Genomic DNA, 57,671 nt, shown 5'->3' with positions numbered 1-57,671 from the left:
ATCGATGATGAACAAGTATATTTAGATAAAATTAAAGATATTTTAATCACAAATTTTGATGACATTAGAGTCTATTCGTATAATTCTGCGAGTAAAATAGATAATGATCTAGATTTTATATTACTTGATATTGATATGCCCGATATAGATGGAATTATTTTTTCAAAACAACATCGTAATTACAGAATTGTATTTGTGACTAATTATGATACTCGGATCAAGGAAGCTTTTGGACCTAATGTATATGGATATGTATCAAAAGGAAATCTTGAAGAAGAATTAGTAGAGAAAGTTAAAGAAGTGATTGAGATAATCAAATGTGATTATTATGTTACGTTTAAGGTAAATGGAATAGATATAAATATTAGGATTGACGATATAATTTACTGTCAGTATTTAGGTAATCATATTGTTTCAATAGTCTATCATGATAAAAAAATTAATATTAATAATAGTTCTTTGAAGAAAGTAAAAGAGGTTTTGAATGAATATTTTATAGAAATAAGCCAGGATATAATAATAAATAAACATCGAATTATTAATTTTGAAGATAGATATGTGTATCTAGATGGAATCAACAGTAAATTTGAAGTAAGTGTAAGAAAAAGAAAGTTAGTGAGAAAAAGTTTTTATGAGACATTTAGATGATAGAAGTTATTAGTGAATATTTTTATTGTTTAATTTATGTTATCGCACTTACATTTACTGCGAGTTATCTATTAGAGGAAAAGGTTAAATTTAAAAGAGTAGTTATAATGGCACCGCTATATGCAATTGTAAATTATCTTGTAGCAGGGGCTACTAGTAATAATTTTTGGGAATACATGATTGTGAATTCTATTATCATAGTCATAGATTTTTGCTATATTTGTATTTTATTTAAAAAAACAAATGTAATATTCTATGTTTCTTTATTCCAGTTATTTTATATATTTACTGTTAATTCTCTAATCCATGTTATTAATATTATTATTGGATTTAACCGTGAGGTTACATTATCATTTAGTATTCAAAGGCTTATCATGGTCTTTTTAATAAATATATTAACAGTTATTTTTATTGTTGTTTTGGATAAATTAAAGATTATTCCCACTCAGAAAGTAATAAATCGTCAAGTAAAATTATTTATCATGCTCGATATATTAGTTTATTATGCGATGGTAATTATATATAATATTGGTGTGGTAAGATTGGTTAATTTAATTACAGTATTAGTGTTGATTCTATTATTTTTGTGGATAATGTTTTTAAAAATATTGTCTATGTATGTTGAAACAACAATCAGAAATGAAGAATTGATAATGGAGGATATATCTAATAAATATATAAGTAAGTATCTTGATTTTTATAATCAGGAAAGTGATAATTTAAGAAAATTAAAGCATGACCTAAAGAATCATCAACTTGTATTAGAAAGTCTAGATAAAAAGAATCAATATACTCAATATATTGATGAAGTATTTAAGGGAATTGGTCAAGTAGCATATATTGAAAGTGGTAATATTTATATTGATGCTTGTTTATATGCTAAACAACAAGAATATCCTGAGATAATTTTTGATTTTGATATAAGTGTTGCGGGTTTGGTATTTAATGAAAAAGATTTAACATCATTAAAATTTAATTTAATTGACAATGCATGTAACGAAGCATTAAAACACAATAAGTTAGTATCAGTGATGATTAGATATACTAATAATTTATTAATCATTAGAATTAAGAACACTTGCCCGATTAAGCCTAATTTTAGTACGGATAAAGGTGAAGGGCATGGGTATGGATTAAAAATAATTAAAAATATTGTTAATAAATATCATGGTGATTTGTTTATCGATTATCATGATGATCAAGTAATATTTAATATTAAAATAAACACTTAAGGAGGTATTTTTAACATATGAGGAGGTGTAAAAAAACATTATCTCGATTTATGTTATATTTTAGAAGTGAGGAGGATATGTAGATGAAAAATATGATTAAAAAAGTTATTAAAAAAAGAATAGAAAAAGTAAAACTTAATGGTTATAATTGTTCACCTTGTGATTATTATAGACCAAAAAAACCAAGTAAATAATAGTACAAACTTTTGGGAGAGGGTAAATGTACTAAATAGTAATATTTATTAATGGCATAGCCAAAGCAAAAATTTATATAAATAAGATTCAATATAATCAATTTCTATAAAGATAGAATCGTCGTACATATACATTAAATGGGATAAAGCGTATATAATAAAAAGTGATTTTTATTATTACTGAGGGTTGTTAGCATGGCTTTTTTATTATAGAGACGAGATTTTGAACCTTTGTTTAGTAAATTATGTTATAAAATAGCTGGATTAATAATATGTTCGATTAAAAAGAGATATTAATTATTTAATATCTCTTTTTAGCGTGTGCCGGGCATGGCTGGCATGAATTCAGTTAGAGATAAACCAACCACAGGTAGTTACCGTCAAGCGTAGAAAACCACAACCTGTTGACAGTAATGACATGGGTGAAGGAAGTAATGTGATGTAGCGATTCTTTTGAACATGTGAACAGGAACTTAATGAGGCTAAATGGTGGATAAGGTTGCGCTACAAACCAAAGTCCAAATGGTATATGTAAGACTAAGACAGTAAATCAAGACATTGTGAAAGAATTAGGATTCATGCTCTACTTCGAGAGGCTTTATGGACGAGGAAGTCTAGTAAACTTTAAAATCAATGATAGTATCCTCGGTAGAAAAAGGTTTATCGTAAGAAGTTAGATGAAGTCATAGTAGGTAGAGATACTGGAGGACTAAAACGTTTATAGAGTGCAAATTTAGTAATGAAGACATCTTTAAATGTGCTAATATAGAATTAGGGCGGTATAGTAGGATGAATGTCATAAACTTTATTATATTACCGAAAATATTAGGTATTAAGAAAGGGAAAGACCTGGATTGGTACATCGCCTAAATTACTATCTTAAGAGTTTGTAATTTGATATAAATGTAGAGCCGTATACTAGACCTGCACGTACAGTTCAATCGGTGGGGCAATAAATTATTTTATTCCTTTAACCTATTACTGATTATTTAGAAAATAAAAAATATTTAAATTGTTGATGAGCCAGGGAATAAGTTAAAAATAATATAGTATTATTAGCCATGTTAGGATATCCTGATATGGTTTTTTATGCTATAATAGTACTATTTTATATAGTATTAATCAAAAGTTCATTAATAGTTAATAATAAATAAATATACTTAGGTCGTATAAAATAAAATTAGGGAGCAAATATGAAAGAAAAGTTCTATCGCTTTATGCAAGGAAGGTATGGCATTGATCAATTAAATAGTTTTTTAATGATTGTCTGTGTCATTTGTTTTATCGTAAATATGTTTATTGGCAGTATTGTTTTAACTTTTATTGCTTATGGAACATGGCTATTTGTAATATTTAGAATGTTTAGTAAAAATATTTATGCACGTAATCGAGAAAATGACAAATATTTAAATTTCTTTAGTCCACTTAGTCGGTGGTTAAAACTAAAATTGATGAGTAAACAAGATCCAAGTAACAAATATTTTAGCTGTCCTAAATGTAAGCAGATGGTTAGAGTGCCAAAAGGACATGGAACTGTTGTAGTAACTTGTCCCAATTGTCAAAACAAGTTTGAAAAGAGAACATAAAGATGTTTGGCTACGTTGTTATCAATAAACCAGAATTAAAATTTAAAGAATTTGATGTTTATCAGTCATATTACTGCGGATTATGCAAAACTCTTAAGGAAAAGTATGGTAGCCGGGCTCAAATCTCTTTGAATTTTGATTTGAATTTTATTAGTATCTTATTGAGTGGCTTGTATGAACCGGAAACTAAGATAGGGGAATCACGATGTGTTATGCACCCTTTAAGTAAGCATACGACTCGTTACAATGAATGTGTTGATTATGCCGCTAAAATGACGATTGTTTTAACATATTTTAAATGTGAAGATGATTGGTTAGATGAGCGTAAGATTAGTAAACAGGCATATAAAAGGTTGTTAAGAAAAGCATATCAAGAAATTAAGGAAGAATATCCAGATAAGTTGGCACATATCGAAACTTGTTTACATTGTATTAATGACTATGAAAGTCAAGGAATTACAAATCTTGATGAGATTTCTAAATATTTTGGTGAAGTAATGGGTGAAATATGTGCTTATAAAGATGATGAATGGCATGATGAATTATATGAATTTGGATTTTATTTAGGGAAGTTTATTTATTTTATTGATGCTTATGAAGATATTGAACAAGATTTAAAAAAGAGAACATATAATCCGTTTAAAGAATTATATCAAACGGATCAGTTTGAGGATAAATGCAAAGATATTTTAGAATTAATGATATCTGAAGCAACCATGGCTTTTGAAAGATTGCCAATTATTGAAAATGCCGCAATTATAAGAAATATCTTGTATGGTGGGGTATGGAATAAGTATGAATTAGTTAGACAAAAACGATTGGAAGGTAGGAAATAATGAACCCGTATCAAATATTAGGAATATCATCTGATGCAACTGATGATGAAGTAAAAAAAGCATATCGTACGTTGAGTAAAAAATATCATCCGGATGCGAATATTAATAATCCTAATCAAGCTGCGTATACCGAAAAGTTTAAAGAGGTGCAGACAGCTTATAAAACAATCATGGATGATCGTAAGCGTGGTTTTACAAATCGAACTTATGGCAATACCCAAGGTGCGGGGTATAATGGACAATCACAATCTAGCTATCAGTATAATGGTAATGATCAAGCTGCTTTTAATGAGGCTGCTGGATTTATTAATGCTCGAAGATTTCAAGAAGCACTTAATATTTTGGAACAAATTAAGACTCGTAATGCAATGTGGTTTTATTATAGTGCTGTAGCAATGAATGGAATTGGTAATAACATTACAGCAGTTGAATATGCGCAGACGGCTGCCCAAATGGAACCTGGAAACTTGCAATATCTATTATTTTTACAGCAGTTAAAAGGTGGTCAAAGACAGTACCAGACAGGGCAGCAGACTTATGGTTCGCCTTTTGGCAGTACAATGCAGTGCTGTTATAGTATTATGTTACTTAATTGTATGATGAATTGTTGTTGTGGTGGCCGGATGTGCTAGAAGGAGATATGATTAATGAGTAAAGTAATTGGAATTGACTTAGGTACAACAAATAGTTGTATGGCTTACATGGAAGATGGTAAAGGGATTATTATCCCGAATGCAGAGGGAAATAAAACAACCCCTAGTGTTGTTGCTTTCACTAATGATGGAAAACGGTTAGTTGGTGAAAATGCTAAACGTCAAGCTGTTACTAATCCGTTAAATACAGTAGCATCAATTAAACGTGAAATGGGAACTGCATATCGTAAAAATATTAATGGTAAAGACTATAGCCCTCAAGAGATTTCAGCAATGATTTTACAAAAGTTAAAAATTGATGCTGAGGCTTATTTACATGAACCAGTAACAGAGGCAGTCATTACAGTTCCTGCTTATTTTAATGATGCCCAACGTCAAGCAACTAAAGATGCGGGGCGAATTGCTGGTTTAAATGTTAAACGGATTATTAATGAGCCAACAGCAGCAGCCTTAGCTTATGGCTTAGAAAATAGCTATGGACAAAAAATCATGGTATTTGATTTAGGCGGTGGAACATTTGATGTTTCTATTATCGAAATTGGAAATGGAGTAATTGAAGTTTTATCAACATCTGGAGATAATCATTTAGGTGGTGATGATTTCAATGAAATTATAGCTAAGTATATTGTTGATGAATTTAGAAGAATTGAAGGCATTGATTTAAGTCATGATCAAGTAGCAATGCAAAGAATTAACGAAGCTGGTGAAAAAGCTAAAATAGAATTATCTACAATGATTACGACTATTGTGAATCTTCCTTTCATTACTAATACTAGTAGTGGACCAAAAAATTTAGAGGTTGAAATTAGTCGAGCTAAATTTAATGAATTGACAAAAGGCTTAGTTGATCGGGTTGTTATTCCAATGCAAAATGCTTTAAACGATGCACGTTTAACACCACAAGAATTAAATAAAATTATTTTAGTTGGAGGTTCTTCAAGAATTCCGGCTGTTCAAGATAAGATTAAAGAAATTACTGGCAAGGAAGCAAGTAAATCATTAAATCCAGATGAATGTGTAGCCCAAGGAGCTAGTATTCAGGGTGGTAAGTTGTCTGGTGATATAGCAGCTACTGGAAATTTTGATGTTCTATTACTTGATGTTACACCATTGACTTTATCAATTGAAACGATGGGTGGTGTGGCAACGCCATTGATTGAGCGTAATACTACAGTTCCAACGAGTCATAGCCAAATTTTTACAACTTCTGCTAACTTCCAAACTCAGGTAGAAATTAATGTTCTTCAAGGGGAACGTCCATTAGCCAAAGATAATAAAAGTTTAGGAAAATTTAAACTAAAGAAAATTAAACGGGCAATGCGTGGGGTACCCCAAATTGAAGTTACTTTTGATATTGATGCTAACGGAATCGTTAATGTATCAGCTAAAGATTTAGCGAGTGGAAATATGCAAAGTATTACTATTGAAAATACTTCGAATATGTCTGATGATGATATCGAAAGAGCTATTCATGAAGCTAAACAGTATGAACAGCAAGATGCTGTTACTAAAGAGCGTTTAGTTTTTAAAAATGAAGTTGAAAATTTGATTCTTACGGTTGAAGCAGCTTTATCTAAAAATGGTAAACAAATTGATAAAGCAATGAAATCAAATATTAAAAACGAACTTGCAAGCTTTAAAAAGTTAACTAAAAAAGTTGATTTTGAAACATGTGATCAGATTCAGTTTGATGAAATCAAAACAGCAAAACTTAATTTGGAAACAGTTGCAGCATCATTGTTATCAATGCAATAATCCTTGGTTATAACCAAGGATTTTTTAGGAGGAAAATATGATAGACGAGATTTTAGCTTACAATCGGGCATTTGTGACTAATAAAGGATATAAGCCTTATACGACGAGTAAATATCCTGATCGCAAATTAGCGATTGTTACTTGTATGGATACCCGTTTGATTGAATTATTACCAGCGGCTCTAGGAATAAAAAACGGAGATGCAAAAATCATAAAAAATGCTGGTGGAGTTATTGTTCACCCTTTCGGTAGTGCGGTACGAAGTTTATTGATTGCTATTTATGAATTGAATGTTGAGGAAATCATGATTATCGGACATACTGATTGTGGAGTAGGAAGTATCGATATAGAGGCAATGTTAAAGAAGATGGAAAAGCGTGGAATCAGTGAAACGGTTATTAGGGATCTTGGATATTGTGGAATTGATTTTAATAAATGGCTGGGCGGTTTTGATGATGTTGAGATATCTGTTAAAGAAAGTGTTAGTTTGTTAAGACGACATCCTCTGTTGCCTAAAAATATTGAGATTCATGGACTAGTGATGGATTCAAGGACGGGCGCTTTAAGTTTAGTGGAAAAAAATTGATTTTTTTTGTTTAAAGAGCATCATGAGATTCTAGTTTTGTTACTAGAATCTTTTAATTATGTAAAGAAATACGGTATAATGGAAAAGTAGAAATATCTTAACTTAATATATCTTGTCTTGTTAACTATTTCACTTGACAATGAGTATGATTTGTGGGATATTTTATCTAATGTACGAGAACTTTGAAATTAAGTAAATGGGGAATAGTTAAATGAATGATATTATTGAAGAAATTCAAAAGTTAAAAAAAGAAAAAAATGCTGTCATTTTGGCACATTATTATGTTGATGGTGCAATCCAGGATATTGCAGATTATTTAGGTGATTCTTACTATTTATCAAAAATTGCTGTTGATTGTCCACAAGATGTAATTGTTTTTGCTGGAGTTGAATTTATGGGTGAAAGTGCTAAATTATTAAGCCCAAATAAGACAGTTTTAATGCCTGATAAGGATGCTGATTGTCCAATGGCTCATATGGTTGATGAATATTTTATTGCCCGTCTTCGTAAAGAGTATGAAGATCTATGTGTTGTATGCTATATTAACTCAACTGCTGAAATTAAAACAATGTCAGATGTTTGTGTAACATCATCAAATGCTAAGAGAATCGTTGAAGCTCTACCAAATAAAAATATTTTATTTATTCCAGATCAAAATCTAGGAAAACATATTGCTGAATTAGTACCAAGCAAGAATTTCTTATTCTGTAATGGATATTGCCCAACGCATTATCGGATTACACCAGAAGATATTTTAACAGCTAAAGAAAAACATCCGGGGGCACCTGTATTGATTCATCCTGAATGTAAACCAGAATGTGTAGAGTTGGCAGATTATGCTGGCAGCACTTCGGGAATTATTGATTATGCAACAAATGATCGGGAACATGATGAGTTCATTGTTGTCACTGAAATAGGCGTGATTCATGAAATGGAAAAACGTAATCCTGGAAAGAAATTCTATCCAGCAACTGATAAATTAGTATGTCCAAATATGAAGAAAAACACGCTTGAAAAAGTACGTGATTGTCTAAAGAATAATACTAATCAAGTAGAGCTTGATGAAGAGTTTATGGAAAAAGCTAAGAAACCATTGGAAAGAATGCATGAATTAGCAAAATAAGAAGGTGTAAATAATGAATAATAATTATGACGTAATCATTGTTGGAACAGGAGCTGCAGGGTTATTTGCAGGGTTATGTTTACCTGCTGATTTAAAAGTTTTAATGATTACTAAAGATAAAGTTGAAAATAGTGATTCTTATCTAGCTCAAGGAGGAATCTGTACTTTAAAGAGTGCTGATGATTTTGATGCGTTTTATCAAGATACTTTAAAAGCCGGTCGTAACGAAAACAATCCTGAATCAGTTAAAATCATGATTCAGCAGGCACCTCAAATTATGAAAGATTTGATGGATTATGGTGTTGAATTTGATCGCGATACTGAAGGAAATTTAGCTTATACACGTGAAGGTGCTCACTCGGAATATCGGATTTTACATCATCAGGATGTTACTGGTAAAGAAATCACTTCTAAATTAATTAAACAAGTTGAAATGCGGAATAATATCACAATGGTAGAAGATGCTACAATGCTGGATATTATTAATCATGATAATATTGCAACAGGAATCGTTATGGAAAATAATGGTGAAATTATTCAAATTAATGCTAAAGTTATTATTCTTGCAACTGGTGGGATTGGTGGATTATTTACCCACTCATCTAATTTTAGACATATCACCGGTGACAGTTTTGCAATTGCCTTAAGAAATAATATTGAACTGGAGAATATTAATTATATACAAATTCATCCAACTACTTTATATACAACTAAACCGGGTAGAAGTTTTTTGATTAGTGAATCGGTTCGTGGTGAGGGGGCCCATTTATTAAATCCTGATATGGAGCGTTTTGTTGATGAATTATTGCCTCGTGATGTTGTAAGTAATGCGATCAAAAAAGAGATGGATAAATATAATGTACCCCATGTTTATTTATCTGTTACACATATGGATCCAAAGCAAATCAAAAGGAGATTTCCTCACATATATGATCAATGTCTTGCTGAGGGTTATGATATGTTTACGGATCCAGTTCCTGTTGTTCCGGCTCAACATTATTTAATGGGAGGAATCAAGAGTGATACTTACGGACAAACTTCAATGAATAATCTTTTTGCAGTTGGAGAGACTGCTTGTAATGGGGTTCATGGCGCTAATCGTCTTGCAAGTAATTCTTTATTAGAGAGTTTAGTTTTTGCTAAACGAGCAGCCAAAGTTATTGCTGATGGTATTGACAAGATTAGCCTTTACGAAAAAGTAGTAGATTTAGATGGCTATGATAAAGAAAAGCTAAAAAAAGAAAATAAAGAAATAATTATGAATGAAATAAAAAGAAAAGATGGTGAATTCTATGATAAATGGTGTAAATCTTAAGGTAAACATTGATGATTACATCTTAAGTGCGTTGAAGGAAGATATCACGAGTGATGATGTTACAACAAATGCAGTAATGCCAGAAGCTAAATTAGGACATGTTGATTTGATTTGTAAACAGGATGGGATCGTTTGTGGTTTAGAGGTATTCGAACGGACTTTTAAATTATTAGATGAAAATTGTAAGTTTACAACAAAATATAAAGATGGTGATGTAATCAAAAATGGTGATTATATCGGTGAAGTAATTGGTGATATTAGAGTTTTATTATCTGGAGAGCGTGTTGCTTTAAATTATTTACAACGAATGAGTGGGATCGCTACTTATACAAGTGAATCAGTAGCAATCTTAAAAGGATCTAAGACAAAATTATTAGATACACGTAAAACTACACCAAACAATCGAATTTTCGAAAAATATGCGGTTAAAATAGGTGGTGGAACTAATCATCGTTATAATTTATCAGATGGAGTATTAATTAAAGATAATCATATTGGAGCAGCTGGAAGCATTGCTAAAGCAGTTGCAATGGCTCGTGACTATGCCCCATTTGTTCGTAAAATTGAAGTTGAAGTTGAAACTTTAGAACAACTTCAAGAAGCACTTGAGGCTAAAGCAGATATCATTATGCTGGATAATATGGATAATGCGACTATGAAGGAAGCAGTGGCAATGATTGGTGATAAAGCTCAGAGTGAATGTTCTGGAAATGTTACTAAAGAGCGCTTAATGGAGATTGCAGAGATTGGGGTTGATTTCGTATCTTCAGGTGCGATTACTTATGCTGCTCCAATTCTAGATTTTTCAATGAAAAATTTACGACCATATTAAATAGATAAAGTTAATTGGGCTGGTTTAAGGAATAATCTTAAATCAGCTTTTTTAGTTAATAAAAATTATTTTATGATTAATTAAAAAAAGTGTAGTTTATTGACTAATTAAAAGGGCATACTTAATCTGGTGATAAAATGGAAAATGAATCATATTGGCAGCATACGATTACGCTGCCTAAATACCCGCAGATAAACAAAAATTGTAACTATGATGTTGTTATTGTTGGCGGTGGGATTAGTGGTGTAAGTTTAGCTTATCGTCTTAATAACAGTAATTTAAAAGTAGCATTATTTGAAAGTGACACACTTGGTAGTAAAACAACTGGGCATACTACAGCTAAGGTTACTTATTTGCATGGTGCTGTTTATGCTGATATTTATCAGGTCTATGGCCGGAGTAAAGCAAAACAGTATTTAGAATCAAATTATGAAGCTTATCAGGATATTAAAAAAATAATTGAAATGGAACAAATCGAGTGTGATTTTAAAGAAAATATTGCTTATGTAGGAGCAAGTGATACAACAAATGCAAAGAAACTTGACTGTCAAATCAGATTATTTAAATCTTGGGGATTTGAGGTTTTAGAAAATCGATTGAAGAATTGTCAGATTTCTATGGGACTTAAACAGCAGGCTATTTTTCATCCATTAAAATACCTAAAAGGATTACTAGCGCAATGTAAGCATATTGACATTTATGAACATTCATTAGTAACAGGCAGCATGCATCAAGATGGATTGGTATGTTTGGAAGTTAATGGGTTTAAAGTTCAGGCAAGACAGGTAGTTTGGATGACTCGCTATCCCCCTAATTTACAACATGGTTATTTTTTTAGAATTATTCAAGAAAAAGAACATGTCATTTTTCAAGAAGGACAGAGTAATGGTAATAGTATTTTAGATTTATCGACTAATTATTCTAAACGATATTTAGATGAACAGCATATTTTAATGATAAAACGAATTGATGATCTTAATCAAGTTTACTGGTATGCCCAAGATGGAAAGCCGTTAAGAAAAATACCTTATATTGGTAAAATGAATGAACAAGAATATGTGGCCTATGCTTATAATAAGTGGGGGATGACGTTAAGTCATGTTGCTAGTAAATTAATTTATGACTTAATTATTAATGATGAAAGTAAATATGCCTCTCTATATCAGCCTAGTTATGGCAATTATTTAAAATCTGGGGCGGATATGCTGAAACTAGTTAAAAATAATTATCATGGGATGATAAAAAATCGTTTAGTTTCTAGTAAAAAATTAAAGTTAAAGAAGCAGCAGGGTAAAGTTATTCGACATCAAGGACGATTATTAGCAGTTTATAAAGATGCTCAGGAACGAATATTTTATTTCTCGCCATATTGTCCGCATTTAAAATGTGTGGTGCAGTATAATGAGATTGATAATACATGGAATTGTCCATGTCATGGTTCTATCTTTGATTGTCATGGAAAACTTGTAAGTGGACCGGCAACTAAAGATTTAAAACAATATTGAAAAAGCATGGAGTTTAATCTTCCATGCTTTTATTACGGATAAAATATTCAGTTAATCTAAGTGGCTGTTTTAAACCGTCAATTAGATTACTAGGATCATTGATTTTAACATGATATTTAATAAAAGGCTCTAAAAATTGTATATAAGCTTCTCTTGTATCTTCAGTGACAGTAATAATGAAATTTTTTTGATCGTTAAAAATTAGTTTAAACTTTATTTCTATTCCGATATCATTAGTTCGCATAAAAGAAACTTTTCTAACTATAATATTTAGTTCTTCAAGATTAGCATAATTACGTTTAGATAAGTAATTCTCTAATTCATTAAGATCATCTTTCATAAAAAATAATTTCATCCGGTCATGAAGATTTAGTTTTTCTTTGTATAACATAAAATTATTATAAAATAAATAGATACTAGAATTACGATAACTATAAACAAAGCCTAGAGTAATTAATAAGGAAATTGGATAAATAATAAAACTAAATGAGTGATCTACTGCTATTCCGTTAGTCACAATTAAATTCTTAACCATCATGGTAATTAAAAAAGGAATAGTAATAAAACAAATTAACTTAAATACTAATTTGATTAAAGAGGGAATTTGATAGCCGCATCTATAAATTGGTTCCATCATCTTCAACATCCTTTTTTCGTTTTAACATATCTTGATAAGAATATACGCAGCCACAATAACTTTGACGATAAAGATGATAGCTGTCAGCAAATCTTACCGATTTTAAATAACCATTATTTTTCTTAAAATCACTAAATAAGAATTTTGTTTTATTTTGAGCAAAACTTGCTCCAATTTCATTGATCCATTGACTATTTTTATGAGGTGAAACACTCAATACAGTTGTCCAATAATCAAAATTGTGTTCACAGCTATATTGAAAGGCATCATTCATCCTTTTTTGATAACAAAGATAACAACGTTTCCCTCCTTCTGGTTCATCTTTGTATCTACTAAGCTTATTTAAATATTCTTTTGGTAAATAAGGTTGTTCAATAACTGTGATATTTTGATGATAATCTTGATTAAACTGTTTAATAAAGCTGAGTAATTCTTGATAACGACGATGATATTCAGCATTTGGATAAATATTAGAATTTGAATAATAAATTGTAATTTCAAAGATATCAGATAGTTCTCTAATTACATTGCCGCTACAAGGACCACAACAAACATGTAGTAAGAGACGTGGTCGCGTATTTTTTATTTTTGTTAATTCTTCTTTAAATTTTAAGTCATAATTTATTTTCATAAATTGATTATAGCATAGTTTATTCTTGAACGTATAAATAAATTTTATGGTTTAATATATGCAAAACCTTCAGTTTGTTTTTGTGCTAATTCAACAACACCAGCTGGAACGATCGTAATAAATTGATAAATATCAGCAGCAGTGAGGTGATTAGCTGCTAAAGCATTGTTACATGCTATAAAAGTTACGTGTTTTTTTGATAATGCGGTAAACATTTTTGCTATTTCATGATCATAATCGAGCTGATAGGCGATAACTGCCTCACTGTTTGCAAGAACTTCGATTTGATAATCGATATTTTGGACTTGATAATAATTGCTCATATTAGTAACATTGCCTAAACAAAGTTGCCATTTTGTTAATTCATCAACATGAAAGATAATTTTCATCATATACTCCTTTAATTAAATTAAACAATTGTATTTACTGGTAGCATCTATAAAATTGTTAGTGATTATTTGGCGCTCTAAATAATATTTAGCTAGTTGTTCGTCATTCATTTGATCTAATTGATCATAGAAATAAAGAATTAATTTTAAATATTGTAGATCATCTGAGTCGAGATGCTCAAGTAATAATGTTTGGGCTTCTAAATATTTATGTTGCTCCATTAGTTCTTTGATTTTTAAATAAATTAAATCGCTTTGAGTATAATTAGACTCATCTTTAATAGTATAACTTACAGTTTCGCTATTAAAAAATAATTTAGCTAAAGCTCTGGCAGCACTTTGAATTTGACGGATAATAAAATCTTCTTTATGATATGAAAACATGTTCTCACTTCCTCTACTTTTAATTCTATCATAATAAAAGAAAAAAATGTAAATCTCTTTAAGATTTACATTATAAACATACTATCACCAAAACTAAAGAAACGATATTTTTCATCGATTGCTTCCTGATAAGCTTTAAAAATAAATTCTTTACTTGCAAAAGCACTGATCAACATTAATAAAGTTGACTTAGGCAAATGAAAGTTGGTAATCAAACAGTCGATTGCTTCATATTTATAACCTGGATAAATAAAGATATCAGTATTTTCATGAACAGATGTAAATTTTCCATATTTTTTCATATTAGCTTCAAGTGTTCTTGTTGAAGTTGTACCAACTGCGATAATTCGTTGACCGTTTTGTTTAGCTTGATTTAATTTGTCAGCAACATCAGGTTCAATCATATAATATTCACTGTGCATATGATGTTCTAGAACATCATCAACTTTTACCGGTCTAAAAGTTCCTAACCCAACATGTAAAGTTACATCAAGGATTTCAATTCCTTTAGCTTTAATTTTTTCAATAATTTCATCAGTAAAATGAAGTCCTGCGGTTGGAGCAGCAGCACTTCCTTCAATTTTAGCATAAACAGTTTGATAACGATTTTGATCATCTAGTTTTTCTTTAATATAAGGTGGAAGTGGCATCGTTCCCAATTGATCTAGGATTTCATAGAAAATTCCTTCATAGATCATCTTGAATACTCGAATTCCTTCTTCTTTAATCTCGACACATTGAGCTTTTAAAAGGCCATCACCAAAAGTAATTATAGTATCAATTTTAACGATTCGAGCATTTCCAACTAAACATTCCCACATATCGTTGCCTTGATCTTTTAATAGTAGGACTTCCACATGACCGTTAGTTTCTTCTTTAATTCCAAATAAACGAGCGGGTATTACTTTAGTATTATTTCTAACTAGGATATCACCAGGTTTTAAATAATCTATAATATCATAAAAATGTTTATGTTCAATTGTCTGCTGATTACGATTTAAGACCATTAAACGTGAAGTATCGCGTTTATCTAATGGGGTTTGGGCAATTAGTTCTTCAGGAAGATTAAAATCAAATTCACTTATTTTCATCTTAAAAAGCCCTCTTATATACGTCATGACCGTACTTATCTAAAAATTCTTCTTTAAAGTCAAGTAAGCGATCTTCTTTAATTGCTTCACGAATATCACTTGCTAACTTCAGTAAAAAGTTAACATTATGAATCGATAGTAATGTTTTACCAAAGATTTCATCACATTTATGTAAATGACGAATGTATGCTCTAGTATAGTTTTTACAAGCATAACAGTCGCATTCAGGGTCTAGAGGTGTAAAATCATATTTAAATTTCTCATTATTAATATTTAAACGTCCCCTGCTTGTCATTATTGCACCGTGGCGAGCTACGCGAGTAGGTAACACACAATCATACATATCGATTCCACGAATGGCACATTCGATTAGATCAATTGGATTGCCAACTCCCATTAAATAACGGGGTTTATCTTCAGGCAACCATTTGATAGTATCATCAACCATTTTATACATTACATCTTTAGGTTCTCCAACACTAGTCCCTCCGATCGAATAACCGGGGAAATCCATCGCGACTAATTCTTTAGCACACTGTTCTCTCAAATCAGGGAATTCACCACCTTGAACAATTCCAAATAAAGCCTGTTTTTCCGTGTTTTTGTGTGCTTCTTTTCCACGTTTTGCCCATCGTAAAGTTCGTTCCATGCTATTTTTCATATATTCGTAGGTACATGGATATGGGGCACATTCATCAAATGACATAATCATATCAGCACCTAGTTTATTTTGAATTTCAATTGCTTTTTCTGGTGATAAAAACAATGAACTTCCATCAATAATACTTTTAAATTTTACGCCTTCTTCTTCGATTTTTCGTGTTTTACCTAGAGAAAAAACTTGGAAACCACCACTATCAGTTAGCATTGGTCCGTTATAATTCATAAATTTATGTAGTCCCCCAGCTTTTTCGACAACATCTTCACCGGGACGTAACCATAGGTGATAAGTATTAGCCAACACCACTTGTGAGTGCATTTCTTTTAACATTTCTGGGGAAATTCCTTTTACGGTAGCTAGCGTACCAACGGGCATAAACATTGGAGTTTCGACATCACCGTGAGGGGTATGTAAAATTCCATAGCGAGCACCCGATTGTTTACAAACGTGTTTTAATTCATAAGTTATTGCTGCCATAATCATCCTCCTTAAAGCAAGCATTATTATACCGCAATCTTGCTCTATTTACAATTTTAGTTTGCAATAATAAAACCCTATAAAATTATAGGGCTAAATAAGATTTAAATGTTGTAAAGCATGGTAAATACCATCTTCTTCAATATCTTTAGTTACATAATAAGCAAGTTTAAATAATTCTGGTTCACCATTTCCCATCACAATCGCATGTTTAACATATCTAAGCATTGCTTCATCGTTAAAACTATCACCAAAAACATAAGCATCATCTTTATCAAGACCAAAGTAATCTAGTAAAAATTGAATTCCTGTAGCTTTAGAGCATCCTAAAGGAACAATTTCTCCAAAGTCTTCTGCTCTAGTAATATATTCAAAATCTTTTGTAATCTCAGACTTAAAAGTTTCAATATCTCCATGTTCATCAAACCAGACAGCTAGTTTATCGAATGACAGGTTAGGGTCATCAAAAGTTGATAAGTTAAAAGTTGGTGTAGCTTCATAGCGCTCTTTGACTCCTTTTAAAAAGGGGTGACGAATATTTTGATCAAAATAAACGGTATTTTTTCCTTCAAGAACACCTTCGACATTAGTTTTTCTAATCAAATCTCGAACTTCAAAACATCTTTCTTGACTCAATGTTTTTGAAAATAACACTTCATCATGATAACGAATATATGTTCCACAACCACAAACATAACCATCAGGATCTAATTCCTTGATACACTCATCAATTGATGAAAAAGGTCTGCCTGTATTAATAAAAATCAAATGTCCTTGTTCTTTTGCTTTTTGTAGTCCTTCAACTGTACTTTTAGGGATAGTGTGTGTTGTTTCTGATAAGATTGTGCCATCTATATCAAAAAACATAATTTTATTTGTTGCCATAATTACCTCCATGATAATTGCATTATACAATAACTTACTTTTATCAACAATTGATTATCTAAAATAGAAAAAATATTTAATTAAGCCGCTAATTAAATATTTCTAAAAGTATATTTCTTATATGAAGCAAGAGAATCTTTGAATCTACGTTTACTAATAGGCAACACGGTACCATCTTCAAGAGTTGTACTTTTATTCTCAATATTGATAACATATTTCCAGTGAACTAAGTAAGACTGGTTGATCATATAAAAATCTTCACAGTTAATAATGCTTTCGATATTAGATAGTTTATATTTATTTGTCTTAATAACTCTATCAGTTGTGTGAATATAACAAATATGACCATAACTTTCACAATAAAGAATTTTCTTACATTTAATAGTTGTTAAACCATTTTTATCTTGTAATGATATAACACGATTATCACGATTTAATTTAGAAATTAAATGTTTGATTGGCTGGATCAATCCTGTTTCAAGATTTTCTTTTTTAACGAAATCAAAGGGATGAACACTAAAAGCATTAAAAACAAGATCATATTTATTAGTAATGAAAATAATAGTAGTATCATCATGGTTCTGGAGATAGTTTTGAGCTAATTCAATCCCATTTAATGATGGCATATCAATATCTAAGAACAGCACATCATAATATGTATCCATATGAAGTTTTTGAGGATTATTAAAACAAGTAATAGTAGGGTCAATACCGACACTGTTAAAAATACTTTTTACTTTATATTGAACAATTTGTAAAATTCTTTGATCATCATCAACTAGTGCAATATTATACATAATTATCTCCTTTTAAATGCTCTTACTTATTATACACAATCAATAAAATAGTTGCTGAGGATACTTTAAATTGGCCTAAAAAATTATATTTTGACCGAATTTGTCAAAATATAGCCCGAATTTGTAAAAGTGCGGACAGGGCATTTAAATTATGATAATTTTAATAGCGAGGGGTGAAGATTTTGTTTGAATTCTTAGCAGAGAAGATAACGCAAGTGTTAGAAACAAAAAATATCATTGTAAGAGATCGGGCAATATATAAATATGGGATAGAGACGTGGATTTCTGCATTAGCTAGTATCTTATTATTGTTGGTTGTGGGGATCATCTTTAATTGTATACTAGAGGTAATAATATATGAGGCGGTATTCTTTATTTTAAGAAGATTTACGGGAGGCTATTATTGCACAACACATTTTGAATGCATGAGTCTGTATATTGCAATTTTTACTCTTTATATGGTATTAAGGGAATATTTAAAAGTATCGATTGTTATGGTTTGCATAGCCATCGCAATATCATTAATAATTATTATTAGTCTTTCACCAGTACAATCGAACGATCAACAATTAACTGAATTGGAACAAAGAAAGTATCACCTCTATAGTACCTTGCTATCCATAATTGTAGGTATTTCCTGTATTGTTTTAAGATTTTTAAATATTCCAGTTTATTCAATTCTAACATATTCGTTTTCTTTACTTGCTATCCTAATGCTAGGAGGAAAGGTAGTCAATCGTCGCAGTTGATTGCCTCTCCAAATTAATTTATTTAAATATTTATAAGGGTTAGTTATTACTAACGCTTTTTTTGTTGTTGGTATTAAAGTTAAAGATAATCGTATAGTTTATTAGTAGTGAAAAGAGAGATGATCAAAATATGTATACAATCTTACAAAAAACTACGAATTATCATTGTTTTTTTTATTCAAGCAAGATACAATATGAAAGTATAAAATAATGTAGGGGGAAATAGTATGTACAAGATTGTCAAAAAAGAAGTACTAAATGATGTCGTTGAACTGATGGAAGTTCATGCACCATATGTTGCTAAAAAGTGCGAACCAGGCCAATTTATTATTTTACGCGTTGGTGAAGATGGTGAAAGAATCCCATTAACAATCGCTGATTTTGACCGTGAAAAAGAAACAATTACAATCATTTATCAGATTGTTGGTTATTCAACTAAAGAATTAGCTAAATTAAATGAAGGTGATGAATTGACAGATTTTGTTGGGCCATTAGGAGTTCCAACAGTATTACATGAGGCTAAACATGTAATCGGTGTAGCTGGTGGGGTTGGTAGTGCACCATTATTCCCGCAACTTCGTGAATTAGCAAACCGTGGTGTTGATGTTGATGTAATCATTGGGGGACGTGAAGCTCAATATGTACTATTAGCTGATGAATTTAAAAAGTTCTGTAAAAATGTTTACATTGCAACTGATGATGGTTCATTAGGAACTAAAGGTTTTGTTACTAATGTATTAAGTGATTTAATTGAAAAAGGTGAAAGCTTTGATGAAGTAATTGCGATTGGACCAGTGCCAATGATGAAAGCAGTTGTAAATGTTACTAAACCTAAAAATATAAAAACTTCAGTATCTTTAAATCCAATTATGATCGATGGAACAGGGATGTGTGGATGCTGTCGTGTCAGTGTTGATGGAAAAATTAAATTTGCTTGTGTTGATGGTCCTGATTTTGATGGACTTCAAGTTGATTTTGATGAATTAATGCTGCGACAAAGAATGTTTAAGGAAGAAGAACATACTGTTAGTGAAAATGCTAATCGTATGTGTAATTTAATGGGAGGTGTCAAATAATGCCAAACATGTCATTAACAAAGGTAGTAATGCCAGAACAAGAACCAGATGTAAGAAATAAGAATTTTGAAGAAGTAGCTTTAGGATACACTAAAGAAATGGCAATGGAAGAAGCTACACGGTGTTTAAATTGTAAACATCAGCCATGTAAACAAGGGTGTCCAGTTGGCGTACCAATTCCTGAATTTATTCAAGAAGTAGCTGCTGGAAATATGGAAGAAGCATACAAGATCATCACTAGCGAAAATGCTTTACCAGCTATTTGTGGTCGTGTTTGTCCGCAAGAAAATCAATGTGAAGGTAAATGTGTCCGTGGGATTAAAGGTGAAGCAGTTGGTATTGGGCGACTTGAAAGATTTGTTGCAGATTATCATATGGCTAATGGAAAAGCCCCTGAATTAGATATTAAGAGTAACGGGATTAAAGTTGCAATCATTGGTTCTGGACCAGCCGGAATTACTTGTGCTGGAGAACTTGCCAAAAAAGGTTATGAAGTAACTGTTTTTGAAGCACTTCATAAAACAGGTGGAGTATTATCTTATGGTATCCCTGAATTCCGTTTACCAAAAGCTTTAGTCCAAAAAGAAGTAGATAGTGTTGCTGCTTTAGGTGTTAAATTTGAAACTAATGTTGTAGTTGGGCGTTCAATTACAATTGATGAACTTCAGGAACAAGGATATCAAGGTATTTTCATTGGTAGTGGGGCAGGCTTACCACGTTTTCAAAATATTCCTGGTGAAAACTTAAATGGTGTATATGCAGCAAATGAATTTTTAACACGGGTCAACTTAATGAAAGGTTATGAATTCCCTAATCATCCAACACCAGTTAAAATTACTGATACTGTATGTGTAATTGGGGCTGGTAACGTTTCAATGGACTGTGCTCGTACAGCAAAACGTTTAGGTGCAAAAAATGTTTATATTGTTTATCGCCGTAGTGATAAAGAAATTCCAGCTCGTGCTGAAGAAGTACATCATGCTAAAGAAGAAGGCATTATTTTTAAATTATTAACTAACCCAGTTGAAATTCATGGTGAAGATGGATGGGTCAAATCAATGGAATGTGTTGAAATGGAACTTGGAGAACCTGATGAATCAGGAAGAAGAAGACCAGTTGTTAAAGAAGGATCGAATTTTGTGATTGAAACCGGAACTGTAATTGTTTCAATCGGACAGAGTCCTAATCCGTTGATTCGTCAAACCACACCAGGATTAGAAACTCAAAAATGGGGTGGAATCATCGTTGATGAAGATTCTATGAAAACAAGTAAAGAGGGCGTATATGCTGGTGGTGACGTTGTTACTGGAGCAGCTACAGTAATTCTAGCAATGGGAGCTGGTAAAACAGCTGCTAAAGCAATGGATGAATATCTTGCCAATAAATAATTGAATTCCTAGGTAATCCCTAGGAATTTTTTTAAAATAAAATGGTTTTCTTGTTATAATGGTAAATAGGAGGAGCAAAATATGGAACAAAGTATAACATTTGTGGATGTAGAAACACCTAATTATCAAAATAATAGTATTAGTTCAATTGGTGTTATCAATGTTGATGGTGATGGTGTTGTAACAACTAAATATTTTCTTGTTGATCCCGAGGCACATTTTGACCGTTTCAATATAGAATTAACGGGAATAACCCCAGAAATGGTTGCTGACCAACCAAATTTCAAAGAAGTGTGGTCTGAAATAGAACCATATTTTACAAATAGTTTAGTGGTTGCCCATAATGCTGTTTTTGATTTAAGTGTTATCAGTGCTTGTCTGCAACGTTATGATCTGCCTATCTTCCCTATTTTTTATACATGTACTTATCGAATCAGTCGCGCTTTAAAGATTCCATCCAATAGTTATAAATTAAATGATTTAAGTAGTTATTATCATGTAACCTTGGATAATCATCATAATGCTTTAGCGGATAGTAAAGCATGTATGGAAATATTTTATTATTTATTAAAAGAACCAAATTTGGAAACTTTAGATCAGTATGTTAAATGCTTTGAACCAACCAAAGGAAATAAAGATAATAAAAAATATTTAGAGGTACTGATTGGTCTTTTAACCGGAATTGGATTTGATAACTATTTAAATAAAAAAGAAATTAGTTTTTTAAATAACTGGTTAACTAAGAATCAGCTTCCTTATGAGTATGCTAATATTGTCAAGGAATTAAAAGCTGTTTTGAAAAATGAATATATAACACATTATCAATATTTACATATTCTTAATGAACTCCAATATATGAAAAGTATTAAAGCTAAAAATATACGTTCATTATATGAGTTTATGGCTATTTTGGAAGGGATCAGTTGTGATGAAGTTATTAATGATGATGAAATTATGGAGTTAAATAAGTGGATGAAAGAAAATGAACAATTTAAAGGTACTTATCCCTTCAACCGAATTTTAAATAAATTAGAGAAGATTATCATTGATAAACAAATAAGTACAATAGTTACAGATGAGTTGTTATATTATATCAAAAATTTCTTTAAACCAGAGCTTGATCAAGGTGATTTATTTGATGTCAAGAATAAAGTTATTTGTTTAACCGGTAATTTTTGTTTTGGGGAACGAAGTCAATTAGAAAAACTTATTGTTCTAAAACAAGGAATTATAAGTAAAAGTGTGACAAAAAAAGTTGATTACCTGGTTTTAGGAAGCAAAGGGTCAGCTGGATATAAATATGGGAAGTATGGTGCTAAAACAAATAAGGCTTTGACAATGAAAAGTGAAGGTCATAAGATTGAATTAATTAGTGAAGCCAGATTAATGGAAGTTTTGAAACTTTCTAAATAAATTGATGTGAGGTAGATGATGAAAGTATTGGTGATTTATTGTCATCCCAGCAATAAAAGTTTTACAGCTAGGATGAAAGATGAGTTTATTAGAGGATTGGAAGACGGAGGGCATACTTGTCAACTTATTGATTTGTATCAAATTAATTTTGATGAAACATTTAGTGAAGAAGAATACTTAAGAGAAGCCTTTTATGATCAAGCCTTAAAAGTGCCTGAGGATGTTCAAGCACATCAAAGACTAATTAATGCAAATGATGCGGTTGTGTTTATTTATCCTGTTTTTTGGACCGAGGCACCGGGAAAACTGGTCGGGTGGTTTCAACGCGTTTGGACTTATGGTTTTGCTTATGGGACTGAGACTAAAATGAAACAGTTAGATAAAGTACTGATGCTTGTCACGATGGGTGGCGACCTAAGTGAAGAAATTCGTCAGCAGCAGGTTGCAGCAATGAAAGTTGTGATGTTAGGAGATCGAATTGGTGAACGTGCCAAAACGAAGGAAATGATCGTGTTTGACCGTATGTCCCGAGATTATCCGGTACGTGAAGTAAATTATTCGAAAAACTTAAAACGTGCCTACTTATTAGGAAAGGAATTTTAGAAGAATGTATAAAGAACGGGTCAAAGAAAATTTAGAAACCACAAGATTACGATTAAGAAAGTTTAAATTAAGTGATAAAGAAGCAGTTTATAAATATGGAAGAGATCCGCGAACTCTAAAATATCTTGAATGGATTGGGGTGACTACTCGTGAGGAAGCTAGAATAAGCATTGAAGAATATTATTTAAGTCGTGCAGGAATTTATGCAATTGCTTTGAAAGAAAATGATTTATGTATTGGAGCGATTGATATTCGTTTAGATGAAGCTAATGATAAAGCTAGTTTTGGGTACTTATTGGATCCCGATTACTGGAATCAAGGATATATGAGTGAGGTATTATCACGAATTTTAAAACACTGTTTTGAAGACATAAGAGTAAACCGGGTTGAAGCAATTCATTATAGATTAAATCCGGCCTCTGGGAAAGTGATGGCAAAATGTGGAATGAAGCAAGAAGGAATAGGAATTCAAGAGCTAAAAATAAAAGGCCTTTATCATGATGTGGTGCATTACGCGATAACTCAAGAAATGTGGCAAAGACGTTGATATCACGTTATTGCAACGCAAAGTTGACAAAAATAATTAAAGTGCAATGGCAAGTTGGTAGTAAAAAAGTAACTGCATAATTATGATTTGGGTGAGGTGATAAAGATGAGTTTAAGTGATAACTTAAGAGCTTTAAGAAAACAAAAGGGGTATTCACAAGAACAATTGGCAGAGCGTTTAAATGTTTCTAGGCAAGCTGTTTCGAAATGGGAAAGTGATAATGGTTATCCAGAGATGGAATCGTTAATTATTTTAAGTGACCTGTTTGAATGTACTATTGATGATTTATTGAAAAATGATTTGACTCAACATAATCCAACAGCCAAACAAGCGTATGATAAACATTATAGTCTAATAGCAAAGGCCTATACATTTGGAGTTGTTTCAATCTTGCTGGGGGTATGCGCATATCTATTTGCTGAAATTTATTTTTCGGAAAATACAAAATCTGAGTTTATTGGCGAAATTATTTTCTTGTTTTTTGTTTTAATTGGGGTAATTACATTTGTTTATTTTGGAATGAAAGATAGTCATTTTAAAAATAGTCATTCTGAAATAACAGATTATTATACGGATAGTCAAAGAAGTGAATTTAATCAAACATATTCATTGAGTATCGCAACTGGGGTAGGAGTGATTTTATTTGCAGTTGTTTTACAGATTTTAATAGAGAATTTATATAATGAAAATCTAGCTAATGGTTTATTTATGGTGTTTGTTACTATTGCAGTTGGAATTTTTGTATATTTTGGAACACTAAAAAGTAAGTATGACCAAGTTGATTTAAAAGTTATTAAGCAAGAAAAAAGGAATAAAAAAGTCTCAATATATTGTGGTATCATTATGATGATTGTTACAGCAATTTATCTTGGCTGCTCATTTACTACAAACGCCTGGCATATTTCATGGATTGTTTATCCTATCGGGGGAATTATTTGTGGCATTGTTTGGCTCCTTTTTGAAGCACATGAAGAAGATTAGAAAAATGCTAATCTTTTTTGTTTTGCGCGGATAAATAGCAAAATGTAAATTATTGTATGTAGTTATATTAAGAGGGTCATGTTAAGATTAAAGGGTAGGAGGGGATAATTATGAGCTTAGGAAAACGGATTCAGTCGTATCGAAAACAAAAAGGATTATCACAAGAGCAGCTGGCATCAAGATTAAATATTTCCAGACAAGCCCTATCAAAATGGGAATCTGATATAAATGTCCCCAATATTGATAAGATTATGGATGTAGCAAAAGCTCTAGAAATCACGCTTAATGAATTACTTGGTTTAGAAGAAGATTCAAATGATGAGTATGCTAAGTTGGAAAGTATTTTAAATCAAGTGGTGTTAACTCAAAATAATGAGATTATAAGAAACAAGAAATATTTAAAAATGGGTTTGGTAATTGGGACGGGAATATTTATAATTCTTGCTCTTGTTATGTGGAGTGTTTTAAATGATATTAAAGGAATTAAAAGCACGATTGGAAATAATAATGCAGGTTTAAGTAATCAGATCAATATAATCAATAACCAATTATCATCATTAGAAAATTCTCTTTTTGATCAGCTTCAAGAACAATTACAAGCCCAAGGTTCTTTACTAAGCTCTTTTGAGCTTCAAATTGAGGATATTGATTTTAAAACACAGACAATGAAAGTCAAAATTGATCTAGTTGTTAAGAATTATGAGGATACTAGTAGTGTGGTAGTTGTTTTAGATTATGAGCATTATGATGATCGGTCATATCTATTAACATTAAGTGATGGACATTTTAAGACAAGTGAAGATTTACCTATTGATAATATTTTAAATGCTGCCGTGACAATTGGAACAGATAGTAAACAAGCACAGTTATTAAAAAATGTTGCAGATTATATATTGCCTGAATTGAAACTTAATTATGGTGAAGTTTATGAAATAATCTATCAGCAGGATTCGTTAAACATTACGTTAAACCCAGATGATACTGTAAATTTGAATGAGAGTGGTATATTGTCAAAATATAAAAAAGATAATAAATTAGTAAAATTCGATGGGTTTTATTATTTAAATGATCAGAAGCATACTGTTAAAGTTACAACAGATAAGCAAAGAAATATTCTTTTTTCAATTCCTGCTAATGACTTTAAGAATGGTGATAAACTAAAAATAGTAATTAATTTGGTCGATAAAACGGGGATCACTTCTCAAATTGAAAAGAATTTTATTGTAGCAATTATAGATGATTCAGTTAGTCTGTATGAAGAATAAAGCACTAGTATTATATTAGTGCTTTTTATCATGATAAAACTAAATAACATTTAGATATTATAGTGATAATAAAGTTAGAAATTTCTAAAACAATTATTATCATGATAAAAAATACTGTTATTTTGTTTAGAATTCGTGTATAATTGCCATGAAGGAGTGATAACTATGTATAAATATTTGGAACCATATGCAGCAATGATAGAATTTTTAGGGAAGGCTTTAGGCGATAACGTTGAAATTGCGTTACATGATTTAACTTCAAAAGAGCAAGAAATCGTTGCAATTGCTAATAACCATAACTCAGGAAGAGAAGTTGGGGCTAAATTATCAAATTTATCATTACATTATTTAGAAGAAAAACAGTATTTAGATAATGATTATGTAATGAATTACAAGACAACTGGACCAGATGGAAAATTAATGCGTTCAGCAACTTATTTTATTAAAGAGCCTGGTAAGGAAATGCCAGTAGGTATGCTTTGTATCAATGTAAATATTTCTGATTTAGAATATTTAACATCGACGATTAAAAAAATCTTAGGTATTAAAGATGAAAAAGATATTGAGTTTAAGATGGATAATCCAGTTGAAATTTTATCTTCACCGTTAGATGAAATGATTGATCTTTATATTAAAGAATGTTTAGAGAAAATGGGTTTCCCGAGTTATTTCTTAGCAGAACGTTTGAATGTTGATGAAAAGATCAAGGTTGTTAAATACTTACAAGAAAAAGGTACTTTTAAAGTAAAAGGAGCTATTGTTTTAGTAGCTGAAAAATTGGCAGTTTCTGAACCTACAGTATATCGCTATTTAAAAAAGATGGAAAAATAGGAGAGTAAAATGAAAGAATTAGTATATGTAAGTGGTCATAAAAACCCTGATACCGATTCAATCTGTTCGGCAATTGGATATGCTTATTTATTAAAAGCAATTGACCGTTATAATGCCGTACCAGTAAGATTGGGTGAGGTAAGTCGGGAGACTGAGTATGTTTTAAAAAGATTTAATTTAGAAATACCAACTTTATTAAAAACTGTTAAGCAAAAAGTAGAAGATTTAAACTATGATAAAGTAACTGTATTTTCAAAAGAATTAACATTAAAGACTGCATGGTCTTTAATGAAACAACAGAACTTAAAATCAGCACCAATCTTAGATGATCATGGACAATTATTAGGATTATTATCAACTTCTAATATTGTTGAAGGATATATGGAAAAATGGGATAGTAGTTTATTAAAAGATGCGCATACACCAATTGAAAATGTAATTGATACATTAGAGGCATCAGTAATTTATTTAAACCATAATTTAAAAACAATCGAAGGTGATCTTCATATTGCAGCAATGCGTGGTGAAGAAGCTAGTAAACGTGTTAGACCAGGAGATATTGTAATTATTGGTGGTGATCGTGATGATGCTGTTAATTCAATGATTGATGCTGAGGTTTCATTGATTATTTTAACTGGGTCTTTGGGTGTTGAAGCTGAAGTACTAAATAAATTAAAAGAAAAGGGAATCAGTGTTATTTCAACTTCTTTTAATACATATTTAACTTCACAACAAATTATTCAGGCAATTCCGGTAGAATATATCATGCAAAAGGGAGATTTAAAATTATTCTCAACAGATGATACATTAGATCATGTAAAAGAGGTCATGAGTGAAACAAGATATCGTAGTTATCCAGTTCTTGATCTAAATAATCGTTGCGTTGGAAGTATTTCTCGTTTTGCTTTATTAAAAGGATTAAGAAAGAAAGTTATTTTAGTTGATCATAATGAGCGTGGTCAATCAATTCCTGGAATTGAAGAAGCTGATATTTTAGAAATTGTTGACCATCATCGTGTTGCCGATATTCAAACGATCGGACCGTTATTATTTAGGGGTGAACCATTAGGATCAACGGCAACGATCGTAACAAAGATTTTTGATGAAAATGATGTAGAAATTCCTCAATCTATTGCTGGGGCTTTATTAGGAGCAATTATTTCAGATACATTATTATTCAAATCACCAACATGTACACCTGTAGACACTAAGGCTGCTCGTAAATTAGCTAAGATCGCTGGGGTTGATATTGAAGAATTTGCTATGGAGATGTTTAAAGCAGGAACTTCATTAGTTGGTAAAACAGTTGAAGAAATCTTTAATCAAGATTTCAAAAAATTCCCATTTGAACAAGGAACTGTTGGTGTTGGACAAGTTAATTCAATGGATATTGAAGGATTTATGCCATATAAAGCAGATATGCTTGATTATATGGACAAATTTGCAGAAGACAACCGTTTAGATTTTACTTTATTATTATTAACAGATATTATTAATGCTAATAGTGAAATCTTTGTTGCTGGGCCTAAACCATATTTGGTTGAAGAAGCATTTAATATTAAATTAAATGATCATCAAGCGACATTAAAAGGGGTAATTTCTCGAAAAAAACAAGTTGTTCCAGCAATCACAGCAGTAATGAGTAAATAAGATGAGATTAGATAAATTTTTGAAAGTATCGAGAATTATTAAGCGTCGTACTTTATCAAAGGAAATTAGTGAAAGTTCACGGGTAAAAGTTAATGGTAAAGTCGCTAAACCAAGCACAAAACTTAAAGTTGGTGATGAAATCGAAATTGAATTTGGACGTAGTCGTCTGACTGTTAAGGTTAAAGAACTTCGCGAACATGTCTTAAAAGAAGATAGTACGATGTTATATGAAATAATTAATGAAGAACGAATTGAGCGAGATTTAAATTAGAAACCAGTATTGGTTTCTTTTTTATAAAATGATATATTTTTATTATATTGGTTGACTTTTACTCATTAGAAAAGTTATCATAATATATGGCGATAGGATTGTTACTATTAGATTAGGCAAGACCAAATTGGAGAAATACGAATAACGTGTAGCTATATGCAGTTGTTTTCGTATAAATTTCAATTTGGTCTTTTATATTTTATTTAATAGGATTAATTATATTATCGCTGTTCTATACGGAAGAGGAGGATAAGATGAAAGGATTAAAAAAATTATTTTCAGCTATGCTGGTGCTGACAATGCTTTTTGGGACGATTGCAAATGTTGGTATGGCAAAGATTTATGCAGCTGAAGAAGGAATGAAGCGGGTGTTTTCTATTGATGCCGGGAGAAAATACTTTTCAGAAGAACAGCTTTTACAAATTATTGATAAAGCTTATTTAAATGGTTACACAGATGTTCAAATTTTGTTAGGGAATGATGCATTACGTTTTTTCCTAGATGATATGTCAATTACTGTTGATGGTAAGACATATGCAAGTGAAGCGGTGAAAAAAGCAATTACAGCAGGAAATGATCATTATTATAAAGATCCAAACGGTAATGCTTTAAATGAGACTGAAATGAATCGGATTGTTGCTTATGCTAAAGAAAGAGGATTACACATTATTCCAGTTATTAATAGTCCTGGTCATATGGATTCTATTTTAGTTGCAATGGAAGAATTAGGGATGAAAAATGTACGTTATAGTTATAATGGAAAAGAATCAGAACGTACAGTTAATATCGAAAGTGATGAAGCTATTGCATTCACTAAAGAGTTAGTAAAAAAATATGTTACCTATTTTGCAAATGCAAATGTATCTGAAATCTTCAATTTTGGTGCTGATGAATATGCCAATGATGTGTTCAGTAATCCAGGATGGGGAGAATTACAAAAAATTGGTTTATATGATGAATTTGTTGTTTATGCTAACGATTTAGCAAAAATCATTAAAGATGCAGGAATGAAGCCAATGTGTTTTAATGATGGTATCTACTATAATAAAAAAGATAGTTCTGGAACATTTGATCAAGATATTATCATTTCATACTGGACTGCTGGCTGGTGGGGATTCAATGTCGCTAAAGCTGAATATCTTGTAAATAAAGGTCATAAGATCTTAAATACTAATGATGCATGGTATTGGGTATTAGGAAATATTGATGCCGGAGGATATAACTACAATAGTACTGTAAACAATATTAACAATAAAAAATTTACTGATGTAACAGGTGCTTCAAATGAATTACCAATTATTGGAAGTATGCAATGTGTATGGTGCGATACTCCTAGCAAAGAGCATGATATGGATAGAATTATAAAGTTAATGGATCTTTATTCACAAAAACATACAGATTATTTGATTCGTCCTGCAGATTTTACAAAAGTTGATGAAGCAATTGCTAAGATTCCTGAAGATCTAAGCATTTATACAACTGAGTCAGTAGAAAAGCTTAATACAGCAATTGATAATATTGATCGTAGCATCCGAGTTACAGAACAAAGTATTGTTGATGGGTATGCAGCCGCTATTGAACAGGCAATTATCGATCTAACATTAAAAGATGCAGATTATTCAAAAGTTGACGAAGCAATTGCAAAAGCTGAGGCTTTAAATAAAGATGAGTATACAGATTTTTCAAAAGTTGATGCTGCTGTTAAAGCTGTTAAACGGGGCTTAGATATCACGAAACAAAAAGATGTTGATGCGATGGCAGCTGCTATTAATGAGGCTCTTGCGGCATTAGAAAAGAAAGAGGCAGTAACACCAGATAAACCAAATTCAGAAAAAGTAGATTCACCAAAAACAGGTGATACAACAAATACAATGGTTTGGTTAAGTTTTGCGGCAATGAGTATTTTAGCTAGCACATTAGTTTTAAAAAAACGTAAAACATATTAATAGACGATAAAAATAAATAGTTATAGTCATTGATTCATAATAAGAAGTCTAATTTTATTAAAGTTAGGCTTCTTTTATATTGCAGTTAAATATTAGCAGTGCACAAAGAAAGCCTTTACATTTATAATGATATAGTATAAACTTTATTTATACCAATGAATTATAATCATTCTATTAAATAGAGGGAACTATGAAGAGAGTAATTAGAGAAATTAAAAAAGCTGGTTCGATTGCAATTATTATAGCAATGCTGTTAAGTTTCGTACCGACAGGAATTTTTGCCTTAAATGAGTCCAATTATAAAGAACCATTGGTATTTGCGGATTTTGAAGGTAATGATTCAAATGTTGACGGATCAAACAATGCGGCGGTTAGTTTTATTGAGGGATTTGCAACAGGAACGGGAAAATTAGTAGCTAAACTAGAGCTTGCCAATAGTGGTGATCCTAGTATTAGTGAACGTAGTTTGGTAATAACAAAAGAGACATCAGTCGATGTTTCAAACTACAAGTATTTAACTTTTTGGATCAAAGACAATGGAACGAATAGTGCTAAAGTCCATTTAATTGATGCCAGTGGTAATGCTACTAGTGGCAACTGGACAGGGAATGTAACGGCGGGTAAATGGAGTCAATTATCTGTATCTTTAGATCAATTTAAAAATATTGATTTAAGTAAGATTACTGGTGTTGTTATCGGTGAATGGAATAAAGGTAGTTATTTAATTGATGATGTTCAATTTACAGATGTCTTGGCTAAAGATTTAAAATTAAGTGCAAGTAAAAACACAGGTACATATAATGATAGTTTTGAAGTTACCCTTACGGCTGGAGAAGGACAATCAATCTATTATACAGTTGATGGAAGTCAGCCAACTATTAGCAGTACTAAATATAGCAATAGTCTTACAATCGATGAGTCTATGACTTTAAAGGCAATTGTAGTCGATAATCAAAATATTAGTGAAGTTTATGAATTTGATTATATTATTGATCATCAAGATAATCGGATTTATACACCTGTAGTTGTTCAAACATTTGAAGACCAAAATAATTTTAGTGCAGCTAATGGGGCATCGGGGACAATTGTTACAAATGAAAAACATAGTGGTGAACAAAGTCTAAAATATGTAAAAACTAAGAGTGAAGCCGCTAGTACTAGTAAAGGAAGTATAAAAATTGATTTTAATCATGCTGTTAATGCGGCAGATTTAAAATATTTAATTTTCTATATCAAAGATACCCAAGGAAGTAACACCCTTCAAGTATCATTGATTGATACTGATGGAAAGGAGTCAGATTTTGGATGGCGAAGTCCAAGTACAACAAAGGATAAATGGGTCCAATATTGTATCAAAGTATCTGATTTTAATAAGATCGATAAAACTAAAATAGCGGGAATTAGAATTGGTGAATGGAACGCAGGAACATATTATCTAGATGATATTTATTTTGATAATTATTTATATTCGGGATTGCCAAGTTTAGTACCGACTAAACCGGAAGCCAATATAAGCGATGGTTATATTTTTAAAGATAGGTTAGCAGTAACTTTAAAAAATGATAACAATGCACCAATGTATTATACAATGGATGGTAGTACCCCAAATGTTGATAGTACTAAATATAGCGGTGAAATAGAATTATCTAAAACAACAACACTCAAAACAGTTAGTTTTGATAATGGAAAATATAGTGAAGTAGTGGAATTAGCATATATAAAAGATACAAATATCCCTAGTGATGTTAAAGCTGATAAAGTAGCAGGAAAGTATACAAAACCAATTAAAGTAACATTAAGTAATGAAGATAATCTTGCTATTTATTATACGATTGATGGGTCGACTCCTTCAAAAACAAGTTCTAAATATACAACGCCAATTTCTATAGGTGAAACTACCGTGCTTAAGGCGGTAACTTATCAAGGTGATAGTGCTGGAAATGTAATGACATTTAAATATCAATACCCAACAGTGCCATCCGAAGTTACAGCGAGCATTCCGGAAACTAAATTTACTAGTAGTAAGACGGTTGAATTAATTAGTGATATTGATGCGAATATTTATTATACAACAGATGGCAGTGTTCCAAGTCTGACTTCATCACGCTATGATCAGCCTCTTACAATTAGTAAATCAATGACAGTTAAAGCAATTGCTGAACGAGATGGTAAAACAAGTGCAGTAACAACATTAGATTATATTATTGCGCCAGTAGCTGTTCAAGCTGACAAACCAGCGGGAACTTATGATGGTTCAGTAGTGGTGGAATTTAGAGTTCCAAATAATGATCAAGTAGAAATTTATTATACAACAGATGGCAGCGTTCCAACAGTGGCATCAAATCATTATACTCAACCGCTACGGGTTAGTGAAAATACAACTTTTACTGTTGGAGCAACATATAAAAATAGTAATGATATTGGTGTGGTTACAAATCACACATATATAATTAATCCGATTACTGAAGCTAAGGCCCCAGTGATTACGCCAGGTAGTGGTACTTATGGTCAAAGGCAGTTAGTGTCAATGAGCAGCGATACTCAGGATAGTAAGATTTATTATACAGTGGATGGCTCAATACCTTCTAGGGACAGTATGGAGTTTAAGGAACCGTTTTATGTTAAACAAGATACTGTGGTCAAAGCAATTACAGTAACAAAAAATGGTATTAGTGAGATAACTGTAAATGAAATTAAAGTTAATCAAGAAGCTTCAAATTTCTTAAAAACAGATGGAAAAGTAATTCGTAATAATTATGGTGCTGGAGAAAAAATTCAATTAAAAGGAACTAATGTTGGTGGCTGGCTCGTTATGGAAGAATGGCAATGTCCAACTAGCGCACCAGATCAAAAAACAATGCTGGAAACATTTACAAAACGTTTTGGTGAAGCAAAAGCTTGGGAGTTAATTAATACTTATCAAGATAATTGGTTTACAGAAGCTGATTTTATAACTTTAAAAGAAGAAGGAGTAAATTGTCTTAGATTACCAATCACTTATTTTGAGATGGCTAATTTAGACGGAACGCTTAAAGAGACTGCATTTGATCGTTTAGATTGGTTTATAGAAGAAGCAGCTAAACATGGAATCTATACATTGATTGATATGCATGGTGCATTTGGCTCACAAAATGGTAAAGATCATTCCGGTGATATTACTTATCCTGATCAAGGTGATTTTTTTGGAAAAGAAGAAAATATTCAAAAAACAATTAAATTGTGGGAAGCAATTGCAGCTCGTTACAATGGAAATGAGTGGGTTGCTGGTTATGATTTATTAAATGAACCAGGTGGAGCATTAGGTACTGAACAGTTTGAAGTGTATGATCGTATTTATAAGGCAGTAAGAGCAATTGATCAAGATCATATCATTCAAATTCAAGCAATTTGGGAACCAACGCACCTACCAGCTCCAACATTATATGGCTGGGAAAATGTTGTTTATCAATATCATTTCTATGGATGGGATGATATTAATAATTTAGAATATCAAAAAGCTTTTATTAATAGTAAAATAAAATATGTAAATGAAGATACTAATTATAATGTACCGGTTTTTGTTGGTGAGTTCACTTTCTTTACAAATATGGATAGTTGGGAATATGGTTTAAGTGTTTTTGATGAACAAGGCTGGTCATATACAAGTTGGACATATAAGGTTGCTGGAGCAAATAGCAGCTGGGGAATGTACACAATGCCTAAAAATGACAGTACCAATGTGAATATTAATACTGATGATTTTGAAACAGTTAAAGCAAAATGGTCAAATTTTGACTTTACGAGAAATACTAGTATTGCTGATGTATTAAGTAAACATTTTAAAATAGTAAGTAGTGATTTGATTGCTCCGGTAATAGAAGGTAATGATGCGGCTGTTATGGTTGGTGTAAAAGCAACAGTAAGTGAAATCCTCGACTTATTTATTAAGGATGATCAAGATGGTGTGATTGATATTGCGAAAGCAGATATTACAACTGATTTTGATTGTAGTAAAGCAGGGGTATATACAGTAACAGTAGAAGCTAGTGATAAAGCAGGTAATATAAGTGAAGCAGCTTTTACAATTACGGTTAAAGAAGAAACAGTTATTGATCCTGATGTGGTTGAAAAACCAGATTCATCAAAATCAGAAGTTTCAGTAAATAAGCCGGTCAAAACAGGGGATAATGAAAATATTATTGGTGATTTAATGATTTTAGGATTATCAATGATAGCAGGTGTTATCTTATTGAAAAGAAGAAAAGAAATTTAATTAGAGGTAGTAACGAGATAAATTCTCGTTACTATTTTTGATATAATGCATGGTTATGTATTTAAAGAAACGTTATAATAAATATATGGCACAATGAGGAGGCAATTTATGCGAATATTAAAACGAATATCATTACTATTATTATCATTAGTAATGATAATATCTTTGAGTGGCTGTACAGCAGATACTAACAACAAAGATGAACGAGCGAGTTTTGATCGATTTATTGAAAGACAATTTATTGAAACAATGGAAAGTGATTATACAACTGCGCATGTTTTTTTAGAACATCCTGAGAATTTTGATGTTGATATTTCAAAGTTAACAGTAAATCTAGGGGTGCGATTAGATGAAGAAAGCATGAGAAATCAGGAGAAGAAAGATGCTGATTCGTGGGCGGAGTTTAAGAAGTTCGAGCGTTCAAAACTAACTAAAGAACAGCAGGATACTTATGATATTTATGAATTTCAAAATAATCTAGCTCGTGAAATGAGCGATGATAAATTTGATTATTATCAACAATTGTTTGAGAGTATTTCTGGAATACATTATCAGATTCCTACTATGTTAGCTGACTGGTCGCTTAGAAATGAACAAGACGTAAAGGATATTATTAGTTTAGTGAATGATGTCTTACCATATTTACAAGGAGCTATTGACTATACCAAAGAACAGGCAAAACGTGATTTGCTAATGATAGATGTTGATGCGGTTAGAGAGTATTGTGATAATGTGATTAAAAGTGGTGAAAATAGTTTAATTTTATCTGATATAAATAAAAATATAGATACTTTAAATTTAGAAGAGAGTGTTGGCAATACATATAAAGAGCAATTAAAAACAGCTTTTAATTCTTCTTTTATTCCTGCTTATCAAGCTGTTAAAGATTTAATGGATGAAGTAAGTCTAACCGGCAATAATGAAGAAGGATTAGTCAAGTTTAAAAATGGAAAAGAATATTATGAACTGTTATTGCAAAATGCCGTTGGTTCTGATAAATCAGTAATGGAAATAAAAGAATTAATGGAAGACAGTTTAGACAAACATATTTCCAAGCTTCAGGAGAATGTGATTAAAAATGCTAGTGTTAGAGAATTTCTTACTAGTGGTGGTGAAATACCAACTACAAAGTATACTAGTTATGATGAAATTCTAGATGATATTAGTGCTCAACTATTTGAAGATTTTCCTAATGTTAGTAGTTTATCTTATAATATTAGGGATATTAATGAAGAAATAGCATCTTCTTCTGGCGTCGCAGCATATTTTAATATTCCGCCTTTGGATGGTAACGGTATAAAACAATTACGGGTCAATCCATCGACTGGTGAGGTATCAGATCTTGATACTTTTTCAACAGTAGCCCATGAAGGTTATCCGGGGCATATGTATCAGTATGCATATATGTATGAAAATATTCAATCCCCATATCAAAAGGCTTTAGCTAATTCAAGTGCTTATACAGAAGGATATGCGGTATATGCCCAATTTTATGCATATAAATATCTAACAGGCATTGATAAAAATGTATTAGAAGCGCTTAAGGAAAATGAATTAGCAAGTTATGATATAATGATTCTTTGTGATATTGGAATTCATTATGAGGGATGGTCACTTGATGATTTTAGTGACTTTATCTCTGAAAAGGGTATTAATCTAGAGGAGGACAGTTTAAAAACTCAATATAAACAATTGCAAGCTAATCCGGCTGCGTTTGAGCCATATTATGTTGGTTATGAAGAATTTATGCTTTTAAAAGAAACAGCTCAAAATAAATTGGGTGATAAGTTCAATGATAAGAAATTTCATGAGGCAATTTTAAAGAGTGGAAATGCACCTTTTACAGTTGTTGAAAGAAATGTAGCAGCTTATATTAAGAGTGCTAAATAAAAGATTTTATATGAATCTAAAAAACAGTTAGAGTATTATGATTGTAAGTTGGAAAAAATTGGTATACTATATGTATCATAAGAAAAGGAGATGTATATATGTACGGAAAACTTGCTTGGGAAAAGTATAATGATGAACAAATTAATGATATTATGACTTTTAATGAAGGTTATAAAAATTATATTACCAAAGGTAAAACAGAACGGTTATGTGTCAGTGAAACTGTTAAACTGGCAATGGCACATGGATATAAAGAGTTAAATGAGGTAGATATTTTAAAACCGGGTGATAAAGTATATGTTACTAATATGAAAAAAAATATTGCTTTATTTGTTATTGGGAAAAAACCGCTAGAAGATGGAATGCGAATCTTAGGTGCTCATATTGATTCACCAAGAATGGATCTTAAACAAAACCCTTTATATGAAAGTGAAGGGTTTGCAATGCTTGATACACACTATTATGGTGGGGTAAAAAAATATCAATGGGTAACTATTCCACTGTCAATGGTAGGTGTTGTAGTAAAAAAAGATGGTACTGTGATAAATGTAAATATTGGTGAAGATGAAAATGATCCAGTCGTTGGAATTAGTGACCTGTTAGTTCATTTATCTGCTGATCAATTGAAAAAAGATGGTGCGAAAGTAATTGAAGGAGAAGACCTAGATGTTACTTTTGGAAGTATTCCTTTAAAGGATCATGAAAAAGATGCTGTAAAGGCAAATGTTTTAAAAATTCTAAAAGATAAATATGATTTTGATGAAGAAGATTTTTTAAGTGCGGAAATTGAAATCGTACCTAGTGGGAAAGCTCGTGACTATGGAATAGATCGTAGTATGGTTGCTGGTTATGGGCATGACGATCGTGTTTGTGCTTATACATCATTAATGGCTATTTTAGATATAGAAATGCCTGATTATACAAGCTGCTGTATTTTAGTAGATAAAGAAGAAATAGGAAGTGTTGGAGCAACTGGGGCACAGTCTTTATTCTTTGAAAATACGGTTAGCGAATTATTGTTGAAACAAGGAACAGATAGTTTCGTTAAAACAAGAAAAGCCATGGCTAATTCAAAAATGTTATCAAGTGATGTTAGCGCTGGAGTTGATCCATTGTATTTAAGTGTTAACGATAAGAAAAATGCTGCATATTTAGGTAAGGGAATAGTTTTTAATAAATATACTGGAGCTCGTGGTAAAAGTGGTTCTAATGATGCTAATCCTGAATATATGGCAGAAATTAGAAAAATCTTAGATGATGATAATATTTATTACCAAACAGCAGAATTAGGTAAAGTTGATCAAGGTGGTGGGGGAACAATCGCTTATATCCTTGGAAATTATAATATGAATGTAATAGATGCAGGAGTAGCAGTGTTAAATATGCATGCACCAATGGAAATTGTTAGTAAAGTGGATGTATATGAAGCTTATCTAGCATATCGCACATTCTTGAAACAAATTTAAGATATCTTCGGATATCTTTTATTTTTGGATTTGAACTAAAGATGATAAACCATAAGATAATTGCAGATAACAGTGATAAGTTATAGAAAGTTGCCCGTTTATTAAACCATTTTCTTGCTTAGAAAAAGACTTGCAGGAATTGTAATTTTAGTTATAATGTTTTAGGCTTGGAGGTGGAATGGATGAAAAATATGACTCAGGGTAATCCCCTAAAATTGATTTTGATGTTTTCTATGCCGCTGATGTTAGGAAATATTTTACAAGAGTTTTATACAATCGTAGATACGATTATTGTTGGGCAATTTTTAGGGGTAAAAGCTTTAGCTAGTATGGGGGCTGCAGGCTGGATCCAATGGATGCTCCTTAGTGTTGTTATGGGGTTCGCACAGGGCTTCTCGATTAAAGTCGCTAATTTATATGGTGCAAATAACCATGAGGGAATTTCTAAAACAATTGGTAATATTGTTATTGCTTGTCTTGTAATTGCACTACTTTTAACGATTAGTGGTGAGCTGATAATCATTCCAATTCTCAAACTCTTACAAACACCTAATGATATTATTCAAGGGGCAATTGCTTATTTACGAGTGATGGCTGGTGGTGTGACAATTACTTTGATGTATAATTTGCTATCATGTGTTCTACGGGCTTTTGGGAATAGTAAAACACCATTACTTGCAATGGTAATTGCAGCTTCATTAAATGTGGGGCTGGATCTGTTATTTGTCTGTGTTTTTCATTTGGGAATAGCTGGAGCTGCGATCGCAACAATATTAGCTCAGCTATTTGCCAGCTTATTTTGTTTACTGGTTTTATATAAACAAAGCATTTTTAGCTTAAAGTCTGAACACTTTAAAATTCAGCGGCATTTAATTTTTGAATTAGTAAAATTAGGGCTTCCTTTAGCCTTGCAAAACGGAATTATTTCAATTGGTGGGATGATCGTTCAATTTGTGGTGAATGGTTATGGAGTTATTTTTGTAGCCGGCTTTACTGCAACGAATAAATTATATGGTTTACTTGAAACAGCTGCTATTTCTTTTGGTTATGCTTTAACTACTTATAATGCGCAAAACTATGGAGCTCTTGAATATCAACGGGTTCGAGAAGGTGTTAATGCTTCAGCATTAATATCACTTGTTACTTCATTAATAATCGCTCTTATTATGATTGTTTTTGGCCGAAATATTTTAACTTTATTTGTATCAGGAAGTCAAAATGAAATTAATGCGGTTCTTGAGGTTGCTTATCACTACTTGTTTATTATGGCGGTCTGCCTACCGATCTTATATATATTACATACTTATCGAAATGCTTTACAGGGATTGGGAAATACAGTTATTCCAATGTTTTCTGGAATTGTAGAATTATTGATGCGTGTAGGAATAGCACTTTTCTTACCACTGTTTATGGGGCAGGAAGGAATTTATTATGCAGAAATTGTTGCTTGGACTGGAGCTGCTTTATTACTGTATATTAGCTATAAACGGACTAAACTGGGGGATTGATGAATCCGGTTTTAGTTATCAAAAATGTTGATAAAAAGAACTATTTTTAAACTAGAGAAGTCATGCTATAATGGGATTAAGGATGGTGAAAATTGTGGTAAAAGTTGAAGTGGTTCCGTATAATGAAGATTGGCCTCGTAAGTATGCGCTGGAAGCAAATGTGATTCGCAATATCGTTTTAGATGAATTAATTACAATTACACATGTTGGTTCAACTGCAGTTCCTGGATTAGTTGCTAAACCGATTATTGATATTTTGATCATCGTTGAAGACATAAATAAATTAGATCAGTTAGATCCTTTATTTAAAAAAGAAGACTATGAATGTTGTGGGGAGGACGGGATTTCAGGTCGACGTTTTTATTATAAAAGCGATGGTTCAATCCATGTTCATGCATTTGATGAAAGAAGTCATGATAAAATTGAATTGCTGATTTCTTTTTATGATTATTTAAAAGATAATCCTGATATTGCTAGGGAGTATGGTGAATTGAAGCTTTCATTAGCTAAAAAATATCCTGATAATATCAAAAAATATAAAAAGGGTAAAGAAGCTTTTACAAAAGAAATACAAACCAGAGCGTTAAAATGGTATCGTCATAAAGATGTCGAACAGATATAAATAGTTCTTAATTCCACTAATCAGCATATTAATTAGTGGAGGTAATAATATGGATAATAATAACAGTATTCGTTTTGAACACACACCTTATCATAATGTTTATTTAAAAGACCGTAAAAATATTGAATTAACAGGTGTGAAAAACATTGAAAGTTTTGATTCGCTAGAATTTTTAATTGAAACATCATTAGGTTTTTTAAATATTACGGGGACCGAATTATCGTTGACAAGGTTAGACCAAGAAAAATGTGAGGTTAGTATTAAAGGCAACATTGATGCTATTTCCTATGTTTCAAATAAAAAGAATCAAAAAGGAAAAGACAGTGTTTTTAATAAACTGCTTAAATAATGGACTTAGTAAAACAAATTCAAGGAATTAGTTATTCACTGGTTTTTGGTTTCACTTTCACTTTTATTTACAGTCTCATCAATCGTTTGTTTTATAAATACCACAAACGCATTTTTCGACTCATTTTACAGATTGTTATTGGTATTATTTTTGGGTATCTCTATTATCTTGGTCTGTTAGTTATTAATAATGGGGTCGTTCGAATATATTTTATTATTAGTATGGTAATTGGATATGTTCTCTATCTTAATTATTATAGCTATTATATGTTTTTTTTGATTGAAATAATTGTAAGTATGTTAAAATATCTTTTAAGACCGATAATATTCATTTTTAGGAAAATAAGTGGTATAATAAAACGCATGAAGAGGGTGGTAAAATGGCTAAAAGAAAAGTTTATAAAACCGTCAAAGGATTTGCCTACATGATTATAGGCTGCGGCTTGATGTTGACTTTATTTAATAGCGCCATAACTGTCTTCCAGCGTCAAGATGAAATTGCGGTTTTGGAAAAGGAAAAGAAAGCAGTAGAAAAAGAAAAAAAAGCTTTAGAAAATGAGATCAGTTTATTGAATGATGATGATTACGTAGCTCGTTACGCACGTGAAAATTATGTTTTCACGCGTGAAGGTGAACAAGTAGCGATCATTCCGGGCGTAGAATAAATAAGCACTTTGTGCTTATTTTTATTATTTATTGGAGGTAATTTATGTTTATAGAAGAGAATATGTATATGAGATCATTGCGAAGAAAGCGTAAAATCACAATTTATGTACCTGATGATTATGAAACTAGTAATAAGCGTTATCCGGTCTTGTACATAAATGATGGTCAAAATGCTTTTTTTGATGAGACTTCATATATGAAAATTAGTTGGGGATTTTATGATTATGTTCAAGCGCAGAACTTAGATGTTATCATGGTGGCGATTCCCTGCAATAACCGTTTAAATAAACGTGAAGATGAGTATGGACCATGGCGAATTGGTAAAGAAATTTTAATGATGGAATATGGTGATGATAGTTTAGAAATTGGTGGTGAAGGGGACAAGTATTTACGCTTTATTATTAAGCAGTTAAAACCTTATATTGATACTCATTTCCCTACGATTGTTGAAGATAGTGCGATGGTTGGTAGTTCAATGGGTGGAATCATTACAACTTATGCAGGATTAAAATATCCCCATATTTTTAAAAAGACGGCATCGCTATCTAGTGCATATTGGTTTTATATGGATGAACTTATTGATTTGATCCATCGGAGTGATTTAAGTGCTACGCAATGTTTTTATCTTGATCTAGGTGGTAATGAAGGTAATGGTGATGAAGAGATGAGCCGTATCTACTATGAGAGTAATGAGACAATATACAATGAGCTTATTAAGAAAAGTAATCGGATCGAAGGACGGTTCTTTGAAGAAGCTGGTCACAATGAGTATGAATGGCGTCAACGAGTGCCGATTTTTATGGACCTATTTTACAAATAAGAAAATAATTCGAGGTTTTAATAATTTATGCTATTATTAAAGTATTGGAGGATATTTTATGTATAAATTAATGTTGTCAGATTTAGATGAGACTTTATTGGTAAAGCATCACGTACCAGAATTTAATGTTGAAGCAATCAAAGCTGCTCGTAAAAAAGGATTAAAATTTGTTCCAGCTACAGGGCGGGCTTATAATATGATTCCGGAGATTTTAAAGGAAATCGATGCATATGATCAAGAAGGTGAATATTCAATTTGTTTTAATGGGGCATTGATTGTAGAAAATAAAAATAATCGTATCTTAAATTTTGAGGGAATATCGTTTGAAACAACTAAAATGCTTTTTGAAAAGGCTCGAGAGTTTGATGTTTGTGTACTTATTTTCACAATTGACATGTGTTATATTTATAATGCTGATCCTGATGAGGTACAGCGTAAAACGGATCAAAAGGCACCGTTCGTTGTTATTGATGAATACAATATGGATGACTTGAAAGATGAAAAGATAGCAAAGATTTTGTATGAAAAAAGAGATATGCCGTATTTAAAGTCGATTGAAGTGGAAGTCAGTGAGATGATTGAAGGAAAAGCTTGTGCTAGTTATTCTTCAGGGCGTTATTTAGAATTTAATGCGATTGGAATTGATAAAGGTTTTGGGTTGCGCTGGCTAGCTAATTATTTAGGCATCGATATTAATGAAACAATTGCAATTGGTGATAATTATAATGATGTTGAAATGATTAAAGCGGCTAAGTTAGGGGTATGTGTAACATGTGCGACTGATGACATTAAGGAATTAGCGCAGTATGTCACTGAAGTTGATTATGATCAAGGAGCAGTAAAAGAAGTAATAGAAAAATTTGTATTGGAGGCAGAATAATGGGATATAAACTAATAGCATGTGATTTAGATGAAACCTTATTAAATGATGAGCATTTGGTTGGAGCGAAAAATGTCGCAGCAATCAAAAGAGCCCGAGAAGAATATGGCGTGAAATTTGTTCCAGCTACAGGACGAGGATTTATGCAAATTCAACCAGAGTTAAAAGAATTACAATTATATGACCTTGAGGGTGAATATGTAATTTCTTTTAATGGTGGAGCTTTAACAGAAAATAAAAATAATCGTATTATTGAGTTCAAAGGTTTAGAGTTTAGTAAGATGAAAGAAATTTTTGAAGCAGGATTAAATTTTGATGTTTGTATCCATGTTTATACGCCTGATAATTTATATGTGTTTAATTTAAGTGAATCGGAACGCCAAAGAATTAAAAATCAAAAGTTAGAAGCGGTATATCCTGAAGTTAATAGTGTTGATTTTTTAAAGGATACACCAATTTCTAAGATTTTGTATCAAAATGTTGATGTTCCTTATTTAATGAGTTTAGAAGAGGGGTTAAAACCAATTACTGATGGACATTGTGCGGTTAGTTATTCATCAAATCGTTACATGGAATTCAATGCTCTTGGGGTGGATAAAGGACAAGGATTGATTGATTTAGCAAATAAATTAGGCATCGCTATTGAAGAAACGATTGCTGTTGGTGATAATTATAATGATATGGCAATGTTAAAAGTGGCGGGCTTATCAGTCGCTGCTAACAATGCTGTAGATGATGTTAAAGCTGCATGTGATTATACAACAAATGCTAACAACAACGAAGGTGTTGTGGCAGAATTGATTGAGAAATTTATTTTTAATGAGATTTAAAGATATTGTTGAAATTGAGTTTCAACAAGATTATTATAAGCAGCTACATCAGTTTGTTGAAAATGAATATTTACATAAAACGATTTTTCCCCCAAAAGAAAATATTTTTAGAGCTTTAAATCTTTGTGATTATGAAAATGTTAAAGTAGTTATTTTAGGACAAGACCCTTATCATGAACTTCATCAGGCAAATGGATTGGCATTCAGTGTTTATCCGGGGGTTCGGATTCCCCCAAGTTTGGTTAATATTTATAAAGAGTTACAAGATGATTTAGGAACAATGATTCCTAATCATGGAGATCTCACAAAATGGGCTAAGCAAGGAGTCTTGTTGCTTAATAATGTGTTAACAGTTGAAGAAGGGCGGGCTAATAGTCATTCTGGTAAAGGTTGGGAAACTTTTACTTTAAATATTGTTAAAGCTTTAAATAAACGCCAAAAGCCGCTAGTATTTATTTTATGGGGAAATAATGCCCGTGCTAAAAAACAATATATCGACACTTCACGTCATTTGGTTTTAGAGAGTGCGCACCCTTCTCCACTATCAGCACATCGGGGATTCTTTGGTTCACATCCTTTTAGTAAGGCAAATGAATTTTTGATTAGGAATGGAATGCCAATGATTGATTGGCAAATTGATAATATTTAAAGGTTGGTTTATAGTAATTATACTGATAAAGGCAACCTTTTTCTTAAGTTTTCTTAATCGTTATAGGATTCATTAAAAAAATATATTAAATATGTTATAATTAAAAGTGAAAAAAGGAGGGGACTAAAATGAATAGTGGTATTGGGATTATTTGGGCACCGGTTAGTGCTGGAACATTGGTTATTTGGGGACTTGGAATATTTGTTGCAGTTGTAGGAATGGTGTGGTTTGTTAAACGGCTCAAAAAAAAGATTCAATTATAAGATAAAAGAGGGATTTCGTAAAAGAAGTCCTTTTATTTTGAATCCTTATTTGTCATTATAGATAAATTGTATTAGAATAAGTTAAATTACTTGCAGAGGAGAAAATAATGTTTAATGATATTAAAAGTGCGCTAGTGTATATAGAGTCAAAGCGAACTAAGCGGACCTTGGAACAGTTTAAAGAGACAATTAAAAAATATGGCTTTAACATTTACCAAAAAAATATTATTCATATAGCTGGAACTAATGGTAAAGGTTCAACAACTAATTTTATTAAAGATATTATGGTTGAACATGGGTATCGTGTGGGAACATTTACATCACCATATCTTATTTGTCATAATGATCGTATTTGTATTAATGGGGAAATGATAAGTGATGAACGACTGCTGATGATTATTAACAGTCTTGTTGAGATTATTGAAAGCGAACAATTATCGATGTTTGAAATTGATATTTTGATCATGTTGCGTTATTTTGATGAAGAAGAACTAGATTATCGAATTATTGAAACAGGAATCGGGGGATTAAATGATAAAACTAATGTAATTGATAGTGTTTGCAGTGTGATAACTAATATCGGTTATGATCATCAGTTTATGTTAGGTGATACTTTAGCACAAATAGCTCATCATAAAGCTGGAATCATTAAACCTGAACAAACTTGTTTTACTAGCGAAATAAATAATGATTTGATTGATATTTTTAAAGCTGCAGCTGAAATTAAAAATAGTCAAGTAGTTAGTGTGGAGATAGATTGTGATTATCGATATCCTTATCATTTTAGCTGTTTAGGTTATGATTACCAGTTAAGTAATTGTGGTAGTTATCAGGTTGCTAATGCGACATTGGCGATTAATGTATGTGACTATTTGATTGAGTTAGATCATTCCTTAGTACAACGAGCTTTAGATGGATTTAGCTGGCCAGGCCGATTTGAAAAGTTTGGAAAGATTTATTTAGATGGGGCACATAATATCGATGGAATCAAGGCACTAATTAAGACATTACATGATCAACAAATAAAAAAGGCATTAGTTATCTTCAGTGCTTTGGGGGATAAAGATATTGAACAAATGGAAGCTTTATTAAGTGAATATCCATTGATTCAAGCAACATTTGCAGATGAACGGCTACAATTAGAAGGAATTGATTTTAAAGAAGCAATTAAAAATAATATTGATCTATATGATCATTTAATTATTACAGGCTCGTTACATTTTATTAGCACGGTCCGTAAATATCTTCAAAATAATTTAATTGAAAAGCAGGTATGATTCAAATTTACCTGCCTTTTTGTTTGTCAACAATAATAGTTACGATGACAGTGATTGCGAAGGTTGAGATAGCACCATATACCGCCTAGCATCAAAACTAAGAAGAAAAAACTCCCAGCGAGAATTAGGCTAATAACACTTGTATAAGCATAGGCTTCAATGATAATTGCTAATAGAGAAATTAGGATTAAGCCACTACTGCCGAGCGTAGCTAGATTACCGCAACAAGTATAAGCGTTATTTGGCGGGGTTAAAGCTTCGCTGATTAAGATACTGACGAGTCCAAAGATACCGAGGAATGCATTGATGATAAAGAAAATCTGATTGATATAAATTGAACTACCAAATATTAAAAATATAGCAATTGCAACAATAAGTGCAAAACTAATGATTAATAATTGTTTTTTTAGACAATTCATTATTTCCCTCCTTTCTAATATAACTTATGCATTCTTGAAAGAGAGATAAGATGAAAAAGCATAGAAAAAGAAGATAAAATCTTCTTAGTCAAAATTACGATTATACCAAGTTAGAAAAATATAGACGGTCCAAATTTTTCGCGCATTATTGTGAATTCCTTGATAATGTTCATCAAGAAGATAATTTAAATAGTCACAATTAAAATATTTTTGAGCACTTTTACTGTTGAAGAGTTCTTTAATAGGCTGATAATATTGTTCTTCTTTGATCCATTCATTTAAGGGAACAGGGAAACCAAGTTTTTTTCGTTCACTATTTTGAAGAGGAAGGGATTTTGCTGCCATTTTTCGAAAAATATACTTAGTTGCTTTTTTGTTGACCCGCAAATTTGTTGGTAAAATGGAACTAATAGCCCATACTTCTTTATCTAGATAGGGTACTCGCACTTCAAGTGAATTAGCCATGGAAATATGATCAGCTTTACGCAAAATATCGCCCCTTAGCCAAAAGTTTAAATCAATATACTGCATTTTAGTGATATCATCTTTTCTTGCAACATCACGGTAGTAAGCATTTGTTAAAACTTGTGGTGGGTATATAGGCCATTGTGGTTTAATTAGTTTTTTTAGCTCATGGTTTTGAAAAATAAATGCATTTCCAATAAATCGTTCTTCTATCTTTTGTCCAGCTCGGATTAAATATTGTTTACCTTTAAATTCATAATTGGTCTTTATTAAAATATTTTTAAGACCTTTACGAAGAAAGAAAGGAATTATTTTCGTTGGGGCTAGGGTCAGGGGGGTTTGATAGATATTATAACCTCCGAATAATTCATCAGCGCCTTCTCCTGATAATACTACTTTTACATGTTGACTAGCCAATTTAGTTAAATGATAGAGTGGGATGATCGAAGGATCGGCAACTGGTTCATCAAGAATATTTAAAATAGTAGGGATAGTATGCCAAAATTCATCTTTGGTAATTACTTTTTGATAGTTTTCAATATCTAAATATTGAGATAATTCTCGGGCTAAAGGGAGTTCGTTACAACGATGATCTTCAAAGCCGACACTAAAAGTTTTTTTTACTTGGCTGTTTGCTGCTAAGTAAGAAGAATCGATACCTCCAGATAGAAAAGAACCCATTTCAACATCTGCTAGGCGATGGTGGCTGATTGAATCTTTCAGCGTTGATTCAAGCATATTGAGGGCATCGGTTTCTTTTAAATTATCATCAAGATTATAATTGAATTTAAAGTAATGGGTTAGTTTTAGATTATCAGTAAATTCAAGATAATGAGCTGGTAAGAGTTGAAAGATGCCTCGGTAAAATGTTTCTGTTAAAGGATTATATTGAAAAGCTAAATAGCTTGAAAGGCACTGCTCGTTAAATTTTTTTTCAACTCCCGGATATTCAAACAATGCTTTGATCTCTGAAGCAAAAACTAATTCATTTTTAACAATTGTATAAAATAATGGTTTAATTCCAAAAATATCACGCGCTATAAAAAGCGCCTTAGTATGTATGTTGTAGATGGCAAAAGCAAACATTCCTCGTAAATGATTAACAATATCATTACCGTATTCTTCGTATCCGTGGATGATTACTTCGCTATCGCTATTAGTCGTGAAAGTATGACCTAAAGAGATGAGTTTTGCTCGTAAGACTTGATAGTTGTATATTTCACCATTAAAAACGAGAATCAATGATTTATCTTCATTAAATAAAGGCTGGTTACCGCTGTCTAAATCAATGATACTTAAACGTCGCATCCCTAATGTGATTTTACTATCTTGATAGTATCCTTGATCATCTGGTCCGCGATGACTAATTTTTTGTAACATATTTTCAATAACGCTTTGATTGTTGGAAACGTTATTAGTATATCCAATAATTCCGCACATATAAATACCTCCATGGTGGCATTATATGCTTTAAATAATAGAAATGGGTAAAAGTTAAGCTTTATTAAATAATGCTAAGATAGATAAGAAAAAATTAAGAATAAATAAGAATCAATAAGGACTTAGTCCTTATTGATATGGATATTGATAATTAAGCGCTTCATCAAATTCAGCCCATTCAAGATAGACTAATTGTAATAAGTAGCGTTTACCGGTTTTGGGATCGTGAAGAATAAAATGATCTCGTCCCGCCTGTTCAATAATACCTTTAAAGATTCTGTCCCGCCATTCATTGCTGCCGGTATACGTAAAGTAAAAGGTACCTAATTTCCCAACGTTGATCCGTAAAATATTTTCAACATATGCTTGATCAATAACTGGTGCTGGAGTTACTGAAGGTGTAGAAGGTGTTCCTGGGGTTTGGTTAGGGGTAGGGGCCGGAGCTGGCGTTGGGGTAGTATCAGGGGTTTCAGCTGGAGCTGGATCCTGCCGTACTAAATAAGGGTTTAAGTCATTAAAATAATCCATAATCGATCTCCTCGTATAATTTTTTATAAATCACAATTTAATTTTAAGCCTGGGTTATAAAAACAGTGTTGTTTAAAGCGACCGGATAAATTGCCATAGAATTTTTCTGGGCAAGCGACATTGGTACCGGGATTTTTAAACCATAGGGCATTAGTTGCCGGTTCATTTCGATAGCCGTTAATACAGCGTAATGCAATTTGCCGAAGCAGTTCGTTGACTGGTTCGTTAAAGAGTGGGGTTCCGACCCCGGAAAAAGCATTCTTTTGGTAGACTACTTCAGTGATGGTTCGGGTGTTTCGAAAAACATCACAGTTTGCAACAACGCGATTGATAACTACATTACCAACTAATAGCATACCTTGTTCTCCTTCACCTAAAGCTTCAGATTTAATAAGCCGCGCTAGTAAATCGACTTCTTCGGTTGAGTATTTAATTCGTGCCAAATTATCACCCCGTTATAATATATGCAGTTATTTATAAAAAATGATAGTTGTTTGAATTTAGGGAAAATTGCGGGGATAAAAATTATGATATCATTTTATTAAAAAATAAATGAGAGTATAATATATGACAAGATACAATAATTATATTTCGTATAATTAATCTCGAATTTATTTCTAATTTATGGTAGAATTAAATTATAGGTAAAGCGCTTACATTAGACAAGGAGGTATTTAAAAATGGGAAGAGAGATTGTCGCAATGATTTTAGCTGGTGGACGTGGAACACGTCTAGAAGCCCTAACAGCTAAAGTAGCTAAACCAGCAGTACACTTTGGAGGTAAATATCGTATTATTGACTTTCCTTTAAGTAACTGCGCTAATTCGGGGATTGATATTGTTGGGGTGCTTACGCAATATGAATCTGTATTGTTAGGTACTTATGTTGGTGCCGGAACTAAATGGGGACTTGATGGAAAACAATCACTAGCTGCAATTTTACCGGCTCGTGAACGTGGTGAAGTAGGAGCAACCTGGTATGCTGGAACGGCTGATGCTATTTATCAAAACATTAGCTTTATCGATCAATATGATCCAGAATATGTTTTGATTTTATCTGGGGACCATATTTATAAAATGGATTATGATAAAATGCTTACAGCTCATAAACAACGTAAAGCTGATGCCACTATCGCTGTATTAAATGTATCATTAAAAGAAGCAAGCCGTTTTGGAATCATGAATACTTATGAAGATGGAACTATTTATGAATTCGATGAAAAACCAGAAAAACCAAAATCTACATTAGCATCAATGGGGATTTATATCTTTACTTATAAGCAATTAAGAAAATATTTAATTGCAGATGCCAAAAAAGAAGATAGTAAACATGATTTTGGAATGAACATTATTCCTGACATGTTAAATGATAACAAGAAATTATATGCTTATGAATTTGATGGATATTGGAAAGATGTTGGAACTGTTGAAAGCTTATGGCAGGCTAACATGGACTTGTTAAAAGATAAAGATCTTGATTTATATAACATCAAGAAAGATTGGAAGATCTATACTGAAGATACTTTAGGAAAACCACAAATTATCGGGGATCAAGCTAAAGTTAAAAATTCTTTGATTACACAAGGATGTTTAGTTAATGGTAATGTTGAAGGATCAGTTTTATTCAACAACGTTAATGTTGGTGAAGGGGCTAAAGTTATTGATTCAGTATTAATGCCAGGGGTATTAGTTGAAGAAGGCGCTGAAGTGTATAAAGCAATTGTTGATGAAGGTGTAGTTATTCGTGCAAAAACTAAGATCAACAAAGAAGCTAAAGAAGTCGCTTTGGTTAGTGATAATAAGTAGGGGAGGAAATAGAGATGGTAAAAGCAATTGGTATAGTTAATTTACACTCAGATGTAGATTTTGTCGGTCTTACAGAGAGAAGACCAGTAGCGTCTGTTAGTTTTTTAGGACGTTATGCATTGATTGATTTCGTATTATCTAATATGTCAAATTCAACAATTGATGCAGTCGGAGTATTGATTCAAAAAAAACCAAGATCATTATTTAAACACTTAGGTAATGGTGATTCTTGGAACTTTAACTCTAAAGCTGGTGGGGTTTCATTATTATATAATGAAAAATACGCCAATAACCCTAATTATAATCATGATATTAATAATTTAATTGAAAATATCGCTTTTTTAGAAGCTAATAAGGCTGATTATGTTGTGATTGCTCCAGCACATATCATAACAACAATGGATTATGAAGATGTAATTGAAAATCACGAAAAAACCGGTGCTGAAATTACAATGGTATATAAGAAAGTTCATGATGCTAATGAAGCATATATTGGATGTGATTGCTTAACGATCAAAGATAAAGTTGTAACGGCTGTAGAACGTAATAAGGGTAGTCGTAAAGATCGTAGTATTTCATTAGAAACTTATGTAATTAATACAAAAACTTTATTAAAAGTAATGAAGCAGGCGCAAAAAATCAGTTCATTCTTTAGTTTAAAAGATGTACTGGGTTATTTATGTGATGAAAAACAAATTAATGCTTATGAATATAAAGGTTATGCACGCTGCATTGATTCATTAGAACATTATTATAAATATTCATTAGAGTTCTTAGATTTAGATGTGTCATCAGCAGTATTTAAAAGCAACTGGCCGATTTACACAATCACAAATGATACACCTCCAGCAAAATATTTAACAGAATCAGATGTAACAAGATCATTTGTTGCAAATGGAGCAATGATCAATGGGACGGTGGAAAATAGCATAATTGGACGTGATGTAGTAATTGGGACCGGTGCAGTAGTAAAAAATTGTATTCTATTCTCAGGTTCAGTGGTTAATCCAGGAGCGCATCTAGAAAATGTAATTATGGATAAGACTTCTAAAGTACAACGGCAATTGAATTTAAAAGGTGATGCAACTACGCCATTGTATATTAAAGAAGGAGATGTGGTTTAATGCGAGTTTTATTTGCAACATCTGAAGCGACGCCGTTTATCAAATCGGGTGGGCTTGCAGATGTCCTAGGTTCTTTACCAAAAGAGATGGTAAAGAAAGGTGTTGAAAGTATTGTAGTGCTGCCAAAGTATCAAGATATGAAATTGGCTGATGAAATTGAATATGTCACTAGTTTTGATATTTGGGTAGGATGGCGAAAAGTATATTGTGGTGTGTTTACTTATGAATTAGACGGGGTACGTTTCTATTTTATTGATAATGAACAATATTTTAGAAGACCTGGTTTGTATGGCTATGATGATGATTATGAAAGATTTGCATATTTTGATTTTGCAGTTCTTGAATTGATTTCTCATCTTGATATTAAGCCGGATGTTCTTCATTTGCATGATTGGCAAACAGCGATGATTGCGATGTTGTATAAAGAAAGATATTGTTATTATGAACATTACGATAATATTAAAATCGTCTTTACAATTCATAATATTGCTTTCCAGGGAAAAGCTGACCCTAAATTGTTAAGTGAGTTATTTGGATTAGATAATTATTTATACTATAATGGTAATTGTCGAAATGATGGATGTTTAAATATGATGAAAGCAGCTATTTTCTATAGTGATATTATTACAACTGTTTCACCAACTTATGCACGTGAAATTTTAACTCCAGAGTATGGAGAAGGTTTACAAAATATCTTAGAAATGCGAAAATATGATTTGTATGGTATTTTAAATGGTGTTGATTATGATGTAATTAATCCAGCAACAGATCCTCAAATCGTTAAAAATTATGATTTAGAGACGGTGTTTAAAGATAAAATTGTAAATAAATTAGCTTTACAAAAAGAAGTGGGATTGCCTGAAGATAAAGATGTTGCACTAATTGGGATCGTGACACGATTAACTAAACAAAAAGGATTAGATTTAATTATCAATCAATTTAGTGAAATGTGCAGTCGTAAGGTTCAAATCTTGATTCTTGGTGCCGGTGATCAGGTTTATGAAGATGCTTTAAAAGGAATCGCATATCACCACCAAGATACTGTTTCATTACAGTTAAAATACGATTTTGGGTTATCTTGTCGTATTTATGCAGGGTGTGATATGTTCTTAATGCCATCGTTATTTGAACCTTGTGGGTTATCACAGATGATGTCTCTTCGATATGGAACGATTCCAATCGTAAGGGAAACTGGTGGTTTAAAAGATAGCGTTGAGCCATATGATGAATATGCTGATACTGGAACTGGATTTAGTTTTGCAAACTATAACGCTCATGAAATGATGAAAACAATTGACTATGCTTTAAAGGTTTACGATGAAGATCCTGAGGCATGGAAAGGAATCATGACTAGAGCAATGCAGGCAAAGTTAGATTGGGATGCTAGCGCTGACCAATATTTAAAAGTATTTAATTCGTTAATAGGATAAAAGACAGAGCAATCTGTCTTTTCCTTTCCAAAGGAGAAGGTATGATAAAAGCAATTTTTTTTGATGTAGATGGAACATTGATTTCTAAAAGCAGATCAGTGCTTAGTGAGGGTGTAATAGCAGCTTTAAAACAGCTTCAAGAAAAGGGAATCAAATTATTTATTGCAAGTGGACGTCACTATTTAGAATTAGATGAGTTAGGGATAAATGCTCAATTTACATTTGATGGTTATCTAACATTGAACGGAGGGTATTGTTTTAATCAGGAAGGGGTTATTTATAAAAATCCCATTAATTCTAAAGATGTAGAAAGAATCGTTGATCATGTAACTAAACATCAGTTGGCTTGTAGTTTTGTTGAAGGAGATGATTTGTATATTAATTTAATTAATGATCTGGTTGTTGCTGCACAGACGGCAATCAATACCTCATTACCACCGAAAAAAGATGTTTCACGAGCCTTGATTAATGATGTTTATCAAATCGATCCTTTTGTAACAAAAGAGGAGATAGAAGAACTGGTAGCTTTAACGCAACATTGCAAATATACTCAGTGGCATGATGGAGCTTATGATATTATTCCCAAGCAAGGTGGGAAGCAAGAAGGAATCAGTGCTATCTTGGATCATTATAAAATCAAGGTTGAGGAAACGATGGCTTTTGGTGATGGACATAATGATATAGATATGCTCCAGTTTGTTGGTACGGGAATTTGTATGGAAAATGGCTGTGCAGAAACAAAGGCAGTGTGTGATTACATAACAGATAATGTCGACAATGATGGGATTGTGTCGGCTTTACGATATTTTGGCTTATTATAAAATAATTGTGGGCTAAATAAGGTTGTAATCGGTTGGAGAGTTGTGTAAAATGGGATAGTAGAGGAGTGGTTGTAATGAAAAAAATAATGAAAATACTTGTTACAACTTTATGCTTGTGTCTTGTGACAGCTTGTGGCGCGCGGGATAAAGATGTTAACTTAGAAAAAAGTGGAACTAAGTATAGTACTGATGATGGAGTTAGTTTTTATTATCCAAGTAATTATGAGATTACTGCAAATGCAACTGATACAGATACAGTAGAATTCTCTAAGGACAACAACACATTGTATTTTAAAGTAATTAAAGATGAAACTGATAATGTTGTTGAAGATAAAGATGAATTATATACTGGTGAAATTGAGCAAAGTGGTGCTTCGGAGATTGAGGTATCCAAACCGGTTTTAGACAGTGGTCTTGATGTTTATCAATATGTATTTGTTCATAGTGATACTGGAATTAGAGCCAAAGAGATAGTTTACTTTAGTGATGATAATACTTATATTTATGGATATCGTGCTGCTAAAGATGATTTTGAGGATAACGATAAAGATATGACAGTATATTTGCAGAGTTTTTCTATGGCAACAGGTAAATAAGTTGTATTTCATGAATGATTTTGTTAAGATAAACATATATTTAAATTATAGGTAAACGAAGTAGATTATTAGAAGTTAATAGAGATAGCCTGATGGTGGAAACGGCTAAATGGAAATAATTGAACTGCCCTTATCTGAGTCTTTTGAAAAGAAAGAACGTGAACTAGCGTTAATAGTAATCTTAAAGCATCTATTATCGGGTGGAAGAACACAATGGTGTCCTGATAGTAATATGCTTTTTTATTTATGGAGGTAATGATGAAAATATTTAACACCCTTACAAATAAGAAGGAAGAATTTAAACCGCTTCGCGAAGGTGAAGTAAGTATTTATGTATGTGGGCCAACGGTTTATAATTATGTTCACATTGGTAATACTCGCCCGATGATCGTCTTTGATGTACTTAGAAGAACATTTGAGTATTTAGGATATAAAGTGACTTTTGTATCAAACTTTACTGATGTTGATGATAAAATCATTAAGGCGGCTAAGGCAGAAGGAATAACTGAAAAAGAACTTACTGATAAATATATTGCTGCTTATGAAGATGTTCGTCGGAATTTGAATTTATTATTCCCAACTTATGCACCTAGAGTTACGAATACGATGGATGCAATCATAAAATTTATTGATAATTTAGTTAAGAGTGGTTATGCTTATGAGGTTGACGGGGATGTTTATTTTAGAGTATCTAAAATTGATGAGTATGGACAATTATCAGGGATCAAAATCGAAGATTTAGTAGCTGGAGCGAGTGAACGAATCGATGAAAATGATAAAAAAGAAGAATCAACTGATTTTGCATTATGGAAAAAGACGGATGAGGGTATTCGCTTTGATAGTCCATGGTCAAAAGGACGTCCTGGCTGGCATACTGAATGTGTAGTTATGATCAACGATATTTTTGAAGGTGGTAAGATTGATATTCACGGTGGGGGACAGGATTTGAAATTCCCACATCATGAAAATGAAATTGCTCAATCAATGGCTTGTCATCATCATCCGATTGCACATACTTGGATGCATAACCAAATGATCAATATTGATAATCAAAAAATGTCTAAATCCCTAGGAAATGTTATTTGGGCAAAAGATATGGTTGCTGAATTGGGCTGTAATGTAGTTAAATGGTTTATGTTATCAAGTCATTATCGTAATCCATTAAATTTAACGGAAGAAGTTTTGAATAGCGTGAAAAAAGAAGTTGCTAAAGTTGATAATGTAATCAAATCAGTTTCTTTGTATTTACAAGTTAATCATATCGCTAATGAAAATTATAATAAAGCGGCAGTTGATGGGATGGTTGGAGCTTTAGAAGATGATTTAAATACATCGCTGGCTTTAACTAAAATTCTTGATCAAGTAAAAAAATTGAATCTGGCTTTCCGTCAAAAAGAAAAGAATGATAAAGCTATAGCAATTGAATATCAAACACTATTAAAAATGACTGCAGTGATTGGCTTTGTTTTTGAACCGCGTAAATTAAATGCAGCGGAACTAGAGATATATCAAGCATGGCTTGAAGCTAAACAAAATAAGGATTTTGAAACTGCTGACAAATTAAGAACTCAATTAATTGAAAAGGGGATCATTTAATGCGCCCGGAATTAATCAATGCAAGTGTATTAGCTTATCTGGGTGACAGTATTTTTGAGGTGCTAGTACGTGATTATTTAGTTAAAGAAAGTGGTTTTGTTAAACCGAACGATCTTCAGCGTGAAGCAGTAAAATATGTATCGGCAAGCTCACATGCTGCATTTATGCATGATATGCTGGATGAAGAATTTTTTAGTGCTGATGAAGTTGGAACTTATAAACGGGGACGCAATACCAAAGGGAGTAAAAATGAAAGTCTTGATCATATGCATTCAACAGGATTTGAAGCAGTCATTGGGACTTTATACTTAGAAGAAAACTTTGATCGAATTAAAGTGATCTTTGAGCGGTATAAACAATATATTAATAATAAATAAAATCGAGATAAATTTGAGACGAAATTAGGTGAAAAATATGAAACAATATATATATGGTAAAAACACAATATTAGAAGCTTTAAAGGGAGATAAGAGTGTATATACTGTGTATGTCCAAAACAATGCTAAAGATAATGGCATAATTGAGCAATGTAAAAGAAAAAAAATTCCATTCAAGATTGTTGATAAGTCTGAATTTATCAAGAAACTTGGAAATGTTAGTCATCAGGGAGTGATGGCGGAAATTGAAGAATATCGCTATTATAGTATTGATGAGATCATCAATACTATTCCTGATGGTAAACAGCCACTATTATTAATGCTTGACGGGTTAGAAGATCCACATAATCTAGGAGCAATTTTAAGAACTTGTGATGCTATTGGGGTTGATGGTGTTATCATTGGGAAAAATCGTAGTGTTGGTTTAAATGGGACGGTTGCAAAGGTTTCAACAGGTGCTATTGATCATGTTAAGGTTGCTCAAGTTACAAATTTGACTAGAACATTAGAGGATTTAAAAAAGCGTTCTTTTTGGGTTGTTGGCTGTGATTTAGATAAATCCCAAGATTATCGTCAGGTTGATTATAATATGCCTTTGGTAATAGTAATCGGTTCAGAAGGTTTTGGAATATCAAGACTAGTTAAAAAAAGTTGTGATATCA

At 31.8% G+C, this 57,671-nt stretch carries 58 protein-coding genes (2 of these 58 only partly in view); 46 read left to right on the top strand and 12 right to left on the bottom strand.

Features of this window, described 5'->3' with window-relative positions; all coding sequences use genetic code 11:
- From KSU54_RS01035 to KSU54_RS00985, 11 genes are all read left to right on the top strand, one after another.
- Positions 1-648, top strand: partial view of a LytR/AlgR family response regulator transcription factor gene (locus tag KSU54_RS01035; RefSeq protein ID WP_003536917.1) — the 3' portion only. Its footprint begins 18 nt before the window's first position; the window shows 648 of its 666 coding nt (coding positions 19-666); its start codon lies beyond the left edge, outside the window; it ends in the stop codon at positions 646-648.
- Positions 645-1,880, top strand: coding sequence for a sensor histidine kinase (locus KSU54_RS01030; RefSeq protein ID WP_217751450.1), 1,236 nt, complete (start codon positions 645-647; stop codon positions 1,878-1,880). The genes KSU54_RS01035 and KSU54_RS01030 overlap by 4 nt, the downstream gene beginning before the upstream one ends.
- Before the next feature lie 1,387 nt (positions 1,881-3,267).
- Positions 3,268-3,660, top strand: coding sequence for a hypothetical protein (locus KSU54_RS01025; RefSeq protein ID WP_003536921.1), 393 nt, complete (start codon positions 3,268-3,270; stop codon positions 3,658-3,660).
- A 2-nt stretch (positions 3,661-3,662) separates the two neighbouring features.
- A complete protein-coding gene (locus KSU54_RS01020) occupies positions 3,663-4,496 on the top strand; it encodes a DUF5685 family protein (RefSeq protein ID WP_003536922.1) in 834 nt (277 codons plus the stop codon).
- Entirely contained in the window at positions 4,496-5,128 is a 633-nt protein-coding gene (locus tag KSU54_RS01015) for a J domain-containing protein (RefSeq protein ID WP_003536923.1), read from the top strand. The genes KSU54_RS01020 and KSU54_RS01015 overlap by 1 nt, the downstream gene beginning before the upstream one ends.
- 15 nt (positions 5,129-5,143) lie before the next feature.
- Positions 5,144-6,904, top strand: a complete 1,761-nt coding sequence (gene dnaK / locus KSU54_RS01010; RefSeq protein ID WP_003536924.1) for a molecular chaperone DnaK — start codon at positions 5,144-5,146, stop codon at positions 6,902-6,904.
- Between the two features lie 37 nt (positions 6,905-6,941).
- Complete coding sequence (locus tag KSU54_RS01005) at positions 6,942-7,490, top strand: beta-class carbonic anhydrase (RefSeq protein WP_003536925.1); 549 nt, start codon at positions 6,942-6,944, stop codon at positions 7,488-7,490.
- Positions 7,491-7,701: 211 nt separating this feature from the next.
- Positions 7,702-8,613, top strand: coding sequence for a quinolinate synthase NadA (gene nadA, locus KSU54_RS01000; RefSeq protein WP_003536926.1), 912 nt, complete (start codon positions 7,702-7,704; stop codon positions 8,611-8,613).
- A 13-nt stretch (positions 8,614-8,626) separates the two neighbouring features.
- Positions 8,627-9,928 carry an L-aspartate oxidase gene (locus tag KSU54_RS00995; RefSeq protein WP_003536927.1) on the top strand — a complete coding sequence of 434 codons (1,302 nt, stop codon included), beginning with the start codon at positions 8,627-8,629 and terminating at the stop codon, positions 9,926-9,928.
- Positions 9,906-10,760: a carboxylating nicotinate-nucleotide diphosphorylase gene (nadC, locus tag KSU54_RS00990; RefSeq protein ID WP_003536928.1), complete on the top strand. Its 855-nt coding sequence runs from the start codon at positions 9,906-9,908 to the stop codon at positions 10,758-10,760. The genes KSU54_RS00995 and nadC overlap by 23 nt, the downstream gene beginning before the upstream one ends.
- Before the next feature lie 137 nt (positions 10,761-10,897).
- Positions 10,898-12,265 (top strand): FAD-dependent oxidoreductase, encoded by a 1,368-nt coding sequence (locus tag KSU54_RS00985; protein ID WP_003536930.1) that lies wholly within the window; start codon positions 10,898-10,900, stop codon positions 12,263-12,265.
- Between the two features lie 13 nt (positions 12,266-12,278).
- Here the strand turns inward: KSU54_RS00985 and KSU54_RS00980 are convergent, their stop codons facing one another.
- The 8 genes from KSU54_RS00980 to KSU54_RS00945 form a co-directional block, all read right to left on the bottom strand.
- Positions 12,279-12,902: a hypothetical protein gene (locus tag KSU54_RS00980; RefSeq protein ID WP_003536931.1), complete on the bottom strand. Its 624-nt coding sequence runs from the start codon at positions 12,900-12,902 to the stop codon at positions 12,279-12,281.
- A complete protein-coding gene (locus KSU54_RS00975) occupies positions 12,883-13,533 on the bottom strand; it encodes an epoxyqueuosine reductase QueH (RefSeq protein WP_003536934.1) in 651 nt (216 codons plus the stop codon). The genes KSU54_RS00980 and KSU54_RS00975 overlap by 20 nt, the downstream gene beginning before the upstream one ends.
- A gap of 44 nt (positions 13,534-13,577) precedes the next feature.
- Positions 13,578-13,922, bottom strand: coding sequence for a DsrE family protein (locus KSU54_RS00970; protein ID WP_008793094.1), 345 nt, complete (start codon positions 13,920-13,922; stop codon positions 13,578-13,580).
- A gap of 15 nt (positions 13,923-13,937) precedes the next feature.
- Complete coding sequence (locus tag KSU54_RS00965; RefSeq protein ID WP_003536937.1) at positions 13,938-14,306, bottom strand: DUF6483 family protein; 369 nt, start codon at positions 14,304-14,306, stop codon at positions 13,938-13,940.
- A 65-nt stretch (positions 14,307-14,371) separates the two neighbouring features.
- Positions 14,372-15,397: a tRNA preQ1(34) S-adenosylmethionine ribosyltransferase-isomerase QueA gene (gene queA, locus KSU54_RS00960; protein WP_008793093.1), complete on the bottom strand. Its 1,026-nt coding sequence runs from the start codon at positions 15,395-15,397 to the stop codon at positions 14,372-14,374.
- A 1-nt stretch (position 15,398) separates the two neighbouring features.
- On the bottom strand, positions 15,399-16,535 hold the full coding sequence (gene tgt, locus KSU54_RS00955; RefSeq protein WP_008793092.1) for a tRNA guanosine(34) transglycosylase Tgt: 1,137 nt from the start codon (positions 16,533-16,535) through the stop codon (positions 15,399-15,401).
- Positions 16,536-16,628: 93 nt separating this feature from the next.
- On the bottom strand, positions 16,629-17,420 hold the full coding sequence (locus KSU54_RS00950; RefSeq protein ID WP_008793091.1) for a Cof-type HAD-IIB family hydrolase: 792 nt from the start codon (positions 17,418-17,420) through the stop codon (positions 16,629-16,631).
- Positions 17,421-17,512: 92 nt separating this feature from the next.
- Entirely contained in the window at positions 17,513-18,217 is a 705-nt protein-coding gene (locus KSU54_RS00945; RefSeq protein ID WP_003536945.1) for a LytR/AlgR family response regulator transcription factor, read from the bottom strand.
- A 173-nt stretch (positions 18,218-18,390) separates the two neighbouring features.
- On the opposite strand from KSU54_RS00945, the gene KSU54_RS00940 reads away from it, so the two are divergent.
- The 26 genes from KSU54_RS00940 (at position 18,391) to KSU54_RS00820 (ending at position 46,408) form a co-directional block, all read left to right on the top strand.
- The gene (locus tag KSU54_RS00940; protein WP_003536947.1) at positions 18,391-18,966 is read left to right on the top strand and encodes an accessory gene regulator B family protein; all 576 of its coding nucleotides are present in this window, start codon (positions 18,391-18,393) and stop codon (positions 18,964-18,966) included.
- A gap of 227 nt (positions 18,967-19,193) precedes the next feature.
- Positions 19,194-20,042, top strand: coding sequence for a sulfide/dihydroorotate dehydrogenase-like FAD/NAD-binding protein (locus KSU54_RS00935; RefSeq protein WP_003536950.1), 849 nt, complete (start codon positions 19,194-19,196; stop codon positions 20,040-20,042).
- On the top strand, positions 20,042-21,430 hold the full coding sequence (gltA, locus tag KSU54_RS00930; RefSeq protein ID WP_003536952.1) for an NADPH-dependent glutamate synthase: 1,389 nt from the start codon (positions 20,042-20,044) through the stop codon (positions 21,428-21,430). Before KSU54_RS00935 ends, gltA begins: the two co-directional genes overlap by 1 nt.
- 81 nt (positions 21,431-21,511) lie before the next feature.
- On the top strand, positions 21,512-22,843 hold the full coding sequence (locus KSU54_RS00925; RefSeq protein WP_003536953.1) for an exonuclease domain-containing protein: 1,332 nt from the start codon (positions 21,512-21,514) through the stop codon (positions 22,841-22,843).
- A gap of 18 nt (positions 22,844-22,861) precedes the next feature.
- Positions 22,862-23,446, top strand: a complete 585-nt coding sequence (locus KSU54_RS00920; RefSeq protein ID WP_009300681.1) for an NAD(P)H-dependent oxidoreductase — start codon at positions 22,862-22,864, stop codon at positions 23,444-23,446.
- 4 nt (positions 23,447-23,450) lie between these two features.
- Positions 23,451-23,993 (top strand): GNAT family N-acetyltransferase, encoded by a 543-nt coding sequence (locus tag KSU54_RS00915; RefSeq protein ID WP_003536955.1) that lies wholly within the window; start codon positions 23,451-23,453, stop codon positions 23,991-23,993.
- Between the two features lie 105 nt (positions 23,994-24,098).
- Positions 24,099-24,974, top strand: a complete 876-nt coding sequence (locus KSU54_RS00910) for a helix-turn-helix transcriptional regulator (RefSeq protein ID WP_003536956.1) — start codon at positions 24,099-24,101, stop codon at positions 24,972-24,974.
- A 110-nt stretch (positions 24,975-25,084) separates the two neighbouring features.
- On the top strand, positions 25,085-26,239 hold the full coding sequence (locus KSU54_RS00905; protein WP_003536957.1) for a helix-turn-helix domain-containing protein: 1,155 nt from the start codon (positions 25,085-25,087) through the stop codon (positions 26,237-26,239).
- 165 nt (positions 26,240-26,404) lie between these two features.
- Positions 26,405-27,070, top strand: coding sequence for a helix-turn-helix transcriptional regulator (locus tag KSU54_RS00900; protein WP_003536958.1), 666 nt, complete (start codon positions 26,405-26,407; stop codon positions 27,068-27,070).
- A gap of 9 nt (positions 27,071-27,079) precedes the next feature.
- The gene (locus tag KSU54_RS00895) at positions 27,080-28,720 is read left to right on the top strand and encodes a putative manganese-dependent inorganic diphosphatase (RefSeq protein ID WP_003536959.1); all 1,641 of its coding nucleotides are present in this window, start codon (positions 27,080-27,082) and stop codon (positions 28,718-28,720) included.
- A gap of 1 nt (position 28,721) precedes the next feature.
- Complete coding sequence (locus KSU54_RS00890; protein ID WP_003536960.1) at positions 28,722-28,991, top strand: RNA-binding S4 domain-containing protein; 270 nt, start codon at positions 28,722-28,724, stop codon at positions 28,989-28,991.
- A gap of 254 nt (positions 28,992-29,245) precedes the next feature.
- Positions 29,246-30,937 carry a family 20 glycosylhydrolase gene (locus tag KSU54_RS00885; RefSeq protein ID WP_003536961.1) on the top strand — a complete coding sequence of 564 codons (1,692 nt, stop codon included), beginning with the start codon at positions 29,246-29,248 and terminating at the stop codon, positions 30,935-30,937.
- A gap of 190 nt (positions 30,938-31,127) precedes the next feature.
- Entirely contained in the window at positions 31,128-35,189 is a 4,062-nt protein-coding gene (locus KSU54_RS00880) for a chitobiase/beta-hexosaminidase C-terminal domain-containing protein (protein ID WP_008793084.1), read from the top strand.
- Positions 35,190-35,297: 108 nt separating this feature from the next.
- Positions 35,298-37,079 (top strand): DUF885 domain-containing protein, encoded by a 1,782-nt coding sequence (locus KSU54_RS00875; protein WP_040434246.1) that lies wholly within the window; start codon positions 35,298-35,300, stop codon positions 37,077-37,079.
- A gap of 98 nt (positions 37,080-37,177) precedes the next feature.
- Positions 37,178-38,545, top strand: coding sequence for an aminopeptidase (locus tag KSU54_RS00870; RefSeq protein WP_003536964.1), 1,368 nt, complete (start codon positions 37,178-37,180; stop codon positions 38,543-38,545).
- Positions 38,546-38,727: 182 nt separating this feature from the next.
- Complete coding sequence (locus KSU54_RS00865; RefSeq protein ID WP_003536965.1) at positions 38,728-40,053, top strand: MATE family efflux transporter; 1,326 nt, start codon at positions 38,728-38,730, stop codon at positions 40,051-40,053.
- 82 nt (positions 40,054-40,135) lie between these two features.
- Positions 40,136-40,675 (top strand): GrpB family protein, encoded by a 540-nt coding sequence (locus KSU54_RS00860; protein ID WP_008793081.1) that lies wholly within the window; start codon positions 40,136-40,138, stop codon positions 40,673-40,675.
- Between the two features lie 49 nt (positions 40,676-40,724).
- Positions 40,725-41,024, top strand: a complete 300-nt coding sequence (yabP, locus tag KSU54_RS00855) for a sporulation protein YabP (protein WP_003536967.1) — start codon at positions 40,725-40,727, stop codon at positions 41,022-41,024.
- Positions 41,024-41,452, top strand: coding sequence for a spore cortex biosynthesis protein YabQ (gene yabQ / locus KSU54_RS00850; RefSeq protein ID WP_003536968.1), 429 nt, complete (start codon positions 41,024-41,026; stop codon positions 41,450-41,452). Before yabP ends, yabQ begins: the two co-directional genes overlap by 1 nt.
- The gene (locus KSU54_RS00845; RefSeq protein ID WP_008793080.1) at positions 41,404-41,688 is read left to right on the top strand and encodes a septum formation initiator family protein; all 285 of its coding nucleotides are present in this window, start codon (positions 41,404-41,406) and stop codon (positions 41,686-41,688) included. Before yabQ ends, KSU54_RS00845 begins: the two co-directional genes overlap by 49 nt.
- 44 nt (positions 41,689-41,732) lie before the next feature.
- Complete coding sequence (locus KSU54_RS00840) at positions 41,733-42,509, top strand: alpha/beta hydrolase (protein ID WP_003536970.1); 777 nt, start codon at positions 41,733-41,735, stop codon at positions 42,507-42,509.
- 58 nt (positions 42,510-42,567) lie between these two features.
- Positions 42,568-43,389, top strand: coding sequence for a Cof-type HAD-IIB family hydrolase (locus KSU54_RS00835; RefSeq protein ID WP_003536971.1), 822 nt, complete (start codon positions 42,568-42,570; stop codon positions 43,387-43,389).
- Positions 43,389-44,219, top strand: a complete 831-nt coding sequence (locus KSU54_RS00830) for a Cof-type HAD-IIB family hydrolase (protein ID WP_003536973.1) — start codon at positions 43,389-43,391, stop codon at positions 44,217-44,219. The genes KSU54_RS00835 and KSU54_RS00830 overlap by 1 nt, the downstream gene beginning before the upstream one ends.
- Complete coding sequence (locus KSU54_RS00825; RefSeq protein WP_003536975.1) at positions 44,209-44,868, top strand: uracil-DNA glycosylase; 660 nt, start codon at positions 44,209-44,211, stop codon at positions 44,866-44,868. The genes KSU54_RS00830 and KSU54_RS00825 overlap by 11 nt, the downstream gene beginning before the upstream one ends.
- A 128-nt stretch (positions 44,869-44,996) precedes the next feature.
- The gene (locus tag KSU54_RS19095; protein ID WP_003536977.1) at positions 44,997-45,131 is read left to right on the top strand and encodes a hypothetical protein; all 135 of its coding nucleotides are present in this window, start codon (positions 44,997-44,999) and stop codon (positions 45,129-45,131) included.
- Positions 45,132-45,238: 107 nt separating this feature from the next.
- Positions 45,239-46,408, top strand: a complete 1,170-nt coding sequence (locus KSU54_RS00820; protein ID WP_003536979.1) for a bifunctional folylpolyglutamate synthase/dihydrofolate synthase — start codon at positions 45,239-45,241, stop codon at positions 46,406-46,408.
- Positions 46,409-46,434: 26 nt separating this feature from the next.
- Here KSU54_RS00820 and KSU54_RS00815 read toward each other — a convergent pair whose 3' ends face one another.
- The 4 genes from KSU54_RS00815 to KSU54_RS00800 form a co-directional block, all read right to left on the bottom strand.
- Positions 46,435-46,827: a hypothetical protein gene (locus tag KSU54_RS00815; RefSeq protein WP_003536981.1), complete on the bottom strand. Its 393-nt coding sequence runs from the start codon at positions 46,825-46,827 to the stop codon at positions 46,435-46,437.
- Between the two features lie 84 nt (positions 46,828-46,911).
- Positions 46,912-48,732 carry an asparagine synthase (glutamine-hydrolyzing) gene (gene asnB, locus KSU54_RS00810; RefSeq protein ID WP_003536983.1) on the bottom strand — a complete coding sequence of 607 codons (1,821 nt, stop codon included), beginning with the start codon at positions 48,730-48,732 and terminating at the stop codon, positions 46,912-46,914.
- A gap of 129 nt (positions 48,733-48,861) precedes the next feature.
- A complete protein-coding gene (gerQ, locus tag KSU54_RS00805) occupies positions 48,862-49,260 on the bottom strand; it encodes a spore coat protein GerQ (RefSeq protein ID WP_003536985.1) in 399 nt (132 codons plus the stop codon).
- A gap of 23 nt (positions 49,261-49,283) precedes the next feature.
- Positions 49,284-49,703 carry a cell wall hydrolase gene (locus KSU54_RS00800; protein ID WP_003536987.1) on the bottom strand — a complete coding sequence of 140 codons (420 nt, stop codon included), beginning with the start codon at positions 49,701-49,703 and terminating at the stop codon, positions 49,284-49,286.
- 237 nt (positions 49,704-49,940) lie between these two features.
- Between KSU54_RS00800 and KSU54_RS00795 the strand changes: the two genes are divergently transcribed.
- The 9 genes from KSU54_RS00795 to rlmB all read left to right on the top strand — a co-directional run.
- Positions 49,941-51,065: a glucose-1-phosphate adenylyltransferase gene (locus KSU54_RS00795; protein WP_003536989.1), complete on the top strand. Its 1,125-nt coding sequence runs from the start codon at positions 49,941-49,943 to the stop codon at positions 51,063-51,065.
- Positions 51,066-51,079: 14 nt separating this feature from the next.
- Positions 51,080-52,189 (top strand): glucose-1-phosphate adenylyltransferase subunit GlgD, encoded by a 1,110-nt coding sequence (gene glgD / locus KSU54_RS00790; RefSeq protein WP_003536992.1) that lies wholly within the window; start codon positions 51,080-51,082, stop codon positions 52,187-52,189.
- Complete coding sequence (gene glgA / locus KSU54_RS00785; protein WP_003536993.1) at positions 52,189-53,619, top strand: glycogen synthase GlgA; 1,431 nt, start codon at positions 52,189-52,191, stop codon at positions 53,617-53,619. The genes glgD and glgA overlap by 1 nt, the downstream gene beginning before the upstream one ends.
- 41 nt (positions 53,620-53,660) lie before the next feature.
- Complete coding sequence (locus KSU54_RS00780) at positions 53,661-54,440, top strand: Cof-type HAD-IIB family hydrolase (RefSeq protein WP_003536996.1); 780 nt, start codon at positions 53,661-53,663, stop codon at positions 54,438-54,440.
- Between the two features lie 74 nt (positions 54,441-54,514).
- Positions 54,515-55,036, top strand: coding sequence for a hypothetical protein (locus KSU54_RS00775; RefSeq protein WP_008793073.1), 522 nt, complete (start codon positions 54,515-54,517; stop codon positions 55,034-55,036).
- A 109-nt stretch (positions 55,037-55,145) separates the two neighbouring features.
- A complete protein-coding gene (locus tag KSU54_RS00770; protein WP_003536998.1) occupies positions 55,146-55,292 on the top strand; it encodes a hypothetical protein in 147 nt (48 codons plus the stop codon).
- Between the two features lie 2 nt (positions 55,293-55,294).
- The gene (gene cysS / locus KSU54_RS00765; protein WP_008793072.1) at positions 55,295-56,632 is read left to right on the top strand and encodes a cysteine--tRNA ligase; all 1,338 of its coding nucleotides are present in this window, start codon (positions 55,295-55,297) and stop codon (positions 56,630-56,632) included.
- Positions 56,632-57,009 (top strand): Mini-ribonuclease 3, encoded by a 378-nt coding sequence (locus KSU54_RS00760; RefSeq protein ID WP_003537000.1) that lies wholly within the window; start codon positions 56,632-56,634, stop codon positions 57,007-57,009. Before cysS ends, KSU54_RS00760 begins: the two co-directional genes overlap by 1 nt.
- Positions 57,010-57,046: 37 nt before the next feature.
- Positions 57,047-57,671, top strand: the 5' portion of a protein-coding gene (gene rlmB / locus KSU54_RS00755; protein ID WP_003537001.1) for a 23S rRNA (guanosine(2251)-2'-O)-methyltransferase RlmB. The gene runs 101 nt beyond the window's last position; only the first 625 of its 726 coding nucleotides appear in the window; the start codon lies at positions 57,047-57,049; its stop codon lies beyond the right edge, outside the window.

Origin of the sequence: Erysipelatoclostridium sp. MSK.23.31 (genome assembly GCF_019125875.1) — a bacterium.
GTDB classification, from domain to species: Bacteria; Bacillota_I; Bacilli_A; order Erysipelotrichales; family Coprobacillaceae; genus Thomasclavelia; species Thomasclavelia ramosa.
This window is presented reverse-complemented; position numbering and strand designations above follow the sequence as displayed.

Excerpts from the sequence above, each read along its gene's own strand:
- KSU54_RS01030 (WP_217751450.1), top strand. The coding sequence starts at position 645 with ATGATAGAAGTTATTAGTGAATATTTTTATTGTTTAATTTATGTTATC.
- KSU54_RS01025 (WP_003536921.1), top strand. The coding sequence starts at position 3,268 with ATGAAAGAAAAGTTCTATCGCTTTATGCAAGGAAGGTATGGCATTGAT.
- KSU54_RS01020 (WP_003536922.1), top strand. The coding sequence starts at position 3,663 with ATGTTTGGCTACGTTGTTATCAATAAACCAGAATTAAAATTTAAAGAA.
- KSU54_RS01015 (WP_003536923.1), top strand. The coding sequence starts at position 4,496 with ATGAACCCGTATCAAATATTAGGAATATCATCTGATGCAACTGATGAT.
- dnaK (WP_003536924.1), top strand. The coding sequence starts at position 5,144 with ATGAGTAAAGTAATTGGAATTGACTTAGGTACAACAAATAGTTGTATG.
- KSU54_RS01005 (WP_003536925.1), top strand. The coding sequence starts at position 6,942 with ATGATAGACGAGATTTTAGCTTACAATCGGGCATTTGTGACTAATAAA.
- nadA (WP_003536926.1), top strand. The coding sequence starts at position 7,702 with ATGAATGATATTATTGAAGAAATTCAAAAGTTAAAAAAAGAAAAAAAT.
- KSU54_RS00995 (WP_003536927.1), top strand. The coding sequence starts at position 8,627 with ATGAATAATAATTATGACGTAATCATTGTTGGAACAGGAGCTGCAGGG.
- nadC (WP_003536928.1), top strand. The coding sequence starts at position 9,906 with ATGATAAATGGTGTAAATCTTAAGGTAAACATTGATGATTACATCTTA.
- KSU54_RS00985 (WP_003536930.1), top strand. The coding sequence starts at position 10,898 with ATGGAAAATGAATCATATTGGCAGCATACGATTACGCTGCCTAAATAC.
- KSU54_RS00980 (WP_003536931.1), bottom strand. The coding sequence starts at position 12,902 with ATGATGGAACCAATTTATAGATGCGGCTATCAAATTCCCTCTTTAATC.
- KSU54_RS00975 (WP_003536934.1), bottom strand. The coding sequence starts at position 13,533 with ATGAAAATAAATTATGACTTAAAATTTAAAGAAGAATTAACAAAAATA.
- KSU54_RS00970 (WP_008793094.1), bottom strand. The coding sequence starts at position 13,922 with ATGAAAATTATCTTTCATGTTGATGAATTAACAAAATGGCAACTTTGT.
- KSU54_RS00965 (WP_003536937.1), bottom strand. The coding sequence starts at position 14,306 with ATGTTTTCATATCATAAAGAAGATTTTATTATCCGTCAAATTCAAAGT.
- queA (WP_008793093.1), bottom strand. The coding sequence starts at position 15,397 with ATGAAAATAAGTGAATTTGATTTTAATCTTCCTGAAGAACTAATTGCC.
- tgt (WP_008793092.1), bottom strand. The coding sequence starts at position 16,535 with ATGGCAGCAATAACTTATGAATTAAAACACGTTTGTAAACAATCGGGT.
- KSU54_RS00950 (WP_008793091.1), bottom strand. The coding sequence starts at position 17,420 with ATGGCAACAAATAAAATTATGTTTTTTGATATAGATGGCACAATCTTA.
- KSU54_RS00945 (WP_003536945.1), bottom strand. The coding sequence starts at position 18,217 with ATGTATAATATTGCACTAGTTGATGATGATCAAAGAATTTTACAAATT.
- KSU54_RS00935 (WP_003536950.1), top strand. The coding sequence starts at position 19,194 with ATGTACAAGATTGTCAAAAAAGAAGTACTAAATGATGTCGTTGAACTG.
- gltA (WP_003536952.1), top strand. The coding sequence starts at position 20,042 with ATGCCAAACATGTCATTAACAAAGGTAGTAATGCCAGAACAAGAACCA.
- KSU54_RS00925 (WP_003536953.1), top strand. The coding sequence starts at position 21,512 with ATGGAACAAAGTATAACATTTGTGGATGTAGAAACACCTAATTATCAA.
- KSU54_RS00920 (WP_009300681.1), top strand. The coding sequence starts at position 22,862 with ATGAAAGTATTGGTGATTTATTGTCATCCCAGCAATAAAAGTTTTACA.
- KSU54_RS00915 (WP_003536955.1), top strand. The coding sequence starts at position 23,451 with ATGTATAAAGAACGGGTCAAAGAAAATTTAGAAACCACAAGATTACGA.
- KSU54_RS00910 (WP_003536956.1), top strand. The coding sequence starts at position 24,099 with ATGAGTTTAAGTGATAACTTAAGAGCTTTAAGAAAACAAAAGGGGTAT.
- KSU54_RS00905 (WP_003536957.1), top strand. The coding sequence starts at position 25,085 with ATGAGCTTAGGAAAACGGATTCAGTCGTATCGAAAACAAAAAGGATTA.
- KSU54_RS00900 (WP_003536958.1), top strand. The coding sequence starts at position 26,405 with ATGTATAAATATTTGGAACCATATGCAGCAATGATAGAATTTTTAGGG.
- KSU54_RS00895 (WP_003536959.1), top strand. The coding sequence starts at position 27,080 with ATGAAAGAATTAGTATATGTAAGTGGTCATAAAAACCCTGATACCGAT.
- KSU54_RS00890 (WP_003536960.1), top strand. The coding sequence starts at position 28,722 with ATGAGATTAGATAAATTTTTGAAAGTATCGAGAATTATTAAGCGTCGT.
- KSU54_RS00885 (WP_003536961.1), top strand. The coding sequence starts at position 29,246 with ATGAAAGGATTAAAAAAATTATTTTCAGCTATGCTGGTGCTGACAATG.
- KSU54_RS00880 (WP_008793084.1), top strand. The coding sequence starts at position 31,128 with ATGAAGAGAGTAATTAGAGAAATTAAAAAAGCTGGTTCGATTGCAATT.
- KSU54_RS00875 (WP_040434246.1), top strand. The coding sequence starts at position 35,298 with ATGCGAATATTAAAACGAATATCATTACTATTATTATCATTAGTAATG.
- KSU54_RS00870 (WP_003536964.1), top strand. The coding sequence starts at position 37,178 with ATGTACGGAAAACTTGCTTGGGAAAAGTATAATGATGAACAAATTAAT.
- KSU54_RS00865 (WP_003536965.1), top strand. The coding sequence starts at position 38,728 with ATGAAAAATATGACTCAGGGTAATCCCCTAAAATTGATTTTGATGTTT.
- KSU54_RS00860 (WP_008793081.1), top strand. The coding sequence starts at position 40,136 with ATGGTGAAAATTGTGGTAAAAGTTGAAGTGGTTCCGTATAATGAAGAT.
- yabP (WP_003536967.1), top strand. The coding sequence starts at position 40,725 with ATGGATAATAATAACAGTATTCGTTTTGAACACACACCTTATCATAAT.
- yabQ (WP_003536968.1), top strand. The coding sequence starts at position 41,024 with ATGGACTTAGTAAAACAAATTCAAGGAATTAGTTATTCACTGGTTTTT.
- KSU54_RS00845 (WP_008793080.1), top strand. The coding sequence starts at position 41,404 with ATGGCTAAAAGAAAAGTTTATAAAACCGTCAAAGGATTTGCCTACATG.
- KSU54_RS00840 (WP_003536970.1), top strand. The coding sequence starts at position 41,733 with ATGTTTATAGAAGAGAATATGTATATGAGATCATTGCGAAGAAAGCGT.
- KSU54_RS00835 (WP_003536971.1), top strand. The coding sequence starts at position 42,568 with ATGTATAAATTAATGTTGTCAGATTTAGATGAGACTTTATTGGTAAAG.
- KSU54_RS00830 (WP_003536973.1), top strand. The coding sequence starts at position 43,389 with ATGGGATATAAACTAATAGCATGTGATTTAGATGAAACCTTATTAAAT.
- KSU54_RS00825 (WP_003536975.1), top strand. The coding sequence starts at position 44,209 with ATGAGATTTAAAGATATTGTTGAAATTGAGTTTCAACAAGATTATTAT.
- KSU54_RS19095 (WP_003536977.1), top strand. The coding sequence starts at position 44,997 with ATGAATAGTGGTATTGGGATTATTTGGGCACCGGTTAGTGCTGGAACA.
- KSU54_RS00820 (WP_003536979.1), top strand. The coding sequence starts at position 45,239 with ATGTTTAATGATATTAAAAGTGCGCTAGTGTATATAGAGTCAAAGCGA.
- KSU54_RS00815 (WP_003536981.1), bottom strand. The coding sequence starts at position 46,827 with ATGAATTGTCTAAAAAAACAATTATTAATCATTAGTTTTGCACTTATT.
- asnB (WP_003536983.1), bottom strand. The coding sequence starts at position 48,732 with ATGTGCGGAATTATTGGATATACTAATAACGTTTCCAACAATCAAAGC.
- gerQ (WP_003536985.1), bottom strand. The coding sequence starts at position 49,260 with ATGGATTATTTTAATGACTTAAACCCTTATTTAGTACGGCAGGATCCA.
- KSU54_RS00795 (WP_003536989.1), top strand. The coding sequence starts at position 49,941 with ATGGGAAGAGAGATTGTCGCAATGATTTTAGCTGGTGGACGTGGAACA.
- glgD (WP_003536992.1), top strand. The coding sequence starts at position 51,080 with ATGGTAAAAGCAATTGGTATAGTTAATTTACACTCAGATGTAGATTTT.
- glgA (WP_003536993.1), top strand. The coding sequence starts at position 52,189 with ATGCGAGTTTTATTTGCAACATCTGAAGCGACGCCGTTTATCAAATCG.
- KSU54_RS00780 (WP_003536996.1), top strand. The coding sequence starts at position 53,661 with ATGATAAAAGCAATTTTTTTTGATGTAGATGGAACATTGATTTCTAAA.
- KSU54_RS00775 (WP_008793073.1), top strand. The coding sequence starts at position 54,515 with ATGAAAAAAATAATGAAAATACTTGTTACAACTTTATGCTTGTGTCTT.
- KSU54_RS00770 (WP_003536998.1), top strand. The coding sequence starts at position 55,146 with ATGGAAATAATTGAACTGCCCTTATCTGAGTCTTTTGAAAAGAAAGAA.
- cysS (WP_008793072.1), top strand. The coding sequence starts at position 55,295 with ATGAAAATATTTAACACCCTTACAAATAAGAAGGAAGAATTTAAACCG.
- KSU54_RS00760 (WP_003537000.1), top strand. The coding sequence starts at position 56,632 with ATGCGCCCGGAATTAATCAATGCAAGTGTATTAGCTTATCTGGGTGAC.